At 34.8% G+C, this 57,671-nt stretch carries 56 protein-coding genes and 3 pseudogenes (2 of these 59 running past the window's edge); 11 read left to right on the top strand and 48 right to left on the bottom strand.

Annotation, left to right across the window (positions count from 1 at the left end; genetic code table 11):
• The 4 genes from ACUN0F_RS16130 to ACUN0F_RS16115 all read right to left on the bottom strand — a co-directional run.
• On the bottom strand, positions 1–249 hold the 5' portion of the coding sequence (locus ACUN0F_RS16130) for a DUF2179 domain-containing protein (protein ID WP_000938437.1). It extends 300 nt beyond the left edge of the window; the window shows 249 of its 549 coding nt (coding positions 1–249); the start codon lies at positions 247–249; its stop codon lies beyond the left edge, outside the window.
• A gap of 200 nt (positions 250–449) precedes the next feature.
• Positions 450–863, bottom strand: a complete 414-nt coding sequence (locus ACUN0F_RS16125) for an ATP synthase subunit I (protein ID WP_048546511.1) — start codon at positions 861–863, stop codon at positions 450–452.
• A 52-nt stretch (positions 864–915) separates the two neighbouring features.
• A complete protein-coding gene (locus ACUN0F_RS16120; RefSeq protein WP_000402265.1) occupies positions 916–2,244 on the bottom strand; it encodes a hemolysin family protein in 1,329 nt (442 codons plus the stop codon).
• Between the two features lie 121 nt (positions 2,245–2,365).
• Positions 2,366–2,773, bottom strand: a complete 408-nt coding sequence (locus ACUN0F_RS16115; RefSeq protein WP_000285638.1) for a MerR family transcriptional regulator — start codon at positions 2,771–2,773, stop codon at positions 2,366–2,368.
• A gap of 276 nt (positions 2,774–3,049) precedes the next feature.
• Here ACUN0F_RS16115 and ACUN0F_RS16110 point away from each other — a divergent pair, with 276 nt between their 5' ends.
• The 5 genes from ACUN0F_RS16110 (at position 3,050) to ACUN0F_RS16090 (ending at position 7,939) form a co-directional block, all read left to right on the top strand.
• A complete protein-coding gene (locus ACUN0F_RS16110) occupies positions 3,050–3,844 on the top strand; it encodes a glycosyltransferase family 2 protein (RefSeq protein WP_445539693.1) in 795 nt (264 codons plus the stop codon).
• Positions 3,845–3,958: 114 nt separating this feature from the next.
• Complete coding sequence (gene rfbF, locus ACUN0F_RS16105; RefSeq protein WP_445539692.1) at positions 3,959–4,726, top strand: glucose-1-phosphate cytidylyltransferase; 768 nt, start codon at positions 3,959–3,961, stop codon at positions 4,724–4,726.
• A 1-nt stretch (position 4,727) separates the two neighbouring features.
• Entirely contained in the window at positions 4,728–5,783 is a 1,056-nt protein-coding gene (gene rfbG / locus ACUN0F_RS16100; protein ID WP_445539691.1) for a CDP-glucose 4,6-dehydratase, read from the top strand.
• A 12-nt stretch (positions 5,784–5,795) separates the two neighbouring features.
• Positions 5,796–7,019: a methyltransferase domain-containing protein gene (locus tag ACUN0F_RS16095; protein WP_445539690.1), complete on the top strand. Its 1,224-nt coding sequence runs from the start codon at positions 5,796–5,798 to the stop codon at positions 7,017–7,019.
• Positions 7,016–7,939, top strand: coding sequence for an NAD-dependent epimerase/dehydratase family protein (locus ACUN0F_RS16090; RefSeq protein ID WP_445539689.1), 924 nt, complete (start codon positions 7,016–7,018; stop codon positions 7,937–7,939). The genes ACUN0F_RS16095 and ACUN0F_RS16090 overlap by 4 nt, the downstream gene beginning before the upstream one ends.
• Here the strand turns inward: ACUN0F_RS16090 and ACUN0F_RS16085 are convergent.
• On the bottom strand, positions 7,908–8,693 hold the full coding sequence (locus ACUN0F_RS16085) for a glycosyltransferase family 2 protein (protein ID WP_445540825.1): 786 nt from the start codon (positions 8,691–8,693) through the stop codon (positions 7,908–7,910). The two genes, ACUN0F_RS16090 and ACUN0F_RS16085, sit on opposite strands and share 32 nt — an antisense overlap.
• 327 nt (positions 8,694–9,020) lie before the next feature.
• Between ACUN0F_RS16085 and ACUN0F_RS16080 the strand changes: the two genes are divergently transcribed.
• Positions 9,021–9,902: a DMT family transporter gene (locus ACUN0F_RS16080; RefSeq protein ID WP_445539688.1), complete on the top strand. Its 882-nt coding sequence runs from the start codon at positions 9,021–9,023 to the stop codon at positions 9,900–9,902.
• A 44-nt stretch (positions 9,903–9,946) separates the two neighbouring features.
• Here ACUN0F_RS16080 and ACUN0F_RS16075 read toward each other — a convergent pair whose 3' ends face one another.
• The gene (locus tag ACUN0F_RS16075; protein WP_445539687.1) at positions 9,947–10,768 is read right to left on the bottom strand and encodes a pentapeptide repeat-containing protein; all 822 of its coding nucleotides are present in this window, start codon (positions 10,766–10,768) and stop codon (positions 9,947–9,949) included.
• Positions 10,769–10,963: 195 nt separating this feature from the next.
• On the opposite strand from ACUN0F_RS16075, the gene ACUN0F_RS16070 reads away from it, so the two are divergent.
• Complete coding sequence (locus tag ACUN0F_RS16070) at positions 10,964–11,137, top strand: DUF1272 domain-containing protein (protein ID WP_060631633.1); 174 nt, start codon at positions 10,964–10,966, stop codon at positions 11,135–11,137.
• Between the two features lie 184 nt (positions 11,138–11,321).
• Here ACUN0F_RS16070 and ACUN0F_RS16065 read toward each other — a convergent pair whose 3' ends face one another.
• The 20 genes from ACUN0F_RS16065 to ACUN0F_RS15970 all read right to left on the bottom strand — a co-directional run bounded on the left by ACUN0F_RS16065 (position 11,322) and on the right by ACUN0F_RS15970 (position 32,395).
• On the bottom strand, positions 11,322–12,389 hold the full coding sequence (locus ACUN0F_RS16065) for a lactonase family protein (protein ID WP_445539686.1): 1,068 nt from the start codon (positions 12,387–12,389) through the stop codon (positions 11,322–11,324).
• A 116-nt stretch (positions 12,390–12,505) separates the two neighbouring features.
• The gene (gene gntK, locus ACUN0F_RS16060) at positions 12,506–14,047 is read right to left on the bottom strand and encodes a gluconokinase (RefSeq protein WP_445539685.1); all 1,542 of its coding nucleotides are present in this window, start codon (positions 14,045–14,047) and stop codon (positions 12,506–12,508) included.
• A gap of 90 nt (positions 14,048–14,137) precedes the next feature.
• Positions 14,138–15,463 (bottom strand): gluconate permease GntP, encoded by a 1,326-nt coding sequence (gene gntP, locus ACUN0F_RS16055; protein WP_445539684.1) that lies wholly within the window; start codon positions 15,461–15,463, stop codon positions 14,138–14,140.
• Between the two features lie 370 nt (positions 15,464–15,833).
• Positions 15,834–16,502, bottom strand: coding sequence for a fructose-6-phosphate aldolase (gene fsa, locus ACUN0F_RS16050; RefSeq protein ID WP_000667675.1), 669 nt, complete (start codon positions 16,500–16,502; stop codon positions 15,834–15,836).
• 51 nt (positions 16,503–16,553) lie between these two features.
• Complete coding sequence (gnd, locus tag ACUN0F_RS16045; protein ID WP_046954728.1) at positions 16,554–17,447, bottom strand: phosphogluconate dehydrogenase (NAD(+)-dependent, decarboxylating); 894 nt, start codon at positions 17,445–17,447, stop codon at positions 16,554–16,556.
• Positions 17,448–17,559: 112 nt separating this feature from the next.
• Positions 17,560–19,554, bottom strand: coding sequence for a transketolase (gene tkt / locus ACUN0F_RS16040; protein ID WP_264460975.1), 1,995 nt, complete (start codon positions 19,552–19,554; stop codon positions 17,560–17,562).
• A 39-nt stretch (positions 19,555–19,593) separates the two neighbouring features.
• The gene (gene zwf, locus ACUN0F_RS16035) at positions 19,594–21,078 is read right to left on the bottom strand and encodes a glucose-6-phosphate dehydrogenase (protein ID WP_445539683.1); all 1,485 of its coding nucleotides are present in this window, start codon (positions 21,076–21,078) and stop codon (positions 19,594–19,596) included.
• Between the two features lie 859 nt (positions 21,079–21,937).
• Positions 21,938–22,537: a nitroreductase family protein gene (locus ACUN0F_RS16030; protein ID WP_097858227.1), complete on the bottom strand. Its 600-nt coding sequence runs from the start codon at positions 22,535–22,537 to the stop codon at positions 21,938–21,940.
• A gap of 633 nt (positions 22,538–23,170) precedes the next feature.
• Entirely contained in the window at positions 23,171–23,647 is a 477-nt protein-coding gene (locus ACUN0F_RS16025) for a heme-degrading domain-containing protein (RefSeq protein WP_098090325.1), read from the bottom strand.
• A 251-nt stretch (positions 23,648–23,898) separates the two neighbouring features.
• Complete coding sequence (locus tag ACUN0F_RS16020; RefSeq protein ID WP_445540824.1) at positions 23,899–24,321, bottom strand: STAS/SEC14 domain-containing protein; 423 nt, start codon at positions 24,319–24,321, stop codon at positions 23,899–23,901.
• 112 nt (positions 24,322–24,433) lie between these two features.
• Positions 24,434–25,753, bottom strand: a complete 1,320-nt coding sequence (locus tag ACUN0F_RS16015) for an aromatic amino acid transport family protein (RefSeq protein ID WP_046954708.1) — start codon at positions 25,751–25,753, stop codon at positions 24,434–24,436.
• Between the two features lie 1,015 nt (positions 25,754–26,768).
• The gene (locus tag ACUN0F_RS16010) at positions 26,769–27,452 is read right to left on the bottom strand and encodes a DUF3888 domain-containing protein (protein WP_327962285.1); all 684 of its coding nucleotides are present in this window, start codon (positions 27,450–27,452) and stop codon (positions 26,769–26,771) included.
• An 87-nt stretch (positions 27,453–27,539) separates the two neighbouring features.
• Positions 27,540–27,875 (bottom strand): IDEAL domain-containing protein, encoded by a 336-nt coding sequence (locus tag ACUN0F_RS16005; protein ID WP_076538955.1) that lies wholly within the window; start codon positions 27,873–27,875, stop codon positions 27,540–27,542.
• Positions 27,876–27,999: 124 nt separating this feature from the next.
• Complete coding sequence (saiR, locus tag ACUN0F_RS16000) at positions 28,000–28,413, bottom strand: Rrf2-family transcriptional regulator SaiR (protein ID WP_001083471.1); 414 nt, start codon at positions 28,411–28,413, stop codon at positions 28,000–28,002.
• A gap of 194 nt (positions 28,414–28,607) precedes the next feature.
• On the bottom strand, positions 28,608–28,742 hold the full coding sequence (locus tag ACUN0F_RS15995) for a BA3454 family stress response protein (RefSeq protein ID WP_000573513.1): 135 nt from the start codon (positions 28,740–28,742) through the stop codon (positions 28,608–28,610).
• A 30-nt stretch (positions 28,743–28,772) separates the two neighbouring features.
• Positions 28,773–29,168: a transcriptional regulator SpxA gene (gene spxA / locus ACUN0F_RS15990; RefSeq protein WP_445539682.1), complete on the bottom strand. Its 396-nt coding sequence runs from the start codon at positions 29,166–29,168 to the stop codon at positions 28,773–28,775.
• Between the two features lie 357 nt (positions 29,169–29,525).
• The gene (locus ACUN0F_RS15985) at positions 29,526–30,092 is read right to left on the bottom strand and encodes an SGNH/GDSL hydrolase family protein (RefSeq protein WP_445539681.1); all 567 of its coding nucleotides are present in this window, start codon (positions 30,090–30,092) and stop codon (positions 29,526–29,528) included.
• A gap of 16 nt (positions 30,093–30,108) precedes the next feature.
• Positions 30,109–30,933 carry a hypothetical protein gene (locus tag ACUN0F_RS15980; protein ID WP_445539680.1) on the bottom strand — a complete coding sequence of 275 codons (825 nt, stop codon included), beginning with the start codon at positions 30,931–30,933 and terminating at the stop codon, positions 30,109–30,111.
• Positions 30,934–30,961: 28 nt separating this feature from the next.
• A complete protein-coding gene (locus ACUN0F_RS15975; protein WP_046957885.1) occupies positions 30,962–31,519 on the bottom strand; it encodes a DUF7010 family protein in 558 nt (185 codons plus the stop codon).
• Positions 31,520–31,546: 27 nt separating this feature from the next.
• Positions 31,547–32,395 (bottom strand): phosphotransferase, encoded by an 849-nt coding sequence (locus tag ACUN0F_RS15970; RefSeq protein WP_445539679.1) that lies wholly within the window; start codon positions 32,393–32,395, stop codon positions 31,547–31,549.
• Between the two features lie 176 nt (positions 32,396–32,571).
• Between ACUN0F_RS15970 and ACUN0F_RS15965 the strand changes: the two genes are divergently transcribed.
• Positions 32,572–32,781, top strand: a complete 210-nt coding sequence (locus ACUN0F_RS15965) for a hypothetical protein (RefSeq protein ID WP_000801648.1) — start codon at positions 32,572–32,574, stop codon at positions 32,779–32,781.
• Between the two features lie 32 nt (positions 32,782–32,813).
• Here ACUN0F_RS15965 and ACUN0F_RS15960 read toward each other — a convergent pair whose 3' ends face one another.
• The 5 genes from ACUN0F_RS15960 to ACUN0F_RS15940 all read right to left on the bottom strand — a co-directional run bounded on the left by ACUN0F_RS15960 (position 32,814) and on the right by ACUN0F_RS15940 (position 37,418).
• Positions 32,814–33,713 (bottom strand): PhzF family phenazine biosynthesis protein, encoded by a 900-nt coding sequence (locus tag ACUN0F_RS15960; RefSeq protein ID WP_445539678.1) that lies wholly within the window; start codon positions 33,711–33,713, stop codon positions 32,814–32,816.
• Between the two features lie 11 nt (positions 33,714–33,724).
• Positions 33,725–34,501 (bottom strand): GNAT family N-acetyltransferase, encoded by a 777-nt coding sequence (locus ACUN0F_RS15955; protein WP_327962276.1) that lies wholly within the window; start codon positions 34,499–34,501, stop codon positions 33,725–33,727.
• Between the two features lie 43 nt (positions 34,502–34,544).
• Entirely contained in the window at positions 34,545–35,108 is a 564-nt protein-coding gene (locus ACUN0F_RS15950) for a GNAT family N-acetyltransferase (RefSeq protein ID WP_445539677.1), read from the bottom strand.
• A gap of 141 nt (positions 35,109–35,249) precedes the next feature.
• Positions 35,250–36,752 carry a class I adenylate-forming enzyme family protein gene (locus ACUN0F_RS15945; protein ID WP_445539676.1) on the bottom strand — a complete coding sequence of 501 codons (1,503 nt, stop codon included), beginning with the start codon at positions 36,750–36,752 and terminating at the stop codon, positions 35,250–35,252.
• Between the two features lie 132 nt (positions 36,753–36,884).
• Positions 36,885–37,418 (bottom strand): NAD(P)H-dependent oxidoreductase, encoded by a 534-nt coding sequence (locus tag ACUN0F_RS15940; protein ID WP_445539675.1) that lies wholly within the window; start codon positions 37,416–37,418, stop codon positions 36,885–36,887.
• 124 nt (positions 37,419–37,542) lie between these two features.
• Here ACUN0F_RS15940 and ACUN0F_RS15935 point away from each other — a divergent pair, with 124 nt between their 5' ends.
• Together ACUN0F_RS15935 and ACUN0F_RS15930 are read left to right on the top strand one after the other, a co-directional pair.
• Positions 37,543–37,866, top strand: a complete 324-nt coding sequence (locus ACUN0F_RS15935; RefSeq protein WP_137053070.1) for a winged helix-turn-helix transcriptional regulator — start codon at positions 37,543–37,545, stop codon at positions 37,864–37,866.
• Positions 37,867–38,767: 901 nt separating this feature from the next.
• A pseudogene (locus ACUN0F_RS15930) lies at positions 38,768–39,001 on the top strand (FAD-binding monooxygenase); the annotation flags it as partial.
• 13 nt (positions 39,002–39,014) lie between these two features.
• Here ACUN0F_RS15930 and ACUN0F_RS15925 read toward each other — a convergent pair.
• The 8 genes from ACUN0F_RS15925 to ACUN0F_RS15890 form a co-directional block, all read right to left on the bottom strand.
• Positions 39,015–39,698: a hypothetical protein gene (locus ACUN0F_RS15925; protein ID WP_445539674.1), complete on the bottom strand. Its 684-nt coding sequence runs from the start codon at positions 39,696–39,698 to the stop codon at positions 39,015–39,017.
• A 536-nt stretch (positions 39,699–40,234) separates the two neighbouring features.
• The gene (locus tag ACUN0F_RS15920; protein WP_445539673.1) at positions 40,235–40,501 is read right to left on the bottom strand and encodes an ArsR/SmtB family transcription factor; all 267 of its coding nucleotides are present in this window, start codon (positions 40,499–40,501) and stop codon (positions 40,235–40,237) included.
• 239 nt (positions 40,502–40,740) lie between these two features.
• On the bottom strand, positions 40,741–44,088 hold the full coding sequence (locus ACUN0F_RS15915; protein ID WP_445540823.1) for a glycosyltransferase: 3,348 nt from the start codon (positions 44,086–44,088) through the stop codon (positions 40,741–40,743).
• 153 nt (positions 44,089–44,241) lie between these two features.
• Positions 44,242–45,579: an anti-sigma factor domain-containing protein gene (locus ACUN0F_RS15910; RefSeq protein WP_445539672.1), complete on the bottom strand. Its 1,338-nt coding sequence runs from the start codon at positions 45,577–45,579 to the stop codon at positions 44,242–44,244.
• Positions 45,569–46,291, bottom strand: a complete 723-nt coding sequence (sigI, locus tag ACUN0F_RS15905; protein WP_445539671.1) for an RNA polymerase sigma factor SigI — start codon at positions 46,289–46,291, stop codon at positions 45,569–45,571. Before sigI ends, ACUN0F_RS15910 begins: the two co-directional genes overlap by 11 nt.
• A 163-nt stretch (positions 46,292–46,454) precedes the next feature.
• Positions 46,455–46,592: a hypothetical protein gene (locus tag ACUN0F_RS15900; RefSeq protein WP_176520797.1), complete on the bottom strand. Its 138-nt coding sequence runs from the start codon at positions 46,590–46,592 to the stop codon at positions 46,455–46,457.
• 259 nt (positions 46,593–46,851) lie between these two features.
• A complete protein-coding gene (locus ACUN0F_RS15895; RefSeq protein ID WP_445540822.1) occupies positions 46,852–47,436 on the bottom strand; it encodes a LysE family translocator in 585 nt (194 codons plus the stop codon).
• Positions 47,437–47,513: 77 nt separating this feature from the next.
• Positions 47,514–47,993, bottom strand: coding sequence for a GyrI-like domain-containing protein (locus ACUN0F_RS15890; protein ID WP_215561854.1), 480 nt, complete (start codon positions 47,991–47,993; stop codon positions 47,514–47,516).
• 110 nt (positions 47,994–48,103) lie between these two features.
• Here ACUN0F_RS15890 and ACUN0F_RS15885 point away from each other — a divergent pair, with 110 nt between their 5' ends.
• Complete coding sequence (locus tag ACUN0F_RS15885) at positions 48,104–49,066, top strand: helix-turn-helix transcriptional regulator (protein WP_445539670.1); 963 nt, start codon at positions 48,104–48,106, stop codon at positions 49,064–49,066.
• Between the two features lie 188 nt (positions 49,067–49,254).
• Here ACUN0F_RS15885 and ACUN0F_RS15880 read toward each other — a convergent pair.
• The 9 genes and pseudogenes from ACUN0F_RS15880 to bla2 form a co-directional block, all read right to left on the bottom strand.
• Positions 49,255–49,633 (bottom strand): annotated as a pseudogene (locus ACUN0F_RS15880) (DUF805 domain-containing protein).
• Positions 49,634–49,923: 290 nt separating this feature from the next.
• Entirely contained in the window at positions 49,924–50,673 is a 750-nt protein-coding gene (locus ACUN0F_RS15875) for an ABC transporter permease (RefSeq protein ID WP_000837803.1), read from the bottom strand.
• Positions 50,674–51,435, bottom strand: coding sequence for an ABC transporter ATP-binding protein (locus ACUN0F_RS15870; protein WP_264460955.1), 762 nt, complete (start codon positions 51,433–51,435; stop codon positions 50,674–50,676).
• A gap of 155 nt (positions 51,436–51,590) precedes the next feature.
• On the bottom strand, positions 51,591–51,932 hold the full coding sequence (locus ACUN0F_RS15865) for a DUF1048 domain-containing protein (RefSeq protein WP_000891990.1): 342 nt from the start codon (positions 51,930–51,932) through the stop codon (positions 51,591–51,593).
• A 75-nt stretch (positions 51,933–52,007) separates the two neighbouring features.
• Positions 52,008–52,328 (bottom strand): PadR family transcriptional regulator, encoded by a 321-nt coding sequence (locus ACUN0F_RS15860; RefSeq protein WP_000429486.1) that lies wholly within the window; start codon positions 52,326–52,328, stop codon positions 52,008–52,010.
• Positions 52,329–52,713: 385 nt separating this feature from the next.
• A pseudogene (locus ACUN0F_RS15855) lies at positions 52,714–52,836 on the bottom strand (GNAT family N-acetyltransferase); the annotation flags it as partial.
• Positions 52,837–53,141: 305 nt separating this feature from the next.
• On the bottom strand, positions 53,142–54,449 hold the full coding sequence (locus tag ACUN0F_RS15850; RefSeq protein ID WP_445539669.1) for a condensation domain-containing protein: 1,308 nt from the start codon (positions 54,447–54,449) through the stop codon (positions 53,142–53,144).
• 691 nt (positions 54,450–55,140) lie between these two features.
• The gene (gene hcp / locus ACUN0F_RS15845; RefSeq protein WP_060487806.1) at positions 55,141–56,427 is read right to left on the bottom strand and encodes a hydroxylamine reductase; all 1,287 of its coding nucleotides are present in this window, start codon (positions 56,425–56,427) and stop codon (positions 55,141–55,143) included.
• Positions 56,428–57,119: 692 nt separating this feature from the next.
• Positions 57,120–57,671, bottom strand: the 3' portion of a protein-coding gene (gene bla2 / locus ACUN0F_RS15840; protein WP_088122730.1) for a BcII family subclass B1 metallo-beta-lactamase. 222 nt of this gene lie beyond the right edge of the window; 552 of the gene's 774 nt are visible here — the last part of the coding sequence; its start codon lies off the right edge, out of view — the gene reads right to left on this strand; it ends in the stop codon at positions 57,120–57,122.

Below are 57,671 nucleotides of genomic sequence, written 5' to 3'. Positions count from 1 at the left end.
TGCTAATTTATTCTCTATATAACCGCCTAATAATAGTCCCGTACTAAAGCCAATGACATAGGCAATAATGTTCATCCAATTTGATAAATCTTGAAACACAATACCTAAACTGACAATGTAAATAGCTCCTTCTAACAATCCAACACCAGCAGCGGATCTTGTTTGATTCTTTACAAGCAAAATCGTACGGATTGTCAAAATTGGAACGTAAATAATTTGAAGCACAAAAATAAGTAACGCTTGTAACATTGGTATCCACCTCTTTCAAAAAGTCTTTTGTCATAATAACATACATAACCTTTAGAAATCGATGGGTTTTTAAATTTTTTTACATTATTTTTCATACTATTGAAAAACGCAAAAAAGAAGCGTATTATATTTGTCGTTAATTTGATTCCCTTCATTAGCTTGCTTAAACTCAAAAAAGGAACCCCACTAGGTCCCTTTCATCATAGCTCTATGTTTTTCGAAGCCTGTTCTCTTTGCTTCTCTTCTTCTTTCACTAACTGCACATTTGCATAAGCTAAATTCGCAATCATTAAAAAGTGACCACCTAAAATGCCTGTACCGAATGCCCACATTTCCATTTCATGCTCAATTTCATACATAATAATAGCTCCTAGAATGGCTGCTGCAAATCGGTTTAGAACTCCTAATCCAGGAGCCTTTTCTTTCATTACGATACTTTTCCCAAGTTTCTCCACTCTGCGAGCCAATAACCAAAGGCAATATGCACTTACAGCTAATCCGATACCAAACCCTGTTACTTGTTTTCCAAACGGAGTAATCGTCCACATAAGTAGTAAACCACTAAAGATCGCATACAATTGTAATCGATATACACGTAAGGCTGCTTGAATCAAAATATCCGCTCCTAATTTCACATTTTTTATACTTTAGAAGAAAAGCAGCAACTTACACAGTTGCTGCTTTCTCTTCTTCTTGTTCTTGCTCCATCTTACGAATTTCAACACGTTTAATTTGGTAAGCGTCTTTTTCTAACACTTTAAATGCATACCCTTCCGCCTCAACATGTTGTCCTTCTTCAATTTCATGATTTTGCATCATAATCCAGCCACCGATTGTATCCACATCATCTTCTTCAATGTGTAATCCAAATAAATCTTTCACTTCGGAGATAAGCACTTTTCCATCAACGATTTTATGGTGCTCATTCACATGCTGAATTGGTGGTGCTTCATCTTCATCATATTCGTCACGAATTTCGCCGACGATTTCCTCCAAGATATCTTCAAGCGTTACAATTCCGGCTGTTCCTCCGTACTCATCATATAAAACAGCCATCGGAATTCGCTTCTTCTGCATTTGAAGTAATAAATCGTGAATTGGAGTTGTTTCCATCACTTCAATAATCGGACGCATATACGTGCGAATCGATGATAAATCTTCTTTATCGTTGTTCATATATCGAATAAAGAAATCTTTTACATTGACCATACCGATAATATCATCTTTATCTTCTCCAAAAATCGGATAACGTGTGTATCGTTCATTTTGGATTACTTTCATGTGTTCTTCTACTGAATCTTCCAGGTAGAAACCAATGATTTCTGTTCGCGGTACCATAATCTCTTTTGCAATACGATTATCAAATTCAAAAATGTTATTTACATACTTGTATTCAGCCTGATTAATTTCGCCACTTTCATAGCTATCTGAAAGGATAAGGCGTAATTCTTCCTCTGTATGAGCTACTTCATGTTCTGAAGCTGGTTTTAAACCGAATAAGCCAGTTACAACACGAGCTGAACCGTTTAATACCCAAATAAATGGATACATGACTTTATAAAACATCATTAACGGACCTGCCAATAACAACGTTACTTGTTCAGCCTTTTGAATTGCCATCGTTTTCGGAGCTAATTCCCCTACTACAACGTGTAAATACGTCATTAGCATAAAAGCAAGACCAAATGTTAATACTGATGAGATAGAAGGATTTATGTTCCATTTCTCAAATAACGGGTGTAATAACTTTTCAATTGTCGGTTCACCTAACCAACCTAATCCCATAGCTGTAACTGTAATACCTAATTGACAAGCAGATAAATATTCATCTAAATTTGTTGTTACCTTTTTCGCTGCTAAAGCACCGCGTTTCCCTTCCGCAACAAGCTGATCAATACGACTTGAACGTACCTTTACAATCGCAAACTCTGCTGCTACGAAAAATCCAGTAAATGCGATTAAAATCGCAACCATGACTAAATTAAATATTTCCAATGAATCCCCTTAGTTTAAAAAACTAAGGTGTCCACCTCCTGTATACTATAATGTTTTCTTATTTGTTCATTAGAAAACATAGCCCGATACAAAAATTAAAGAGGTCGGATTTCACTTTTTTCTATAATAATAGAACAAGTGTCTGTATTAAAGCTGTCGTTTGACCAGATAAAGATTTCGATATTTTTTCACGTTGTGAATCAGTCAATCCATCTAAAAGCGGCTTTAACTCCGTTAACTCTGCTTCTAATCGATGAATATGGTCTGTCACTTCATTCACTTGTTTCGAAACGTGTTCATTGATACCGAGCAGCTTCTTCTTCTCCTCGATTTTCTCTTTAATCTCACAAAGCGGCATATGCATTTCTTTGCACTTCTCAATAAATTGTAATGTCTCAAATGCTGTTTCATCGTAATAGCGATAATTAGATTGAGATCGCTCCGCTTTTAAGATTCCTAGATTCGTATAATAATCAATCGTGCGTTTCGACACGTGAGCCATGAGAGCCAACTGTCCGATTCGATACACCTTCCCAACGATCTTCCCCCCTTGTTTATATTACTACCATCATACAATACATAAACTGTACAGTCAAACGTGACGGTTTATTATTCATAATTTATACAAAATTTCACATGCCATCTAAGTATGTAGTATATTCACACTCTATAACTCTATCCATATAGTTAGATTACTGTTTTTTCGATATGCCGATACCAAAATGTAAAAATGGAATCACACATTCCTTTCAACCTTCCTTAATTTCAAACATATGATAATAATATTGAAATAAAATCATTATTTATGCAACTGGAGGAGATTAAAATCACTAGGACAATTATCTCTCACTTTTATAACGAGGAGTATTTATTACCATGGTGGCTTATGCATCATACAAAAATATTTGATCACGGCATATTAATTAATAGAGGTTCTACAGATCGTTCTGTTGAAATTTGTAAATTATTTGCTCCCAACTGGGAAGTACGAAATTCAAGATTCCTTGATTTCGATCCCACTAATACTGATATTGAGGTGATGGAAATTGAAAGAGAAGTTTCAGGTTGGAAAATGGTATTAAATACTACGGAATTTCTTTGTTGTAACAATGTAGAAGAATTTTTCTCATCACTTCATACGTTAGAACAAAATATGTATGCGATTAGAATGATTGTCATGATTGATAAGCATAATTACAATTATTCAAAACTAAGATATTCTATTCCGCTAGTAGAGCAACGATACCATGGTCTTTTTCCTTATAAACCAGAAATCGGCTGTGCCTGGCGATTTATACACAACCATCTTGACGGCGCATATTTACCTGGTAGACATTTTACGCAGCACCAACCTATCATTTATAACTCCCCTTCATTCATTTTTAAATTTTATTTTAGCCCTTGGAACGAACATACAAAGGCAAGAAAATTACAAATTACACCTACCCTCTCAAAAGAGGCCGTTCAAATGGGACTTCAAACACAATATGGTCAGTCCTCTGAGGAACTCGAAGTTCGATTTTTACTGTTAACTCAGACGACACAAGATCTACGTAATCACCCTGAGTATCAACAATTATTCCCTAAATTCAAACCTTAATATTTCTCATCCTATCATGTTCCACATATTTTTACGCACTTAGCTAAAAACCATACCATTTGTATTTCATATGAATACTGTATATATTATAAATTTTTATTTTAGGAGGAAAAAATGAAAGCTGTTATTCTTGCAGGTGGATACGGAACAAGGATTGGGGAAGAAACTCATTTAAAACCAAAACCTATGATTGAAATTGGAACAAAACCTATTCTATGGCACATTATGAGTTTGTATAGCCATTACGGAATTACTGAATTTATTATTTGCTTAGGCTATAAAGGATATGCAATTAAAGAATTTTTTCTAAATTACAACTTACACATGTCCGATTTCACGATACATTTAAACGACAATACGATTACTAACCATTCTCATCGTATAGAACCATGGAAAGTTACACTGATTAATACCGGTCTAAATACCGAAACAGGTGGACGAGTTAAAAAAATACAAAATTACATCGGGGACGAACCTTTCTGCCTCACTTATGGCGATGGATTAAGTAATGTAAATATAAAAGAACTCATTGCATTTCATAAAAAACACGGCAAAATGGCTACTGTTACAGCCGTACAACCTCCTGGTAGATTCGGTTCTCTCGTCTTAGATAAACAATCTGTAACATCCTTTCAAGAGAAGCCACTAGGTGATGGCGGATGGGTTAACGGTGGATTTTTCGTTTTAAATCCTGATGTTTTCAATTACATTAGTGGAGATAAATCTGTTTTTGAAACAGACACTTTAGTTCAGTTAGTAAAGAAAAACGAATTGGCTGCATATCAACATACTGGTTTTTGGCATCCAATGGATACATTGCGCGATAAAAATAAATTAGTCGAGCTATGGGAAAGTAATAACGCTCCGTGGAAGGTTTGGTAATATGGCTTCATCATCTTTTTGGAATAAGAAAAAAGTATGCATTACGGGACATACTGGCTTTAAAGGCTCATGGCTCACCCTTTTTTTAAGTTCTTTAGGCGCAGAAGTAGTTGGCTATTCTTCTCATCCCCCATCCTTCCCTAACCTTTTTGAACAAGGTAACGTAGCAAAAGAATGCACATCAATTAAAGGCGATATTACAGATTACGATTCTTTATTCCATGCCCTGAAACAACATAACCCGGACATACTATTTCATTTAGCAGCTCAGCCAATCGTCACCACTTCATACAAAAATCCTATCGAAACATTTAAGACGAATGTTTTAGGGACTGTTCACGTATTAGAAGCGGCAAAACATATAGAAAGTATACGCGGCATCATTAATGTTACAAGTGATAAATGTTATGAAAATGACGGGAGCGGTAACCGGGCATTCGTAGAAACTGACCGGCTAGGAGGTTTCGACCCTTATAGTGCTAGTAAAGCTTGTGCTGAACTAGTTGCAACATCATATCAAAAATCATTCTTTCACACTAACACTCTGCATCTTGCCTCAGTAAGAGCAGGTAACGTCATCGGCGGTGGTGATTGGGCAGAAGACCGATTATTCCCGGATATCATTCGTGCATATTTACAAGATGCTACGTTAAATATTAGAAACAAACACGCTATTCGCCCGTGGCAACACGTATTAGATCCTTTACATGGGTATACTCTTTTAGCTGAGAAGCTTTGGAAGGACGCCGAATATGCAGCAGCGTGGAATTTCGGCCCGATAAATGAACCTAACAGAACCGTTCATGATGTCATTCAATCTATAATGAAATTATGGAATCAACCACTAACAATCCTTTCTCCTCATACAAACACTCCTTATGAGTCACCTATTTTAACACTCGATAGTACAAAAGCAGTAAATAAACTCGGTTGGACTCCTAAATTATCAACAGATCATTCTATCGCTTGGACTGTTGATTGGTACAAAAAATATGCATCTGGTGAAAATATGGAATCTTTCACGCGACAACAAATCAATGCATTCAAAAATTTATAAGGGGGCTATAAAATGGAACAGAAAAAATGCCGTTTTTGCCACTCATTACTAACAAATACTTTTTTAGATTTAGGAGTTTCCCCTCTCGCTAACTCATTTGTCGCTCCTGAAAACTCATATAAAATGGAACCATTTTATCCGCTACACACATTTGTTTGTACCTCTTGTTTACTTGTACAATTAGATGAATTTGAATCTCCGCACAATATTTTTCATGACTATTTATACTTCAGTTCTTACTCATCAAGTTGGCTACTACACGCTAAGCAATATGTAGAAATGGCGATTAAGCGTTTCAACTTAATCAACCATTCGAAAGTGATTGAAATCGCAAGTAACGACGGGTACTTATTACAATACTTTCAAAAAGAAAATATCGAAACGTTAGGAATTGAACCAGCAAAAAATGTAGCAGAAATCGCTATCCAAAAAGGAATTCCTACACAAGTGAATTTTTTCAGCAATGACTTAGCAAAAAAATTACCGCAAGCAGATTTAATCATCGCAAATAACGTATTAGCACACGTTCCGAACTTGCATGATTTTGTCGCCGGTTTAAAAACGTTATTAAAACAAGATGGCACGATAACAATTGAATTCCCGCATTTATTAAACCTAATTTCCTTTCAACAGTTTGACACAATCTATCATGAGCATTTCTCCTATTTCTCACTTATAAGCCTTCAAAAAGTTTTAGCTTATCATCATTTACAAATTGTCGATGTAGAAGAACTTTCGACGCACGGTGGTTCATTGCGTATTTTTGTAAACCATCACAGTGACTCATCCACTATCAATGCCAGTGTTACAAATGTAATCCGAAAAGAAATAGATCACGGGCTAGATACATTAGATTGCTATCTCCTTTTTTCTAAACGCATCGAACAATTGAAAATAAACATTTTAAAGTTTTTTATTGAAGCAAAAGCTTTAAACAAACAAATTATCGGTTACGGCGCTCCTGCTAAAGGAAACACCCTTTTAAATTATTGCGGGATAGGAAAAGAGTTTCTAAATTATACAGTAGATAAAAACCCTCACAAACAAAATCTCCTTCTACCAGGTACCCGCATTCCAATAAAATCTCCGGAAGAAATTAAACGTACAAAACCTGATTACATTCTTATAATTCCTTGGAATTTGAAAGATGAAATTATGAAAGAATGCTCTTTCATTCGTGAATGGGGCGGCAAATTTTTAGTAACGATTCCAGAAGTTGAGGTGATTGAGCCATGAAAAAAATCCTTGTAACAGGCGGTAGTGGATGGATTGGTAAATATGTTGTAAATTCTCTTATACAAAAGGGCTATGAAGTGCAAGCCACCTACAATACAAATAAGCCTTCTCACCTTTCTTGCCATTGGCATAAAGTAAACTTACTTTGCGATGAAGAAGTAAAAAAACTTATTTACGACATTAAACCTAGTCATCTCATTCATTTAGCTTGGGAAGCAGTGCCGCCAGCGTGTTATGTATCTATTAATAATTACTATTGGCTTACATCCAGTATCTCATTAATTCAACACTTCACAACATGCGGCGGAAAGCAAGTCGTCGTTGCCGGTACTGGCGCAGAATATGAATGGTTTAACGGCGTACTATTTGAAGACTCACCACTTCTTTCCTATAAAACCCCGTATTCATTATGTAAAAACACACTACACTCCTGGCTACAATCATACGCCGAGCAAACCGGCCTCAGTATGTGTTGGGGACGCATTTTTCATATGTATGGCCCTCACGAACAAGGGAATCGGCTCGTTTCTAACATTATCACTTCCTTATTAAAAAATGAGGAAGCACTATGTACACATGGAAAACAATCAAGAGATTTCCTCCATGTGAGCGACGTCGCTGATGCTCTCGTAACAGTATTAGAACATGGCGTTACAGGCACAATCAACATCGCTTCTGGTCAATCTGTACAAATTAAAGAATTAGCTTCTATCATTGCTAAAAAGTTAGGAAAAGAACATTTAATTAAACTAGGTGCGATCCCTTTCTCTAAAGATGAACCTTTATTCGTCGGCGTTAATGTAGAGCGTTTAAAAACTGAAGTAAACTGGAAACCAACATACGATCTAAATACTGGGATCGAAGAAACAATTTTATGGTGGGAATCATTTATAAAAAAGCATAACGATACGCACCACTAAAACGTAAATCCTTCGTCCCTCTCGCTAAATCCTTATACCATTCTTCTAATTTTTCAGGTGTAATAATATGATGTGTTCCCATTCCCCCATGCTTACTAGCTTCAGAAAGAGTCGGGCCAATTTGTAATTTCCTCTTTCTCATCGCATCGTTCCAAGGACTGAAACCAAACCATGCAATACACGCAAGTGGCGAATAAATCATAGATTCATGTGCAGATAAATGTCTCCCCACCGTATAACTTCCGTGTTCATGATTATGAATAAATCTACCTCTTCTCCATAACGCCCAATCTTCTGGTAAATAACCATGAAATCGCTGTTTCATTAAAGGTATTCCAAAGTTAAGGTCCGGATAATTATAGTTAAGATCATCGACCATAATAAGCCCTTCCAGCCAATACATCCTCCCTCCCAATTCATTCAGTGATTTCCAAAACTGATTTTTATCTTGTACACAAAGAAACTCGGTCGTATTTAAAATCATTTTCCATCCTTTTACTTCTTGTTCTATCCTCATCACTTCATGATCTGTCGCTAATGCATCAAATTCTGGATTTGCAGAATCTCGTACTTCCCAGTGTGGTGCGAATTTTTTACAAATTTCAATCGAACGATCTGTTGAACCTTTATTAATTAAAATGCCATGATCAAACAGTTTCGTATGATGAGCAAGCCACCACGGTAATAAATACTCTTCATTGTAAAAATGAGAAATAACGGTTGTAGTTATAACAATCTCCTCCTCGTTCTCTATTAATCTACTTTTTCATCCTACTCTTACTATACTTATCAGTTATGTAATTGGTTTCTTTTATTTTTAAAATATGTTTTTCTACCATATACTATGCGTTCTTAGACAACCACCATTTTCTAAAGAAACATCCCAATAAACTGAAAATTAAGTTATAATATCTTTATTAAATTATGAAGGAGGAATGCACTCATGTACTACAACACTTCATTCGAAAACGATCAACCTGTAAGCCGTCTATAAACTAAGGCGGGCATTCATATAACACTTAACACTATGCCTCGTCTTAGGGAACTCATAAAACCCTAAAAATAGACGGAGGTACTTTACATGAAACAAACAATTTTAGGAGCTATATGTTTATCACTAGCAGCTAGTATATGGGGCGGTATGTATGTTGTTAGCAAATATGTACTCGACTTTATCCCACCACTGACACTCGTTTGGCTACGCTTTATTATCGCTTTCGTTGTTTTATATTTCATTTTGAAAATAGCTGAGAAAAAGCAAAAGAAGAAAGTAACCATTCGCAAAAAGGATTGGTTTTTATTCGCTTGGATTGGCTTTATCGGATATTTCATTTCGATTACTTGTCAATTTATCGGAACAAAATTATCTGACGCTCATACAGGCTCTTTAGTAACGTCAGCTACACCTGCATTTATGGTTATATTTGCAGCGATTATTTTAAAAGAAAAACTAACCGCTCGTAGACTACTATCTACTATCGTAGCGACAATCGGTGTCATTATCGTAATCGGATGGGATATTGAAATTGGCTCCTATTTTATCGGAACAATCATATTAGTTGGGGCCGCTATTACGTGGGCTTTACTATCTATTTATGTGAAGATTGCTTCAACTCGATTTTCATCCTTAGTTATTACAACGTACGCCATATTCTTTTCACTCTTTTTTATTACACCTTTTATGATATGGGAACTACAATCAACCTCTATCGAAACAATAAACACGTACGTAATATTAGTAGTATATTTAGGAGTCGTCTCAACGGCAGGTGCATTTTTCCTTTGGAATAAAGGATTAGAGTTAATGGATGCTAGCATCGGTTCATTATTTTTCTTCTTCCAACCTATCGTCGGATCATTGCTTGGTTGGTTGCTCTTAAATGAAACATTAAGTATCAACTTTTTTATTGGTGGTATTCTTATTATATGTAGCGTTTTAATTACTACTTTTGAAAAGAAATGAAAAAAACAAGCAGAGATTTTTAATCTCTGCCTGTTCCACATTCTTTACGCGCTCCAATGCGATGGACGGGACAACAATCCCGGCAATTTCGTATGTGTATCCCCTTTCGCCGCGTTAATTTGAACTTGCGTCAGAAAAATACTATTTGTAAAGTCTGCTCCCCGAATATCTGCATCCCGTAAATCTGCTCCGATAAGATCTGCTCCTCTTAAGTTTGCTCCATTTAAGTTAGCCGCAATTAAATATGCTCCTCTTAAATTCGCCCCTTGCAAATCTTTCTTCTTCAGATTCGCTCCCATAAGATCTTCTCCGCGGTGAATGATTCGTTTCTTACGCGCAGCATTCATTTCCTTCCAAACTAGCTCACTAGTTTCTAAAAGTAAAATATTCACTTCTGCACGGTGTAATGGAATATGTATTTTCATTAACTCGTCCGCAGTTAAATTCGAAAGTCGCTCTGTCTCTTCAATTGCTTCCTTTAATTCTTTATGAATTGACTGCGTCGCCTTTAAAAGAATAGCTTCATTCAAATACCAAAGCATTTCATGAAGCTGATGCATAACTGGAAAAGCATCATACATTTTCCTTGCATGCCCGGCATCTTTCCGCCAATCAATCCCTTTAAACGTAACTTGAGAAATCTTTTGTCCAGCACCGAAACATTCAAATACTGTACAGCCTTTATAGCCATTTCCTCTAAGATTTTTATGTATACTACATTTAAAATCTGATTGTAAATTGGCACATGGTTTACCACCATCTTTATCCACTGCAAAATCTACCGATGCTGCGAACGGTAACGCTACACAACATAAACCGAAGCATTTTTCGCAGTTTGCTTTTAAATGATCGTTATGATTAGTCAAAATGTATACCCCCTGTTGTCTTTTGACTATTTCATAATATTCCAACTGCATGAAATAATCAATTTTAAAATAAATTGGCATCTTTCATTTCAAATCACAACTTTATCATTCGATTTCCTTTCAATTGAAAAAGACAGTCTCTATCTAATGAATTATAATTAAATTATAAAAATTCAAACTAAAAGGAGAATTACTATGGCACTACAAATGAAAACAAACTGTCAAATTTGCGATCAATCTCTCGAGCAAGATTCTGAAGCTTACATTTGTGTGTATGAATGTACATTTTGTGCACCGTGTACAGAAGAAAGACAAAACGTTTGCCCAAACTGCGGCGGCGAGTTAGTACGTAGACCGAAAAAGAAATAGTAAAAAGCAAAGCGATATCGCTTTGCTTTTTTAGACAGCTGAAATTATATCAACGATTTTTCAAATATATCGAACACAACTTCAAATATATCAACGATTTTTTCAATATATCGACGTTTCGACAAAGGATATCGACTTACTGACAAATAACGACATCTCTATACCCATTCAGCTTCAACACAACTTAAACATTTAAAAATTTAACACAAACAGGCTCTGGCACAACAACATCAGATTGTAAAAGAGTTAACTTACCTGTAGATTCATTTCTTGAAAATAACACAAGATTATGTGACTTTTCATTTGTAGCAACAAGGAACTTTTCAGTAGGATCTAATACAAAGTCTCTTGGCCAATTTCCTTCTGTAGATGTATGTTCAACAAATGTAAGCTGGCCTGAGTTTTGATCCACGCTGAAAACAGCGATACTATTATGACCACGATTACCTGCATATACAAAACTACCGTCAGAAGAAATATGAATCGCACTTCCTTGATTATTTTCATCAAATGCTTTAGGAACAGTAGAAATATACTGTAATTCTGTAAAGGATCCTTCTGCCGGATTATATGTTAACACAATAACCTCTGAACTAATCTCCGTCATCACATACGCATACTTTCCATTTGGATGAAAAGTAATATGTCTCGGACCACTTCCTGGATTTACAGATAAGCTATTCACTTCTTTCAATACACTATCTTTTATTTCATATGTAATTAATTTATCAATTCCTAAATCAACACCCACCACATATTTTTCATCAGGAGTATATCCCGCGTAATGTGCATGTGGTTTTTCTTGTCTTTCTTTATTTGGACCTGAACCTTCATGCGCTATAATAGATGCGGCAGGATTTACAGTTCCATTTTTTTCATTTACTACGAAAGACTCAATCGTTCCTTTATGGTAATTCGCTGTAACTACCGTATGATTTCCACTATCAACACTAATATGACAAGGAGAAGCCCCTTCTACTACTTGTCTATTTTCCGCCTTTAGCTCTCCAGTATGACTATTAATCGAATACGCAGCTACACCACCAGCTTCGCCTTCCTTAACAACAGAATAGAGATATTCATTATTTCGATTAATCGTTACATATGTAGGGTTATCAAGCTTGGCCGCAAGTGTTACATTACTAATTTTCTTTGCTTCCGTATTTAAAGTAAACGTATATATTCCTTCGCTATTTTCTTTCGTGTATGTTCCAACATATCCAATAAACTCTTTTTTATCTTTCATTTTCATACCCCTCTCTCCCTATATTGTTCATCATACTTCTTAAAATATTTTATGTTGAAAGAGTATCCTAAAAAATTGGAGTACCTCTTTATACGTTACCATATTTCCCTGCTAAATAGCCTTTAAACCCACTTTTTTTGATACGCTGCTATACTTTCATATTCTTCTTCCAATTGACGGGACAGACGAATATAGATTGGTGTTAAATCTTTATATTTTTCCACACTTTCCATGTTTGGCTCATGATAAAAATTTGCACCTACCATTTCAGAAACTACATGTAACGTATCAACTTCACCTAAACTATATAAACCGAGGATCGCAGCTCCTAAGCAAGAGCTTTCGAAACTTTCGGGAACATATACGTCTTGATGGAAGATATCCGCCATCATCTGCCTCCAAAGCTCCGATCTTGCAAAACCGCCTGTCGCTTGAATTTTTTTCGGTTCGCCAATTAGTTCTTTTAAAGCGAGAAGAACAGTATATAAGTTATAAATTACCCCTTCTAAAACAGCACGAATAAGATGTTCTTTCTTATGATGTAATCCGAGTCCAAAGAAAGATCCTCGCGCATTAGCATTCCATAAAGGAGCTCTTTCCCCCGCTAAATACGGATGAAATAATAAACCGTCAGATCCAGGATTAACTTTTGCTGCTATTTCAGTAAGAACTTCATATGGATCTTTCCCTAAACGCTTCGCAAGTTCAATCTCTGAAGTGCCTAATTGATCACGAGCCCACCTAAAAATCATACCACCGTTATTAACTGGTCCACCGATTACCCAATGGTCTTCAGTTAAGGCATAACAAAAAATTCTACCTTTTGGATCTGTTACAGGACGATTTGTTACAGCACGTATCGCACCACTTGTACCAATTGTAACAGCCACAACCCCAGGATTTATTGCATTTACACCTAAATTTGATAGTACTCCATCACTCGCTCCTACTACAAAAGGTGTAGAAACAAGTACATTCATCTCTTTTGCAAGTTCTTCATCTAATCCTATTAAGCTGTGCGTCGTTGGAACAAGTTTAGAAAGCTTTTCATCAGAAATCCCTGCAACACGAAGAGCTTCCTCATCCCATTTTAAAGATTTTAAATTAAACATTCCTGTTGCTGATGCTATTGAATAATCAATTACATATTCCTTATATAACTTATAAAAAACATACTCTTTGATCGAAATAAATTTATAACTTTTTGCGAATAATTCTGCCTGCTCATTCTGTAGCCAAACTAATTTCGAAAGTGGTGACATAGGATGAATTGGTGTACCAGTACGAAGATAAATTTCATGACCATTCATATCATTCTTTATTTTTTCTGCCCAGCTTGCGCTTCTATTATCTGCCCAAGTAATACATCTCGTTAATGGATTTCCCTTTTCATCTACAGCAATGATGCTATGCATTGCCGAACTAAAAGAGACACAAAGAATATCATTCGGCTGTACACTACTTGATCGTACAGTTTCTTTAATCGTATTTATTACCGCACGAAAAATTTCTTCTGGGTCTTGTTCTGCTGTTTCCGGCGTGGGAGAATATAAAGGATATTCAATTCCATGACTTGCAATAACAGATCCATCAATCGAAAACAGAACTGATTTTGTACTAGTTGTCCCAATATCTACACCAATCATATATTTTGAACTCACCATTTCTTCCTCCTAACAAAAAATCGCTACAGTATCCCACCATAAATATACATTCACCTTACCTTTGTAAATCCAAATAAAAACATCCTTATTTTAAACAAACATATCGAGTAGTAAAACTCCTCCAAAAGCAATAAATGAAAGCAATGTTTCTAATACTGTCCATGTTTTAAATGTTTCTTTCACTGTTAACCCTAGGTATTCTTTTACCATCCAAAAACCAGCATCGTTTACGTGTGAAAACATGAGTGCTCCTGCACCTGTTGCAATGACGAGTAATTCTAAATTCACACCTGTCGTATTTTCAACGATTGGCGAAACGATACCCGCTGCTGTTGTTAAAGCAACTGTCGCTGATCCTGTCGCAATTCGAATTAATCCAGCTACCATAAATGCTAGTACAATTGGAGATAGAGCTAAATGCTCAGACATTTGAGCAATAGCATTCCCTACGCCACTATCGATAAGAATTTGCTTAAATCCGCCACCAGCACCAATAATCGCAACAATAGAACCGATTGGTAATAAGCTATCTTCTGTTACCTTCTTAATAGCCTTTTTATCGATACCTTGACGAAATCCAAGAAAATAGAACGCTGCAAAACATGCAATCAAAAGCGCAATTATAGGACTACCGATTAATGTGACAATCTTCATTAAAGTATCAGAAAGGGGAACATAAGGAGCTGCTGCAGCTAACACCATTAACATTACAGGTAACAATATAACTAAAAACGAGACTCCTATTCCTGGTAATTTCGTTGATTTTGTATTTACACGAATTAATTCCGGCTCATTTTCAGGAATTACACGTTTGTGAATCCATTTAGCGAATATAGGACCTGCAATAATCGCTGCAAAAAATGTAATAATGAGTGAATAAAGAAGTACCTTCCCAAGGTTCGCTTTATAAATACCAATTGCAACGATTGCACCTGGATGCGGAGGAACAAGGCCGTGTACGACAGATAACCCAGCAATTGCTGGTAATGCTATCAATAAAATATTTTGTTTCGTTGTTTTATGAATAGAAATTACTAACGGCAATAATATTAAAATGCCTACTTCAAAAAACACCGGAATTCCAATAATAAAACCTGCAATTAACATCGCCCATGGTAAGTTTTTTATTCCAAAGGATTTAATAAAGAACTCTGCCACCTGCATTCCAGCACCTGACTCTGCCATCATTTTCCCTAAAATTGTACCTAATACTAAAATACCTACTAAATGCCCAAGAACACTTCCGACTCCCGTTTCATAAGCGCTCACTATTTTATCCATTGGCATTCCAGACATAATTGCTAAAAACAAACTTGCAATCGTTAAACTAATAAACGCATGCCATCTCCACCACGACACCCCTAAAATAACAATTACAATCGATAATAATGTAATCATTAAAAGGTACATATTCATATGTAATTCCACCCCTTTGTGTAAACCTTTTCAAAATTACTATACAATTAAGAGAACTTATATAGTTCTTTCTGGAGTAAGAGATATTTTCACATCATAATGATTGATATAAAAAGAATCTCCCTTATCAGAGATACATGTTAACTACTCTCTCTGATAAGGGGATTTCTCTTTAATAATTATAATGTTATTGTGATACATGCTTCATACGAGCATATTTTCCTTCTTCAAAAGTGAATGACACTTTCTTCCCTTGCTGTTTTCACGTAGTAGGACTACAAACTCGGGATCCAGTTTAAACGATGAAGTTACTTAAGATCTGTCCTCTCATGAAAAGCAATTTTCGGAAAGCCTCCTTCACTTTCATGTATTATAATTTAGGTGCTTTTGCCCAATCCGCAGCAAACTTTTCAATACCTTGATCTGTTAATGGATGCATAGCAAGTTGTTCAATTACTTTATAAGGGATTGTTGCAATGTGAGCACCTGCCATCGCTACACGAGTTACATGATCTGGGTGTCTGACAGAAGCTGCAATAATTTGTGTATCTAATTGATGAATATCGAATAGTTCTGCAATTTTCGCAACTAATAGTACACCATCTTCAGAAATATCATCTAAACGTCCTAAAAATGGAGAAACATACGTTGCACCTGCTCGAGCCGCTAAAAGAGCTTGGTTCACCGTGAAGATAAGTGTAACGTTCGTTTTCACACCTTTTTCAGTAAGATAGCGACAAGCTTCTAATCCTGCTAGCGTCATCGGAAGTTTAATTGTAACTTTTTCATCGCCACCGTTAATTTTAATCAGTTCTTCTGCTTGGGCGATCATTTCTTCAGCTGTAACAGCATCTGGCGTTACTTCTGCCGAAACAGATTCAACTTTAGGTACTGCCTGACAAATTTCTGCAATACGGTCTTCAAACTTAATGCCCTCTTTTGCTACTAAAGACGGGTTCGTTGTAACACCAGCTAAAACTCCAAGTTTATATGCTTTTTTTATGTCCTCAAGATTTGCAGTATCAATAAAAAACTTCATGATCTATTCCCTCCATTTTTTAAACGTCAATGAGTTAAATTTTTAAGATGTTTATTTCTTTTCTACTGCATGTCCGCCAAATTCATTGCGCAGAGCTGCTACAACTTTCCCTGTAAATGTATCATTGTCTAATGAGCGGTAGCGCATTAATAACGACATTGCGATAACAGGAGTTGCTGTTTGAAGGTCTAATGCTGTTTCTACTGTCCATTTTCCTTCACCAGAAGAATGCATAACCCCCTTAATTTCATCCAGTTTTGCATCTTTAGAAAATGCATTTTCAGTTAATTCCATTAACCATGAACGGATTACTGAACCGTTGTTCCATACTCTTGATACTTTTTCATAATCGTAGTCAAATTCACTTTTCTCTAGGATCTCAAATCCTTCACCAATAGCAGCCATCATACCGTATTCAATTCCGTTGTGAACCATTTTTAAGAAATGACCACTACCAGCTTTTCCAGCATATAAGTATCCATTTTCTACAGCTGTATCACGGAAGATAGGTTCAACGATATCCCAAGCTTCTTGATCTCCTCCGATCATGTAACAAGCACCATTACGAGCGCCTTCCATTCCGCCAGAAGTACCTGCATCCATAAAGTGAATACCATCTTTCTTTAGTTGCTCATATCGACGAATAGACTCTTTATAATGTGAATTACCAGCTTCAATTAAAATATCTCCTTTTGATAACAGCGGTGTAACCTCTTCAATAACCGAATCAACAACCGCGTGCGGAACCATAACCCAAAGAATTCTTGGTGATTGTAATGATTGAACAAGTTCGTTTAAGCTAGATACACCTGTAGCCCCGTACTCTTTCATTTCTTCCACTGCACTTGAATTTAAATCAAATGCTGCTACCTCATGTTTATGATCCATTAAATTTTTCCCTAAGTTTAATCCCATTTTACCTAAACCAATTAATCCTACTTGCATAATATAATTCCTCCTCAAATCATCTTTTATTAAAAATTCATATCACTACGATTTTGAATACCTTTCAGCACTGATAAATTGATATTTCCAGAAAGGTATTCACAGTCATAGCTTAAGAATTCAATACATTTTTTGTAATTTGAACAACATTTTCTGTCGTAAATCCAAATAGATTCATGACGTCAACCCCAGTTCCTGAAGCTCCAAATGTTTCAATCGATAATATTTTCCCTTCTTGTCCTACATAACGCTCCCAGCCGAGAGATACACCCATCTCAAGAGATACTCGTTTCGTTACAGAAGACGGAAGAACTGATTCTTTATATTCTTTCGATTGGTGATCGAATAGCTCCCAGCTTGGCATTGCAACGATACGAACAGAGACATTGTCTTCTTCTAGTTTCGCTTTTGCACTAGCAGCTAAGGATACTTCAGAACCTGTTGCAATTAAAATTACATCCGGATTTTCATTTGTTTGCGTTAATACATAAGCTCCTTTAGAAAGATTCTCTATGTTCGCTTTCGTTTCATGAAACACCGGTAAATTTTGACGGCTAAGTACTAAAACGATTGGACCATCCGTTTGCTGTAAAGCATAAGCCCACGCATTCGCTGTTTCATTTGCATCTGATGGACGGATAACTGTTAGACCAGGAATTGCCCGAAGAGCTGCCAATTGTTCAATTGGTTCATGCGTTGGACCATCTTCTCCTACAGCGATCGAATCATGTGTAAATACGTAAGTAACAGGTAACTTTTGCAATGCAGCAAGTCGAATAGATGGACGAAGATAATCATTAAATACAAAGAATGTACTAACGAACGGTTTTACTCCTCCATGAAGAGCCAGCCCATTTGCTGCCGCGCCCATTGCATGTTCACGTACACCAAAGTATATATTTCGGCCAGCATACGATTCTACCGCATATACTGCTTCACCTTTTATATCTGTCATCGTAGAATGCGAAAGATCTGCACTTCCACCGAAAATAGAAGGAATCGATTTCACATAATGATTAATAGCTTCTCCACTTGCAACGCGAGTTGAAATCGTTTTATCAGTATCGAAGGATAGAATGTCTTTCGCTTCGATTAAAACCTCACCGGTAATCGCTTTTTCTAATTCATCTGCTAGTGCAGGGTTCGACTCTCTGTATAAGTTGAATTGCTCATTCCATTCGTTCTCTTTTTCAGTACCTTTTTGTTTCAGTTCATTAAAATGAGCTGTTACTTCTTCCGGTACAAAGAAGTCTTCCTCATAATGCCAACCATACACTTGTTTTGTCGCTGTCGCTTCTTCTACTCCAAGCGGGTTACCATGTGCTTTGTTCGTTCCAGCAACTTTTGGACTTCCGTAACCTATAACGGTTCTAATCTCTATAAGAGTAGGTTGGTCCGTATTGTCTTTCGCTAATTGAATCGCTTTTGTAATCGCATCAACATCGTTTCCATCCTCAACTCTTACATATTGCCAATGTGCAGATTCTACCCTTTTCTGCATATCTTCAGAAAAAGCAATGTTTAATTCACCATCAAGTGAAATTTCATTTGAATCATACAGTACAATTAACTTGCCAAGTTTCATATGCCCTGCCATTGACATCGCTTCATAAGCGACACCCTCCATTAAGTCACCGTCTCCAACTAAAGCGTACGTATTGTGATCTATAATAGAGTGACCATCCTTATTGAACTTCGCTGCTAAATGAGCTTCTGCCATTGCCATCCCAACAGCATTTGCAATCCCTTGTCCTAACGGTCCTGTCGTCGCTTCAACTCCAGAAGTGTGACCAAACTCAGGATGTCCTGGTGTTTTACTATTTAACTTTCTAAAGCTTTTCAAGTCATCAATTGAAACGTCATATCCAGCTAAATGAAGTAAGCTATACAGTAAGCTCGATCCGTGTCCTGCTGATAAAACGAATCGATCACGGTTAAACCATTTCGGATGATTAGGATTGTGATTTAAATGATTCGCCCATAATGCATAAGCCATCGGTGCTGCTCCCATCGGAAGACCTGGATGACCTGAATTTGCCGCATTAATAGCATCAATCGATAACGTACGAAGTGTATTCACTGCTAATTGATTTATGTTTTGTGTCATAGTAATCGTCCCCCTAAATGCTTTCATTTAAGAATATACTTATTTTTCCGTTTCTTGATCTAACCACCATTTAAATTCACTTTCTTGCAACAGTTCATTAGACGCTTCTGGACCATATGAACCAGACTCATATTCATGAAGCGGCAATAAGTTTTCCTCGAACGCTTCAAGAATTGGTTGTACCCATTCCCATGACAATTCAACTTCTCTCCAATGTGCAAAGAATGTAGCGTCTCCACTCACAGCATCATGAATGAGTCTTTCATACGCTTCAGGTACTCCCACATCCGCTTGCTCACAAGTAAAGTTAATACGCATCGGTTCAATTTCTCCATTTTTCAATGGATTTTTACTATTTAACTGTAATGAAACGTTCTCACCTGGGCTAATTTCAATTATTAACAAGTTAGGTGCTGCATTTGGATTACTATCTTGATATTGCTGTTTTAACGTATTTTTAAATTCGATTACAATACGAGTAGACTTTTCTTTCATTCGTTTGCCTGTTCGTATATAAAAGGGAACGCCAGTCCAAAATGGATTATCGATCCACAATCGAGCAGCAACAAATGTGTCTATGTTAGAAGAAGGATTTACTCCTGGCTCCTCTTTATATGCTACAACTTGTTGACCATTTATCTCTCCTGAAGAGTACTGTCCGCGAATGATATGGTTCTGAACGTCTTCTTTTTTCACTTTACGAAGCGTTTCCATTACCTTTCGCTTTTCCTCTCGAATTTCACATGCGTTAATTTTTTCCGGCAGATTCATAGCAGTCATCATTAATATTTGTAACATATGATTTTGAACCATATCACGAATGGCTCCTGCCTGATCATAATATCCTGCTCTTTCTTCAACCCCAACTGTTTCACTCGCTGTGATTTGTACATTCGCTATATGTTCTTTATTCCAAATCGATTGGAGAACAGGATTTGCAAATTCAAGTGCTTCAAGGTTTTGAATCATCGGTTTACCTAAATAATGATCAATACGGTATATCTCGTCTTCTTCAAACGTTCGACTAAGCTTATCGTTAAGCTCACGCGCAGATTTAAGGTCGTGTCCGAACGGTTTCTCAATCATCAAACGTTTCCATCCATCCGTTTTATCAAGTCCGCTTTCCTTAATATTTAAAGCGATTGTCTCGAAAAATTCAGGTGCAACTGAAAGATAGAACATTCTATTATCTTGTATATGTAGTACTTCTTCCCTTTCACGAACAACTTGTAATAATCTCTCATAGTCTTCCGGCTTACTCACATCTAATGGGCAATAACGAAAATTATCTAAAAAACTTTCGAGTTCTGGAGTACCTTCTTCTCTATGACGGGAAAACGTCTCTATTGATTCTTTTATTCTTTTTTGAAAATCTTCATGAGATACTTGACGTCTCCCAAGCCCGATAACGGATATTTGCTTTGGAAGCTTTTGATCTCTATATAAGTTATATAGTGCGGGGTAAATTTTGCGTTTCGCTAAGTCCCCTGTCGCTCCAAATAAAACAAAGGTCATTGATTCCAATTTCAGTCCCCCTCTTGTTGTATAATCCTGGTCAATATATTAAAAATGAATTGTACAGAAGCTCATGTTTTTATAAAAAAACAAAGAGTTATCAACTTCCAATTCTTTTTATACCTTTCGCTTTCTAATTGTCCCCAATATTAATAGTGGCAATTCAAAGCATTTCTACGGAAACTTACTTATCAGATCTAACAAAATATTATATATTTAATTACTTTTAGTAATCAAATAATCTTACGTCTAGTATATTAACCCTATAAATTATTATCGTCAAGAGAAATGGTTTAAAATGAAGAGTCTTTGTTTCGTAATTCTATTTAGTCTTTATCTATTTATTAAAACTCCTATTAATTTTATCGCCCGCAAAAACTAGAACGTAAATTCTCATATTATTAGTTATCCTAATTACCAATTAATACGGGATAATGATACATAAAATAAAATGCCATGCGTAACAAAAAACTTGCAGAGAAATTCTACAAGGTTTTTTCTATATATTAAAATAAGAAGCTTACAATTCATCCTAATAGTCTTAAAGATAAGCTACTTTATTAATAATGCTAGAGTTCGTGTATACTCCACCATGCTCGTGGTCAGTGAGTTACTCATTGGTATATTTACATTAATTCATGATTATCGATTATATAAAATATAATTCGTATCAAGTGTTTACATATCATATACTTTCCTTTACGCTTTTAATTCTTCTCTTTCAGACATTAATTAAAAAAACACGAAGACTTAAAAGTCTTCGTGTTTTTTGAAATATACATATAGTTACACTTGTCATTGCATTCATAACTAGAATCTTTTTACTCATGAAAAAGTCAATTTCCTTACGGATGATGTCCATTAAATATTACTTATGAAATTTCACACGCTCTTCAAGCGGTTGGAATTCTTTTTCACCTGGCGCAGCTGTTGGATTACCAAATGGCATTTGTGCAATTAGTTTCCAATTAGCAGGGATATTCCATTCTGCTTTCACTTCATCGTCAATTAATGGATTATAATGTTGTAAAGATGCCCCTAATCCCTCTGCTTCTAATGCAGTCCACACAACTAATTGGTGCATACCTGATGCTTGATTTGACCAAATCGGGAAGTTTTCAGCATATGCAGCAAATTTTTCTTGAAGCGATTTAACTATAGCTTCATCTTCAAAGTATAGTACGGTTCCATAGCCAGCTTTAAAGGAATCCATTTTTTGTTGCGTTCCTGAAAAATCTCCATCTCCAACTACTTTTCTTAATGTTTCGGTTGTAATATCCCATAATTTATTATGAGCTTCACCAAATAATACAACTAATCGCGCAGTTTGAGAATTAAAAGCTGACGGAGTATATTTCACAGCAAACTCCACAATTTCTTTAATTTTTTCATCTGATACTTGTACCTCTTTATTAATCCCATAATAAGTACGTCTTTCTTTCAGTGCGGTATAGAAATCTTTTGTCATAATTTATTTCCTCCTGAGTTCTAATATCCTCAAAAATGATAAATCTCGAAGATAATATGAGTTTAAATGAGTTTATTTTTAATTATTGAACTCCATAACACCAGTTACCAATCATTATAAATCTAAACACACTACTTCTTGTCCAAGACGCTTCAGTTTACCTAAAAAGGCTTATAACATTACTAATAAAATCTAATCAGCATTCGGTACTATTTTACCCATTCTCTATTCATGTATCCTAGGTTTTCCATATTTACACAAATATGAAATGTAACTATTTTAATCATCAAATTTTATCTTGAAGCGACATGTCTTTAATGGGAAATAATAACATTGAATTAATCTATTGTAATCATCAAGAAAGACGGGAACCATTAATAACTCATTACCTAACTTATTACATTTAAGCTACTCTCCTTTTTCATTTAACAAAAGTGACAGATGCATTAAAAATTTCAATGCCTTACAAAAGAGATACTAATACAGCAATTTCGCAAACTAAAAGAAGACGATGTAATCCCAAAAACAGTGTATAATCAAATATCTCCTATAATGGAATCCTCTTTGCTGTTTACAAAAAAGTATAATAAAAAGGCAAAACCGAACATATTCTTGTTTGGTTTTGCCTTTTTATTATTGTTTCAAATGATTTTTAACTGCCCTTATAACTAATTCATGATCCTCTTCTGGTGGTAATCCTGAAACTGTTATCATTCCAATAACCCCTACATCTTTTATTTGGACAGGAACGCAGCCACCAAACGCAGCATAATCCGACCTATCTAAAAGATACTTTTCATTATATGGAATGCCCGTTATTTCACTTTGTATCTGCATATAATACGAGCTATGATTATGCAAAGAAACAACTCGTTTTTTACGCTCAATCCATTGCGTATTTTCCGCAGTTGTCCCTGTCATCTTGAAATGAAATAGTTGCACACCATTTTTCGCTATATCAACAGCAATCAATTTCCCTTCCTTTTTCGCTGTTTCAACGATAAATAAACCTATTTGCAAAGCATCTTCATTTGTAAAAGACGAAAATTGAAGTGTTTCCTCCTCTATTAAAATTTGTTTACTAATTTCATTCAAATTTGAAGTACTCATATGTTTATCCCCCTTACTCACTTTATGCCACATTGCTTTTTTTAAAATTATGCGACCCTACCGTACGGACTTTCCATATAACTAATAACGTAAAGCGTATTCTTTTCTTCTTGGTGCTATTATGAATTATATTTAATGCCTTAAAAATGTATGTCCTTTCGTACTAAACATTTCGTATAGAAGTTTTCTTCCTGCTACTACTTACAAGCATAAAAAAACCAGTTGCTTAAGCAACTGGTTCACTAAAAGTTTTATCTAGAATATTCATTCAACCAAAGGAATGCTTGTTCATAATCATCGAAAAATTTTACAGATTCTTTTGTATTAGATTGTTGTAAATAATTCAGTATCTCTCCTTCTTCAAGAAGAAAAGCAATTGCCTTACTGTGTTTCAAAATCGTTTCATTGAAAAACTTCTCTTTCCATGCTTTTTGAACAGAAAAATGATCTGGCGTGTATCCTTTTCTATCGACCAGCAATTTGTATTTCCGCCCTTCGGAAATGAATTGCTGACAAACTTGCTCGAAGCCATTAAACCATTCATAAACATCATCTGTTTTAATCTTGCCTATAAGACGAGTAACAATTATATCTCCGGAAACCGTTGCGCTAGTATTCGGTTTATTCAATCTAAAATCATCTCCCTTAGTTACAATTATGCGTGAATCCCTCATAAAATCAATAAGATCAAACTGTAACGCATTAAAAAGGGACAGACTCTCCAAACGGAGAAACCTGTCCCAAAATTGTTCTATTTTATTTTACATTAGAACTAACAATCGTGAATTAGAATAATGACTTAATACTTGCTAAAACAGTAAGTACACCTACAATAATAACAAATACGTTACTCATTTTCCCTTTGTATTTAGCTAGTACTGGTACTTTTTGAATTGCATACATCGGTAATAGACATAAGATAGCAGCAACTAATGGACCGCTTAGAGAATCAATAAGTCCAAGAATACTTGGATTTGTATAAGCAACAAACCAGCATGATAATACAACAAAAGTAAGGACGATTGTCTTAATTGTTTTTTCTTCAATAACTTTTCCACGTGATTTACCGAACTTAATAATCATGTCACGCATTACTTCAAATGCTCCGATATAATGGCCAAGGAAAGATTTTGTAATAGCCACAAAAGCAATGATTGGAGCTGCAATCGTGATTACAGGTGAATTAAGCTCATTAGCAAGATATGAAAGAATTGATAAGTTTTGCTCTTTTGCCATTTTTAAATCCTCTGGAGTCAAGCTTAATGTACTACTCCAAACGAAGAACATAACTACAGCGAATGTCATGATATAACAAACTTTTTGTATTTGCGCACATTTAGCATCAGTAGCTTCTATTCCATACGTAGCTCTCTGTTTCACAACAAATGATGAAATCATAGGTGAATGATTAAATGAGAATACGATGATTGGTAGAATCAACAGTATCGTTCCAAAATATCCTGTTCCTGTTGAAGCAGTAGAAACAGCTGAAAAGCTAAGCATTGACGTATTCCACTGTGGAATTAAAGATATTGCGATAAACAGTAGAGAAGCTATGAAAGGATACACTAGCATACTCATGATCTTTACAGTAATATCTTGACCAAAATTCAGTATAGCGATAAGACCAAGAACTAATACAAGTGATAAAATAGCCCTTGGAGGCTCTGGCATATGCAATTGATGCACGATAAAACTACTTGCAGTATTTGTAAGCGCAACCGAATACATTAGCACGATTGTATAAATTGAACCGAAATATACGATGTTAAAAATGATACTTGCTTTATTTCCGAAATACTCTCTAATCGTACCTGTGATCCCCTCATCAGCAGAATTAGAAGCGTATATCATTTTAGCAAGTGCCCTATGTGAGTAATACATAACTGGATATGCAAGCAATGTAATTAGTAGTAATGATAATAAACCACCTGAACCTGCATTAATCGGTAAAAAGAGCACCCCTGCTCCAATTGCAGTTCCAAATAGGCTCAATGCCCATGTAGTATCCTGCTTATGCCACTTTTTCGGATCTGCATATTGCTCATTTTCTAGTGCGATATTTTCAGCTTGAACTTCTATTTTCTTTGCAGTATTCCCGTTCATATAATAACTCCCCCTTGTATCCTATTCTTGCGTATCTCTTTATAGCTAACGAACATTCCCTTTTTTCGGAAAATAAATTCCTTACAAGTTGCCCCACATTGTATGTCCTTCATCATAATGAATCCAAATTGAAACATTCGCTAGTTAGCGTCCTAACATAAATGTTAGCGTTCACAAAAAAGTTTACTCGTACTATCCGCTCTTTATATAAAGACCGCTTAAGAGAACAATATTGAATAGACTTCATAAATACGTTGCAACATTTTTAATAACAGTGTGTTACTTTAATGGTTTCTCTTACTTACTTGTAACAGTAATTTCAGCTAAACCGGCCTCTCTTCATTTATGAGGCATTTCTTTCTCAATTCTACACATCACTTTCATAACTTCGGCAGCATTTATGGTATTGATTACACAAGCCACTGAAGCACTTTACATACATTTCGCCTCTAATCACACGCCTTTCTTTCTATTAATCGCATTTTTTATATTTTCTCCAGAGATCATAAAATTTCTCTCGACGCCCTCATTATAACGTGTATATTTATAAAATTAATATTTTTATATTTTCAGAAATATTTAACGGATATAATTTTACATGGATAATAATTTACAGTTAGCATGTAACCCTTGTTCCTATCGCTTATAACGGAATTAATCAGCAAAATACACAGTAAAATATTGTTTATTCAAGCTACTCATTTTAAAAATATTTATATTCTTCTTTATCTAAAAATTTTATTTTGATTTAAAAAAGATATTTTAATAAATAATTAACGTGGTTAAAAAGAAATTTCTTTTTAAATGCATAAACCAATTTTTAGGATATATATTATCAATATTGCATTCATATACATTTTCAGGAAAATACATATTTTAACTTGATGGCAATAAGAGAACCGCTAACATTTCGCAAAAATCTTCGCTAAACGAAAAAATAAAATAAGCTGCCCATATGGACAGCTTATTTACATCATTATCATTATTAGGAGTGAACAAACAAATCACTTCAATGTCATCTTAATTTTAATTTTTTCAACTCTTCTTCAGGGATATTTCTATGTTTGTAATGAATTGGTTTTATTTCATTTCCTTTTATACGAAAAGTAATTGTGTCCTCTCCATAAGGCGGATTGTGTGCCCCTTCAAAAGTTTGAATTTGCACAGTTACATAGAAAATATAATTTGCTTCGTCTTTTGTTATTTCAACAATTTTTTCAGAACCTCGGTACCAAAGCTTCGGTTCCTTATAATATTTTTCAACTTCTTTGCTTATTGGTTCTAATAAAAGATTAATTACTACTTCTTTTAAATTTTTTTTTGGTACAGGTATTCTGTTAATCCTTTTTCTATTTACATTTATAATTTTCCAAAAACCACTTTTCTGTTCAACGGTATAAAGAACATTCATACCATCCTCTTTCCAAAGATGAAAATAACCTTTATTCCCCTTAATATATAGTACTGGCTCATCAATCCATTTACCTTCTGTTTGAACTATACCTAAAAACAGTTGAGTAAGTGGCGTTATCTTATAACCTATTTGATTAAAGTCACCAAACGAATAAAGTTCATAACCAGTTAAATCTATGTCAAAATATTCGTTGATTTCATTTTCACTTTTTCCAATTGCTTGAGCAGAAATACAGGGTAATAAAAAACTCAGAAGACATATGATGCTAATTATTTTTATTTTCATACCATCAATCACCTCTTTTATTAAAATGCAACAAAAGAGATGATATTATTGCACGATTCAACCTATTAAAAGCGAATAATATAATCGTTAAAATCCTTCATTAACTAGCTCTTTTATCGAGTTTAATTTTGCAGAAAGCTCAATAAACCATTCTTCATCCCCTGTTAATAATGCAAGGTCTATAAGATAAAGGATTTGCTCCTTATTTATTACTTTTGATTCAGGGAGTTTGTTAACGTGTTTACTAAAGAGTAAAATCGCTTCGTTCATTGTGTACTTGTCGTCACGTTTCACAATGCTAACTGTAACTACATCTTCCACTTCATCAAGTGATACAATGTAACCAACTATGAATTCACCCTCATTTGATATTCCACGAACCCAATCTCCCACTTTTAAAACATGATTATTATTTGACATCATACTTTTCACCTTCTTATAAATATTTTTTGTAACGATAAAAAAGATATAAAAACTAACTTTAACTGTAATTCTTTTTATTACAGTTGTTTTTTAAGAACTCACGGCTACATAATAATTAAGCCGCTTAACGTTCTTGATTAATAAGGTCAACAACTTCTTTCATTGTATAATTCTTTAAATATTCACCTAAATGTTCTTCCGCACCTAAGAAAATAGCAAAAAGAACTTTCCGCATGTTCGAACCTACAATACACTGATCATTTGATTCTGGACACTTCGGCTGCAATGCACCTTCAGAGGTTATTTGATACATATTCCAAAGATTAATTTCACTTAAATCACGGGCAAAAATAAAACCTCCACCAGTTCCCTCTTTTGATTGTATAAACTTATGTTTTTTTAACAAACTTAGCACTTTGCGAATGCGTACTGGATGAACACCTGCACTTTCTGAAATAGCATTACTTGTTGACATCCGGTCTGGCTGTAAAGCTAAATAAGTTAAACTATGAATGGCCAAGGTAAAGTCGCTGTTCATTGTTGTCCTCCTACGATAAAAAATATGATTTCTCGCTTAGTAACATACTGTAGCCATAAATATTACAGATAGGTTAGTCAAACGTTAAAATATATAAGAAGCATGCTTAGCATGAAAAAATAAATCCCTTTATATTCTATCAGAACTCCCCTATATCTCCTAACTTCATGTAGCTTTTTAAGTTGCAAATAAATTTAAACAGTCCACTGTTTCTTAACTTGTTCTTCTGCCAATTGTTTAATTTTTGTCCAAATCGTATCTTTACTCACAATAACATTTGTGTGATAGTTTCTATCTTTATAATTAACTGTAACACATACTTCAATCACTTCTGTTTCCTCCTTTCAAAATATTACTTATTAATTAGCCATTTTTTGCAATTCAATATTCAAAAATGTTCGAACGCTACGCGGTAAAAATTTGCGAATTTCTTCCTCGTTAAAACCAACCTGTAATCTTTTTTCGTCCAGCATAATTGGACGACGTAACATTAGCGGATGCTCAATTATTAATTTATAAAATTCATTAAGCGAAAGCGCCTCTATATTTATATTTAAGTCTTGAAAAGTTTTTGATCTAGTTGAAATAATTTCAGTAGCACCATCTTCAGTTAAACGAAGAATGGATTTAAGTTCATCAACTGTAAGCGAATTGGATACGATATTTTTTTCGGTATAATCAATTTGATGTTCTTCAAGCCATGCTTTTGCTTTTCGGCACGAACTACAGCTTGCTGTCGTATATAAAATCACCATATTTTACACACTCCTTTACTTTTTAAAATTATTATATAGATTATTGAAATGTATTAAAAAAAATTACAGTTTATAATGAAATACACGTTATATTATTTATTCGAGAATATTTAATTTATCTATTTTTTACAAACAATAGCAACTCACTTCTAAAAACTATACTGTAATTTTAAACTTTACAGTTCAATTAATCAACTGTTAAGTCTTGGATGCATTCCATTAGCGAAACAAATTATATTCCACTTTATTTCGTTCTTCCCTACATGTTTAGCATAATAAAAGCTACTACATTGAACACAGCAACATTGTAGGAGGAAGTACTCGGACAAAAAAAGCAAAGCGCACACACTTTGCTTCTTACAAAATCCCTTTTAACTTTTTACCAATTAACTCCGCTACATATTCATAACCTTGTCGGCCAAAATGTAAACCGTCTTTTTCATCATCTTCTACAAATCTTTTATAATTCTGTTCTTGAATCATCTCAGCATATAAATTCAGAAAATAACTTCCTGTTTCCTTCGCCACTTCCTCTACTACGTCTGCATACTGACCAAGTACTTTATTGGTTCTATTATGCTGGCGTTCTTCATCAACTGGTGCAGGACTAATAAGTAATATCTTTTCTGGTGAAATCATACTTACAATCTTCCCTAAATTATCTTTGTATACTTGTAATGGTACTGGATCGAATAATACCGAATCATTCGTACCAAGAAAAACTGTTACAAAGTCTGGTTTATGTGATAGTACATCCTCTTCAATCCTATGTAACGCATGGAACGTATTATCACCCGGAACCCCCGCATTTACCACCTTCCAATTTGGAAACATCTCCCGCAAACGCGGTGTTAACCTCGGTGTTCCATCAAAAAACGTTTCATCAGCTGTAACACTATCACCAAAGCATACTAACGTTTTCATAGAGCTAACTCTCCTTTTACGTACGAAACAACTTTCCTTCTACCGCCTTAATATATCTTTCAGCAGAACGTTCCACTGCTTCATTCGCATTCTCTTTCACTACTCGGTGAAAAGCATTATATAAACGATTAAATTGTAACGGCTTCACTCGATTCGCCATTTCCTCCACTTTTCTCGCCGGTAATGGAATTAAGTTTGGATAGCTGTACATGAAGCTCACCCACTGCTGATCTGCTACGACTTGAATAATATCACCTGTTAATAAAATACCTTTCCCACCATTTCCTTCTTCCCAATGTAATACAGAACCGCCGCTAAAATGTCCTCCGAGACGATGAATAGTAATTCCATCCGCTAATTGTAAAGATTCGCCAGACCAATAAATAATACGGCTACTCGGGCGTACTACCCACTCTTTATCGTCTTCATGTATATAAATTGGTACATCAAACGTTTCTGCCCATTCTACTTGCGTTGAATAATAATGAGGATGAGATAATGCTATCGCATCTAACCCGCCCCACTCCTTTATCTTTTCAATTGTCATTTCATCTAAATAAGTAATACAATCCCATAGTAATCGATACGCTTCCGTTTTTACTACATATCCCGTTTGACCAATTGCAAATGTCGGTTTTGTCGTAATACTATAAAGCCCATTTTCTTCTTCTATCATTTCATTTTTATATGTACCACTCGATTGCAAGTTTTCTAAAGTCGTCCAAGACTGTCCTTTCGGATTAACATATTGTCTCTCCTCATCACAAATAACACAACTTACCGGTTCTTCGACACTCGCTGCATACTGTACGCCGCACGTTGTACAAACGAAATTTTTCATCATAATTCCCCCTATCCCTAAATTTTTATTAAGCTGATTTTTGTTGATACTGATCTGCTTTTTTATTTTCAATTAATAAACTTATAAAAGTAAGTAAATAGACAACTGTAACTGACAATGGAATTACAGTAAATCCTTTTTCAGCAAAAAGAATCCCGCAAACTGACGTTACGAATACAGTCCCTACTGACAATAAACCGTAACTTTTACTTTCATAAATCCATACGTACGGGATAAAATGAACACCTATTAACATTGCTACTACAAAAGGTAACCATTCTGGAAATTGAAAATAGGCAAGTAATACAAGCGGAATATTCAATACATTTATCCCACCAATTAATCCTGCCAAAACCCCTAACGGATTTCCTTTCGCAAACATATCAATTTTCAATATAGCAGCTATCATTAAGCCGAAAGGAAACACACATCCCATACCGATTAAATATACCCACACCACTTGTTTTTCCGAAAGAACAAAGCCCGTTATACTCATAACTATCCAAAATAAAACGCCAGCTAGTATAATTGGCAAGCCTCTCTTCGTTTTTATTGCTAAATCCTTTTTCGCTTCTGAAACATTCATTTCACGATTTCCCCCAAAATATTTGTATTATAAAGTCACCTCAACCTCGCCCATCCAATAACGCCAAGCTACTAAATAATCTTCTAAATCTTTCGGGTGGTGCCTTAAACACGTATCTATACGCAAATATAAGCAAATAACTATTTCTTCATATAACTCACTGTCTTTTTTATGAAATACACATTGTTTCATCGCATAATTAATTACTTCTTTCGTTAAATCTTCCGGAGTTGAACAGAACGCATAAATTAAATCGTATATAGGATCTCCTAACACTGGTAAAGGATCAATTACACCATGCAGCTTATTTCCTTGAAATATAAAATTATGGAATCCAAGATCACCATGTAATAAAAACGGCTGATTTATTCCATTTCCCCTACTTGGACTATTTGCTAACTTAAGAACCGTTCTATACTCTTCCTCACTTATGTACGGTCTTACATTTTCATAAGCTTCCATTACATTTGTCGTTAAAAATTCATTCCAAGGTTGAACCGGACTTTCTTTCCATCCCCAGCCATCTATACCTGAAACTATTTCATACTTATTAATAACTTCTTTTACAAGTGTACGAAGCGTAATTCGTTTATGTCCCTGTTCGCACGAAGTACTACCTTCAAGGAAAGAATACACAATATATGTATGTAAAGGCTCCTTATACAAAAACTTTGCAAACAAAGTATTTCCTTCATAAAAAGAAAGAAAATTAGCTTCTTCACGTATTACTTCCGTTTTATTCAGCTTTACAACGTATTTTCCATCCAACAAATATACAGTACTTGTCGTTCCCCCATTCAGCACTTTAACGCTATTTGGATAAAGTGAAATAACTTTATCCTTAACTAGTTGTGCAGCAATTATTGAAATGTCCATTCCCTCACCCTTTAATTTCGAAGATTCCTTCAAGTCAAAAGACAACTTTACTATTATTTGACAAACGGATAGGAAACCCCTACCAAAATCATAATATAACAAAAATTCATTCACTTTTACATTTCAAAAATAAGGAAATACTAATAACAATGTTACATACATATTAGGAGGACAATATGAAACCTGAATTTTTAAAAGCTGTACATGATGCAATCGGAAATGTCGAACACATTCATATAGAAGAAAGTGGTGCCGACAGCTTACTTATCCATCATGATGATGCACAGCAGTTAAAACAAGTCGCTGAAACGTTAGAAAATAACAATTTCCGCTCTGCCCTAAGAACAACTGGAGATGCTTCGTATATTGAAGTATTGAACAGATAATGAAAGTCCGGACGTATTCCGGGCTTTCTTTTTTATATTGAAACTTCAAACTCTTTCACATACACCGCTGTTCCAGCAATATCTATTTGTAACTTCTCATTTTCTACATCTTTCGTTACATATACCGTTACACGACCATCTTTATTCATTTCCTGTCCTTGTTCAACGATTAACTCCATTTCATGATCAAAATTTTTCTCCAAATACGTCGCATAATACGCTCCCATTACACCTGAAGCTGTTCCTGTCACTGGATCTTCAATCGTTCCAGCATAAGCTGATGAGAAATGACGCCCATGCATTTGTGTCTGCTCATCATAAGTTTCTAAACAAACTGGATGAATAGAAGCGTTAGGTATTTCTTTTAATACAGATGGAAACGCCTTATTGTTAGGTTTCATTCTCTCACATACATCTAGATTTTGAACCGGTACAATTACGGTCCAGTTCCCCGTACTTCCATATACAATCGGCAAACTTACATCTAAATCATTTTCTTCTAAACCGATACTATGAGCTAATTCTTCTTTTGAACCGGTAAATTCTTTAAACTGAGGTGCTGCCTGCCTCATTTTAATAAAGGTTTCTCCATTTTCATTTACATCTATTTGTATCGGTAAAATCCCAGCCTTCGTTTCAATCGTAAGGTTACTTTTCTCTTCTAATAAACCTCTTTCACGCAAGGCAAATATTGTCCCAACTGTCCCATGACCACATAAATCCATTTCAAAACCAGGTGTAAAAAAGCGCATTCTTATATGTGCTACTTCTGAAGAAAGAACGAAAGATGTTTCGTTAAATCCAACTTTTTCAGCAATACCCTGCATCTCCCCTTCCGTTAATCCATCTGCATCTAATACAATACCTGCTGGATTACCCATATTCGGTTTATTCGTAAATGCGTCATAATGAAATACGTTTATAGTCTTCATTTTCTTTTCTCCTAACCTTTTTTAAAAATTTTATAATAAAGCTCTATCTCCGTTTTCAACGAACAATTATTTCTCCAAAATATCCTTTGCATCTTTTCATTCGACGTATGTGTGCTCCCAATATAATAAATAGCACCCATTTCCTTTAACATATGTAAAGATTGAAGATGAATTTGTGAACTAATTCCTTTCCCGCGATAATAAGGCATTACCCCAAAGTAAAATAATCGTCCTTCACTTTCTGTCCCAGACTCCATATGCGGTATGGACATACCAATCGGCTCATCTTCATCATAAAAAACAATACATGACTTTTCCCAGCCTTTACCTAACTCTGTTTGCACTGAATAAAAATGCTCATCGATAGTTAAAATTGAAGTTTGATTCCCTGAATCCAACATACATTGTTCCCAAATATATTTAAATTCTTTTTCCGATAACGTTCCTTCTGCTATTGATCGATATGTATATTGTCTTTCAATCTCTTCTATATTGTTCAATTCTCTACATACTTCTATCTTTGCCGCATGCAAAGAAAAACCTGCATCAAGTACCACTTTTGCACTTGAGTTATAACTACTAAACCTCTTGTTTAATACAATACTCGCTCTTTTTAACTCCCAGTTAAAACAAACATCTTCAAATCTACTTATCTTTTCTTTATATGTTTGTACGTTATACAAAACGTCTTCTTCTATTTCTTCAATCGTTACTGCATTTGGTAAGCCATTTAATACTTTTTTTGAAGGACCAAATAAGTTTTTGATGACTGTAAGATCGTACTTCACCACTGCACCTCCAATCTACAATTTCTATCCGTAATAACCACCCTCATCTATCCATCTCCTTATTTTTAAAATAAATAAGAAAATCCATCCACCTATCATTCTCTAAAGAAAACGCCTCTCTCTTGCATTCAAAAGAAAATCCTGCTCTTTCAGCAAGACGAACGGATGGCTCATTATCAACATGTATATGTAACTCGATTCTATGAAAATGAAGACTATTAAAAAATAATGATAACGCAGCTTTCACACTTTCAACACCATATCCATTTTTCCAGTATTGATTATGTATGGAATACCCCATCATCGCCCATTGATAGTCCATACGTAAAATTTTTATTAGCTCTAACTTTCCAATGTTAGCCCCGTCTTCTTTACGAAAAATACCTAAAACATACATCTCATCTCGATGTGCTGCTTCATCAAAACCTCTTATCCATTCCGTGAACCATTCTTTCGTTGAAGACGACATGTCATGATAGCCATCATCGTATTTATACTGAGCTGGTAACCGCATTTGGAATCCATCTAGCCAACTTTTATAATCTTCTTTTTGAAACGGACGGATACTAAGTCTCTCTGTCTCTACTTGTAATAGTGGCAGCTTCATTTATATCTCTTCCTTTAATTAATGATCGAATATTCTTTATTATCTTACAAGAAATACAAAATCTAGTAAATTATTATGTTCTTTACAAACAAAAATCCAGTCATGCTCACTGCATAACTGGATTCATCATCTAATTACTTTTTATTTTACAAGTACACCTTCTCTTAATTCCCTCTTCAACACTTTCCCTAAAGCATTTTTCGGTAATTTGTCCATAAATACAACTTCCGGTATTTTATAACTTGCTAGTTTCTCTTTACAGTGCTGCATAATTTCTTCTTCTGTTAAAGACGTTTGCATGTCTTTTACAATGTACGCTGTCGGAATCTCTCCCCAAAAGTCATCCGGAACTCCAACTACTGCAACTTCTAAAACACCGTGTATTTCATGAATAACATCTTCTACTTGATCTGGATATACGTTGTCACCACCGCGTATGATAACGTCTTTATATCTTCCCATAATATGCAAGAATCCATCGTCATCTATCATGCCAGCATCGCCCATGTTAAACCAATTATCCTTTACTACCTTCTTTGTCGCCTTTTCATTATTCCAATATCCTTTAAACATGTATGGACTTCTTACATGAATCTCCCCAACTTCATTAGTTGTTAGTTCATGTCCTGTTTCTGGATGAACAATTTTCACCTCTACATTTTTCAAGGTTTTCCCTACAGAAGACATCTTTTCTTTTCCCATCATTGGATGCCATGAAGTTACAACCCAACCTTCTGTACTACCATAGCCTTGCACCATATAGATTCCTTTTTCCATATATTTTTGGATAAGCGTTTCTGGCACTTTTGTTCCACCGCTTTGTGCTACTTTAAAGGTTGAAATGTTACGTTCTTTTTTATTTAGTTCATCAAGCATGTAGCTATAAACAGCCGGGAACGCAAGCATCGTAGTAATTTTCTCTTCTTCAATCTTATCCCAAATAAGAGTAGGATTCGAATCAGCTAAGAAAATCATCGTAACACCATGATAAATACAATTTAAAATAGAAAGCACGCCACTCATATGAAACAATGGATGCACGGATAAAAAGCGTTCACCTGCTGGAAATTCTCTTTGGCCCGCAATCTCAGAAAAATAATGATGTAAGTTTTTATGTCCAATTACACATGCTTTTGCCTGTCCAGTCGTTCCTGAAGTAAATAAGTAAATCGCATCATCATCTTCATGAACTTCTACGTTCGGTTCTGTCATTGGCTGTTCTTGTAATATTAATTCAAATGAACCAAAGCCTTCTTCTGTCGTTTTAATTACATAAGGAATTTCTTTAACAGCATCAATCTTTAATAAAATTTCTTTAAATTCTTCATCAATAACTAACACTTTTAATTTTGCTTCTTTTACAATCGTTTCTAATTCAAAAGCAGTAAGCTGATGATTGAGCGGAATACATACAGCTCCAATTTTTAAACTTGCCATCATAACGCTTGGAAACGGATGATTATTTTTGCATAGTATTCCGATACGATCCCCTCTTTGTACACCGTTATGTAGCAAATAATGTGCAAGCTGATTTACTCGTTCATTATACTGCTGAAACGAATACCTTTTCTCTCCCCCTACAAGCGCTTCCAAATTTGGTGATTGCATTGCTCTTTTTTGTAATAATTTTTGCATCGTTCTCAAGTAAAACTCCCCTTTATATATGTTAGGTTTTTATTTTACCAGATTAACTATTAATTTACTAAAGATTACACTTAGTGAATATAAATTCAATAAAAATAGCCATCTACTTAACAAGTAAATGGCTAGTTCCTCTTATATATTAGAATACTCCTTATTCATCACATAGCTCACATACTCCGGTGCACTTTTATTAATCTCTTCATCACTTAGTTTATATTCGGCACCATATAAATAAAATGAAGGTATAAATTTCATGTCTGTATATAAGCACGTAGCTTGAAATGGTTTCGTTAACTCATCCATAGTAATTCCACTATTTGTATAATCCTTTTCTAAACCACCTATAGAAATTGCCACACCAAACTCTTTCCCCTTCACTTTATCTCCTTTTGATCCGTACGCAAATCCATATGTTAATACATCGTCAAACCATTTTTTTAATAATGGTGGTGAACTGTACCAATAAAGCGGAAATTGAAATATATATCTGTCATGTTCTACTAATAGCTTTTGCTCTTCCTCAATATTAAACTCCCAATTCGGTGCCGCTTTATATAATTCATGCACCGTTATTTCATCCGAATGTTCCTCAAGTTCTTCGATCCATCTTTTATTAATTTTTGATTTTTCAATATGAGGGTGTGCTACAATTACAAGTGTTCTCATTATCTTCCATCCCCTTTTTAAATTATTCAATCCTTTACGTATTAGTATGAGTGAGTCACATATAATTGAAAAGTACGTACTTTAAAGTGCTATAGGAACCTTAAAGTACCTGTGGAGGTGTTATATGAATCAAAATGAAGACTGCCCAATTGCAACGACGCTCGATGTAATCGGCGGAAAATGGAAAGTTCATATTTTATGTGTTTTGATGGATGGAAAAATGCGAACAAATGAAATCCGACGAGAAATCCCAAACATTACGCAAAAAGTTCTAACTCAACAACTTCGGCAACTTGAAGCTGACGGGATTATCCATCGTACTGTATATCAAGAAGTACCACCAAAGGTTGAATACACAATAAGTGAATACGGGAAATCTTTAATGCAAATTATGGATGAACTATGTGAATGGGGAAAAGATCATCAAATGAAAAGATTACTTGACTAAAAGAACATTACCGTCTTTATTAAATCTTCTACATTCATATTAGTAGTTCAATATTTCTACTGAAATTTTATATTAGAGGTACTCCAACAACTCGTAATTTAGAACCCAAAATCTTTCAGAAGTAAAAAACAATAACATTCATCTATAAATACTCTTTATAACAAAAGTATCCTATACTTTTTACCTTATATTTTATTCGGACACTTTTTATTAATTGAACCGCATCCTAGTTGTTAAACATATAGTCAACAATTTGAGATGTGGTTTTATTAGTCGAATAACAGCTCTCATCAACTTTAATAATCATGACTGCAGACAAAATACTTTGCAAAGAGTTCCTGTACAAGGTGATTTTTCACATAGACTTACCAAATAGCATTTTTATAAAAAACTTCTCACATTTAAATTGGACAAGCATATTTTATTATATGGGGACTCCCTACTCATAGAAAACTACCTTTCTATTCTAAGAGCACGCATATTTGTGTGCTCTTAAATTATTTACAATAAAATAAAGAGTTTATTAATTTTCTTAATTCACTACCGGAAAAGTACCCATAATAATATCTTTATATTTATCTATTGTTTTTTGATTTTTATAAAACTATATTATTTTGGAGTTGGTTAATACGTTACAAAAAACTGACCGTGTAATCATTATGGTCCCTCCATTTTCACAAGTGTTTGTTACATTTTACTCATCATCAGGAGAACTTCTTTCATCACAAGTCTTATCTAATACCTCTCCACATCCTGTATCAATGTATGCACTTAATGAAATTGAAAGCGAATTATTTGAAGTCGAGTTAAAATCACTACCATTTCCTTCTAACTACGAATAGTGAAAAAACCTTTACAACTCCCAGAAGGAACTACAGCGATAGGATTTTTAACACCAATAGTACAAGCGCAAGAACAATTAATGATAAACTTTTCAAACGCAGGAATGGAATTAAGGGAGTTATTTTCACACTTACTCTTTCAGATAAATCACGATTTATCTGAAAGAGTAAGTGGTTTAGGGGTTATGTATTCGTCGATGCACGATACAGAAAAGGATCCATTGATAGGAAAAAGATATACAAATCTCACTATTTCTTCTCAAAACAAGAAAAGTTATAAACTGTTAGAATTAAGGAAACAACAGTTTATAACTGATTTTTCTTCTCTAATTTTAATTTATTAACAACGTAAGGTACTAATGTATTCAATGGCGTAATAATAGTCTTAGATGTTTTATACTCAACTTGCTCAGTTGCATCAACCATAGATAATTGAGCAACAGAGATAACTTTCTTTTCATCTTTAATGATTTGATTTAAGAACTTTGTAATTTCTTGGTTGTATTCTTCTTTTAGTCCTTTCATTATCAATTCAAAAACACTATTTATGACAATAACCTCTAAGTCTACAGACTTTTGACGGCTATTAGCATGATGTTTAAGACGTTCTACTGTGCCTTCAACAGTTGCAGGATTTGTAAAAACAATTGTCTGTGGTTGCTGTATATTACATATGTAATCAAAGAAAGGTACATCAATTTTAATAATTGGCACTGATATTGAGAGTTGGTCTTCATGTAAAATTGCAATATAATTTGTACAAGTAATAAGGATAGCATCAACATTACATTGAGCAATCCATTCTATTTGCTCTTTAACTTTAAATTGAGCATCTGATTCTTGAAACTTTTCATTGGATGTAACCTGATACATTAATGCCGGGTCAACAAAATGGATTAATTCAATGTTAAATGAGGTAAGTGCCTTTTCTATATATTCTATATTTGAATAATGGGCATGTAAGCATCCTAACCTTTTTCTCAAATTCATTCCACCTTTATTATATTTTCGCTTATTCTATCAGTATGCGAATCCACGTGTCTACTGAAATTGAGACCTTTCCTTACATTCTATAAAATGCACCTTTAACTGAACAATTTATTTCCACTCAATAGTTCCTTAATTGATTTTTTAATAAATGAGGTAACAAGTAATTTTGCAAAATCTGGGATGCAGAGGATTTAAGTTATATTTTTTGCATATTGAGCATGTTAATTTTTCCACTTAGGAATTAAGCCTGTGTGGACTTACTTTAACTCCAGACCTATTGCTAGTTTGTCAAACGTTTAAAGTAATCAAAATTTATAAAGATAGCGTATAAATTGAAACCAAAACATTCTTCCTTTTATTACAGGTATTAAAAAAATATGGTATAAAAATTCTATTTTATACCATATATTCAAACAACCATTTTAATTATTAAGGGACTTTACTTCAGATCTTCACTTGTGTAAAAACCTTAAAAATTCTCTCCATAGAATTGCTTTCCTATCCTCTTCTTAATTTTGACGTCTAGAAGTCAGCATTCAAACTAAACATGCTAATATTGATTTTGTGCGACTGTCAGTTACTTCATAATAGATTTCTAACCCTTTCCGAGTACCTGTAACGACTTTCGTAGCTTTTAGTTTAGATAAATGTTGACTAATTGTACTTTGAGGCATTTGTAACGTTTCATACATTGTCGTTACGTTAATTGGGCCTTTTGCAAGCATTATTTTTACTAATGATAAACGGACAGGATGTGCCAATACTTTCAATACTTCAGTGATTTCTTCATACATTTCTTTCATATTTTTTCTCCCCTTTTATATAAATATTATTGATATCCATATATATAATTCGAAAGGATATAAGATTTTGTGTCCGTCATTTTAAAAAAAATAAAAAAATTTTTCCGAAATTCAAGGAGTGTCTTAACATAACGTCTCACTATCAGTAATGATTAGGAATTTTGTTATGGAAGCGAAGGCTTTATATTACATATTACTTACTAAAACCACTGAAAAAAGAGAGCAGGTAAACTGCCCTCTTATGATGCCTCCTTATGTTCCGTGGAATGTTTAACACTCCCCATTCTCTTTAATTTATTCCACCCTACCGCTACTCCTCGAATTGATGAGAATATAGATTTAATGACAACATAAGTCATAAATTGACGATAAATAAAGCGTTGTAAAATTAACCATGCTAGTGGTTTCGGATTCTCTTCTTCTAATTTAAATGCAAATAAAGATGCGAATAGATCCATTAAAAAGAATACAAAATAAAACCCTAAAACTTTTAGTGGATTGCTACTAAATAGCCCCATAATCATTAATATATCTGCTAAAGGAGCAATGAATTGCAAAACATATTGGAATAACCACATGTTAGGCAATGCAATAAACCCTAATGTTTTATGCTGTGAATGAAACAATGCTTTTCGGTGTTTCCAAAGACATTGGAGTGTACCATATGACCAACGATATCGTTGTTTAATGAGACTTTTCACATCTTCAGGTGACTCCGTATAAGCATACGCGCTTTCTTCATATACAATTCTATACCCTTGACGTAAAAATGTAATAGTAAGATCCGTATCTTCTGCTAACGTATCCTCACTTAAATATCCAGATTCAACTACATTCTTTTTACGCCATGCCCCAATAGCTCCTGGAACTACTGTAATACAATTTAACTCATCAAAAGCTCTACGTTCTAAATTAAACCCGGTAATATACTCAATATGTTGCCAAGTAGTTAACAAGTTACGTCTATTACCTACTTTGACATTGCCTGAAACTGCTGCAACATTATGATCTTCAAAGTGTCTAACCATTAAAGAAATAGCGTCTTGTGCAATAATTGTATCCGCGTCTAACGTAACAATGATTTCTCCTCGTGAGTGTTGAAACCCTAAATTCATTGCTGATGATTTCCCACCGTTTTCTTTCTGGATTAAACGTACTTTAGGGTGTTTATTAAATGTTTCTTGTATTACTTTTGACGTATCATCTTTCGATCCGTCATCCACAACTATAACTTCAAATTCTTTATAATGACTATCCAAAATTGAGCGAATCGTCTTAGCTATAACCTTTTCTTCGTTATATGCCGCTATGACAACACTAACAAAAGGTTGATAGGACGAATGCGTGCAACGAGATAGCGTTTTTCTTTTCTGCTTCCATGCAAAATAAATTAAGAATAAGAATCGGAAAATACCTAATCCAATAGCAATATAAAAAATAATTGTTAATATATGTTTAAAGTATCCCGCTCCTGAAAAGACAGCTTTATTGTAAAGTAAATATTGCTCACCCTCAGAAGAAACAGGAGGCATAATTTCATCTCGTTCTTTACTCATTAAATCTGAAATTGTTACAAAACTATATCCATTTTTTTTAAGTTCTTTAATAATAATCGGAAGCGCTTCTACCGTATGGGTACGATTCCCTCCCGCATCATGGAGAAGAATAATATTTCCCTCTCCCTTATAAATAGGAGTAAGAGCACGCTTTACTAATTCATTCGTTGATGGTGTTGCCCAGTCTTCAGGATCAACTTTTTCCGCCACCATTGTATAGTTCATATTTTGCGCACGCAAAATAGGCAATATTTCATTTGAGGAATCCGGATTAGCATCGGCTTCATATGGTGGTCTAAATAAAACCGTAGAATGTCCAGTTACTTCCTGAATTAAACGTTGCGTCGTATTAAGTTCTACTTTTGTTCGTAGTAAAGACGTATCAGCGACGTTAGGATGCTTGAAAGTATGATTACCAATTTCATGCCCTTCATCGTATATTCTTTTCACAATACTAGTATTTAGTTGCGCGTTTTCACCAAGTACAAAAAAAGCAGCTTTTATTTTATTCTCTTTTAGTATGTCTAAAATCTCTGGCGTATATTTCGGGTCTGGCCCATCATCAAATGTTAATACTACTTGTTTCCCATTCGGTTTTCCATATCGTTGCACTTCGTATGTAGATGGTAATGATCTATATACTTCATCTGTAAGATAACCATCTTTTCCTATTTTAAAATCTCTCAACCCATTTTGTCTTTCATTCTCAATCTGTAAAATTTCACCTTGTCCAGCATAATTCACTTTATCTAAACTAGTAATTTTATGTAATGCATCAGGATTTTTTTGTACCCCAATCGGATTTTTTAAAACTTTCCATATTGTAGGGTCTTCTGCTCCTAATCTCCATAATGCAAACCCTTTAGCATTGTTGTCCATTGCGATTTTCACTTGATTATAGAGAGTAACACTATCTAAGAACCAAGCAGTATGATCTTTCTCTCCTGTTTTATATCTAAAATAAGGATTTCCACTCATGTTATCCCATTGAATTTTCATATTGGAATCATGAGCCATTGCCATAACTTCTGAAAAAGTTAAAGACTTCGCAGGTTTTTTACTATTTACTTCCCAATCATATCCATAGTTACCGAAAGCAACTATAAGTTTATTAGACGGAATATTCAGTTCTTTTAATGTACGTTGGAACCATTTATTTGAAGCAATTGGTCCTGGTTCTCCCGCTCCATAGTGCTCATCGTACATCATTACAATCATTCGATCTATTATTTTCGCTAACGCACTATAATCAAAAGCCTTATCATTAGCTGGAACATCTTGTGTAACGAGCAAATCATGTTTATGAAAGACCGTAGTAAGTTCTTTCATAAAATTTGTTAAGTTTTCCCTATCACTTTCAGGTACTGCCTCAAAGTCAATATTAATACCCGCAAATCGATTCTTTTCAACTTGCTTTACTAAATCATTTATAAACTTTGTCTTTACATCATTTGGGGAATTCAGTAACTTATGAATTAGCCCACTATCAGGACCAGAAGCTTCCTCAGTATAGTTAGTAAGTAAAGGCATAATTTTCACTTGATTTTTTTCTGCTAACTTTACTATCTCAGGTTTTATCTCACTTCTAATCGTTAAATCTTCTTTTAAATGATACCACTCTGGTACTAGCGTGGTTAATGAATCGATATTTTCTTTTAAAGAAGCGGTACTATTTTCATCCCAGTTTACATAAAAACCATACACTTCTTTAGGTTGTTTACTATCGTTCGTCGAATTCACCAAATTTTTGTTATCCTTCATTTCGGTATTTGGTTTAAATTCTTCCTTCTTTAACTGCTGATCACTAAGTTTTTGATTAATTGGTACAAGTTTATTATCTTGTTGTACAGCGGTATTCATATTTGGAATTTCTGGTGTTGAAAAAATACTTTGAAAGAAAAAATAAAATACAATACTTACGCTAACTATTGAGATACATAGAAACCAAATAAAAGCTATGTTTCTCCTTCCTTTCGGATCATAAAAAACAGGTTTTGCTTTATCTTTCTCTTGTTGAATGTTTTTCTCCATTATATTTTTCACATACTCCTTCTTAATAGAACTATAGAATAATAAAGTGCAACTTTAAGCAGCCCAACTCCCAGCCAAATTTTGAGATGGGAGTTTTACTGCCCGCAATAGCGAGATAAGTCCTTTTAGCTTTGAAATGAATCTCTCAATATTCTATTGATTCTTCTTTTCATTCCCTTGCTGGTGACCTCTATTTTCTTGTTGAGACCCCCTACCATTGTTCCCTTGTTGATTTTCATCATTTTCTTTCTGGGATCCTCTACCATTGTCCCCTTGCTGGTTTCCATTATTCCCTTGTTGCGGACCTCTACCGTTGTTCCCTTGCTCGTTTCCATTATTTCCTTGTTGCAGATCTTTACCATTGTCCCCTTGCTGATTTCCATTATTTCTTTGTTGCGGACCTCTACCGTTATTCCCTTGCTGATTTCCATTATTTCCTTGTTGTGGACCTCTACCGTTGTTCCCTTGCTGATTTCCATTATTTCCTTGTTGTGGATCTCTACCGTTGTTCCCTTGCTGATTCCCATTATTTCCTTGTTGGGATCCCCTTCCATTGTTTCCTTGCTGATTTCCATTATTCCCTTGTTGAGATCCTCTACCGTTATTCTCTTGTTGATTTCCTCTATTTTCTTGCTGAGATCCTCTTCCATTGTTTTCTATTATTTGCTTCGATGGCTGTTCCTCTGTTTTCTTTTGTTCTTTATGCTCTGGCTTCTCATATTTTTTTTCTTTTTCAGGAGACAAATCTGGTGATGAATCAGGAGCTAACTTCTGCTGCGATTGCACCTCTTCTTCGTTTTCCACCGGATTAGACGGCGTGGCAGGTGGAGTAAGCGATTTGTTCTTCTCATTCTCTTGCTTTATATAAACCCCTGTCCCAATTCCAGCTTTTCTAGCATTCTCTCGTACTTGCATCGTACTATTTTGATATTCGACTGTAATATGTTTTAGCTCATATTCTTTCTTTAATTCTTTCATTGCCTTTACCAACTGTGGTTCTAGCAACTTATCCTTTGCAACAGCCGTTAGCATAACTTGCTTATCATTCGTTAAATACTTGTCCTCTTGACTTTGCTTAATAATCGTACGTATTACGTCTTGCAATTGTTTGTTTTCCCATTGCTTCAATTCTTTTAAAATACGCCTTCCATCATCATTACAAGCTTGCAAATCTATAACACGAAAATCTTTTGTTACGCTCACCTCTAAACTTGGATTTATATCCACTGAGACGTAAGCAAATACTTTTTCTTCCGGTTGATTGTAGAAAAATAACAGCACACATAGAAAACAAGCAACAAGTAATGATGCCGGCTTTAAGAAATAAGGGATTGAAAAACGCGATGCCCTTTGTTCTTGTTCTTCAAACGAGATTTCCTCTCCAATCATGCAAGAATCCCCTTTTCTATTACACGTAATAAACTCTCCATTTGGCGTTAAAACAACTACGCTATGTTTTTTTATATCCATCACAATTCCTTTATTCAACATGCTTCCCTCCCCTTATATAATCAAGAATGTATGTATAGTTATTTGCGAAGATAATACACATTGCAATGATATATTTTCTATGTCGCTCCAACGTTTTACGACTTACTCTAACACGTGGTTCAATATGTTTAAGCGGTAATTTTTTCTTTCGGAACAGCTCTTCCATCATTTCCTCTTCTTTTATAATAATCTTCACAATTTCTATTAGGTGCTCACGCGTATCACGATGCTTAGGAGATTCTTTAGCAAGCTCTGAAAATGTGATTTTAAACTCAGCTAACACACTTTGAAAATGAAGAATTTCTTCCTTACGATTACTATTTTCTATTTCTTTCATATACTCCGTAAGCGATACTTGCATTTCTAACATTTCCTCTTGCTCATCTTCTTTTAAAAAGACACGGTTATGCTTAGACTCCTTGCGTATATAGTCAATTACATCTCTTTTTATAAGAAGATCAGCAAACGCTAGAAAAGATTTCCCTTTTTTATATGAATATTGTTCAATTGCTTCATTAAACGCAAACAATCCAATACTATATTCATCATCCTGTTCTGTAATATATCTACGGCAGACAGACGAGATTGATTTTCTAATAAACGGCTGATACTGTACGATAAAAGCTTCCTTATCTTCTCCGTTGTTTTGTATGTTACATACGATATCTTCTATTTTTGGTTTTTTTAAGATCTTCATTACTAAACTCAACACTTGTAATCTCCCAGCCTCCTTCACATAGCAAAATGGTCACTAAACAAGTGACCTTTCAACCACATTTTGTTAGTACTTTTCTTTCGGTTTGTCTTCTTGCTGTTGCTCATATTTTTCGAGATTGACTTTTCTCACCGTTTTCTTAATGATTATTCTGTTCTATTTATACAAAAGCTAAGTCTGCATTTTCATTTAATTTCTTATATTGTTTTGCTTGCTCTTTTTCTATTTTATCTGCAATCTTTAAATAACTCTTCTCTATATTGCTGGTAATTTCAGCCTTTTCTTTCGGCTTCCTCATTTAATCTAACAATTTTATAAATACTTCAATGCTGTATCCGATGTGTACTTTTACTTCCATTTGCTTTCTGCACTATACATATTCGAAGGAACAACAAAATTTATGGGGGTCTAAAAATATTTTCTATAAAATAAATATTTGTTTCAAAAATAAAAACCATCAATTTTAAAAAATTAATCAAATTGATGGTTTTCTTTTATTAATTTTTATAACTAACTTGAATCATTTCAATAAGATCGTCAAAATGTTAAAGATAATCCTACTGTCGACGTTCAAAAGCAAGACGTACAGCAAAACCCGTTAAGACACTTGCCATAAGCCAACGTTGCACTCGTAGCCACGTTGGGCGTGTGCCAAACCATGTAGCAATTTTACTTGCTGTAAACACAATTAGAAGGTTGACTATAAAACTAACAGTGATTTTCGTAAGGCCTAAAACTGCACCTTGTATAAGCAACGATCCCTTCTCAGGATCTTCAAATTGAGGTAACAGTGACACATACAAAATAGCAATCTTTGGATTTAGAAGGTTAGTCATAAGTCCCATTAGAAATAATTTCCGTGGTGACTCATTAGAAATAGTACGAGGTTCCATAATAGATGTAGCACCCGGTTTTATCGAATTCCAGGCAAGCCAAAGCAAGTAAGCAGTACCTGCCCACTTGACTGCTTCGTAGACAGCGGGTACTGCAAGGAATACAACTGTCAGTCCGAACATTGTTGCGATTATATAAATTACAAATCCAAACATAATACCCAAGAGAGAAATAAATCCTGCCATACGCCCTTGCATAATGGAACGAGAAATGAGGTAAATCATATTAGACCCCGGTGAACAAACCATGCTAAGTGAAACAATTGCAAAAGCTAACAATTCAAGATTGTTAGCCTCCACATTCCATATTCGTACCTTTTATCACTTTACTTCCTAACAACTGGAATCCACATTTCACCAAATACTAAACCGTCTCTCTGCCCCATCTCAACTGTTGTATTCGGTCCACCAACATAAGCAAAATCTGTTGCTTCTCGTAAAGCTTGACCGAAGGCGATGCCAGTCAGTTTATTACTTAGCTCTTCAGCCGTTTTGTCTTCCCCTTTCACTACTAAGTATTCTCCCTTCGGAAACTGGATCACTCTAGATTCTTCTTCTATTTTTGCTTCTGTCATGACACCAGCATAATACATCATCTTGTTATTCACCGCTTCGCTCACAGAAAAAATGTATTCGTTTGTAGCTAAAGCTTTTAAAGTATCCAGCCTTCCATCTTCTTTAACAGCTGACCAAAAGTCTTCCTTTTCTTTATTTATTCCAACAAAGTTTGTATATTCGCTCTTAATTTCAGTTCCAATTCCTAACACAATAAAGCTATCTTTTTCTTCAATCGTATAATTTTTCATATTCAAAACCTTCCTTTTTTTTAAATGAATCAAATGATTTATCTTTTCATCTGATGAGTTTATAATATCTTTAAATCATGTCAAAAAATGATACTGTTTAGGAGAATCCAATGAAAAAAGTTGAACGGATTAATACAATTATGCGGTATATCAACAATCGCTCCCACTTTACAATTACTGAAATCATACGAGAATTTAACGTATCACGATCGACAGCTATTAGAGACATTAGAGAAATTGAAGCTATGGGCATGCCACTTGTCGCTGAAGTTGGGAGAACTGGTGGATATTTTGTCATGCATAATTCTATCCTGCCCGTTGTTCGCTTTACTGATAACGAAGTGAAAGCTCTTTTTATTGCTTTTATGGCTACAAGAAATCAACAACTTCCCTATCTAAAAAGTCGGCAATCTTTAGCTGAAAAACTGTTAGGACTTATCTCTGAAACCCAGCAAGATGATATTGTTCTTTTAAATCAACTCTTGCTGTTTGAAGGGACTAACCCTCATAATCCTGATTTACTTGAACTTTCTGACCTCCCCCACCCTTTGTTAGAAAAACTCATTCAAATGCTTCTTTTGGATAGCCATTTATTGATTACCATCAAAGAAGAGAAAGAAATCAAGTCTTATTCCATTTATCTATTACACCTGTATCAAGAAAAAAGCCAATGGATCATTGAAGGGTTTGACTTAAAAGAAGAAAAGAAGAGGATGTTTCCTGTGGATCATCTCATCAATATCGAACCATACACGACGAAAAAAAAGCTAAATAAGAAAAAGATTTTAGAAAAACTAAGTAAGAAGGATGAAGCAATTAATCTTGTACTTGAACTTGGTCCAAAAGCAATTGCCCAGTTCAAAAAATACCACCCTTTCAAAATTTCAATATCTTATACAAATCCTTACCAATCCACAGCCATTTTAAAAACATTTATCAATGTTAACAATTCCGATGAAGTGATGGAAATAATAAATTGGGTGCTTTTCCTAGGGAAGGATATTACAATCAGGGAAATGCCTGAAGAAATATTAAACGATTTACAAGAGCGGTTATGTTTATATTCTCCATAAGCAGTGATCGGTTAAACCTCAAAATATTGAGGTTTATTCGTTACCAGTTGTCCATATTTTTAAATTCCTAGGGAAAACCATGTATTTGCTATCAATGCTGAACGAAGCTTCTAGGAATAATACAACAAAAAAGGTATGAACTAGCTTTTAGTTCACACCTTTTTATATTAGAGTTTACTACACATACATTAAATTGCTTGTTTAAGATTTGAATGTGGATTTGGTCCATACTTATTCTCGCCTTCATCACTTTCAATGATACAAAACACAAGTAGAACCGCTCCTCCAAATGGCACCAAATTTAATAGCTGCCACCATCCTGTTTTTCCACTATCATGTAATCGACGAGCTTCCACTGCCAGAGTAGGAACGATAAAAATTGCTATATATAGCAAAGTAATATTGGCTCTTAAATAGAAGACCGACGGAGAATATGAAGCAAAATATATTAATGACCAAAACGTAGCCTTATTAACTAAAGTAAAAATCCAGTACTCTTTTCTCTTTTCTCGTTGCTCTCCCACTAAATTTCGCATAGTTTTTGAGAGCATATAAATACCATCTCATTTGAACCTCTCCCTTTTCCATCCCCTAAACAATCAGGTTATACATTATAAGTATAAATATAACATACCACAACTATAACCTCTATATTTACATAGAATATTCTGTTTATTTGTAAGTTATTTTAGTTAAGGATTACATACCATATTTCAAGGCACGTGTATTCGATTCATTATTCTCCTATTTACTTTAAAACTACTACAATTAAGCGAAGTATGAATGTAGTATTAAAGCACGGAAAATCTCCCCGTGCTTTTTCAAAAATATATATGATTTCGGATGACTTAATTCACTTACCCTAACTGACGTTTAAATGCTTTGCTAGCGAAAAAGTAAGAGATGATCATGATACCCACGCACCAAGCGAGTGCAGTCCAAATATCGTTGCCAACAGTCCCTTCATATAATAGGGCGCGAATCGCATTCACGATTGAAGTTACAGGCTGATTCTCAGCGAACGCACGAACAATTTTAGGCATCGTTTCAGTAGGTACGAAGGCCGAACTAATAAATGGGAGAAAAATTAGCGGGTACGAGTAAGCTGTCGCCCCTTCCATAGACTTCGCTTTCAGCCCTGGAATGATAGCTAGCCATGTGAGCGCTAACGTAAACATCCCCAGTATTCCCGCTACCGCAAGCCAATCTAGCATATTTGCACTAGAACGAAAGCCCATTAAGAGCGCAACAAGAATAACCACCACGATAGTAAGTACATTAGCAACAAGAGAAGTTAAAACGTGAGCCCACAATATTGATGAGCGCTTAATAGGCATCGTAATGAAACGTGCCATCAGCCCACTCTTTACATCCGTAAATAATCGTACAGAAGTATAAGCTACACCGGATGCGATAGCCATTAACAAAATTCCCGGCAATAAATAATTAACGTAGTTATCCGTTCCTGTCTTTATAGCCCCGCCAAATACGTAAACAAATAATAGCATCATCATAATCGGTGTAATCGCTACTGTAATAATTGTATCCGGACTACGCATAATATTACGCATTAAGCGCCCTAGTAATACCCCTGTTTTGCTTTTCATTTACATCTCCTCCTTTTTACCGATAATCGCAAGGAAAATTTCTTCCAACGTCGGCTGCTTCTCGATATACTCTACTTTTGCTGGCGGGAACATCTCTTTCAGTTCAGTAAGAGTACCTGTCGTAATAATTTTTCCGCCATGCAAAATAGCGATACGGTCCGCCAGTTGTTCTGCTTCCTCCAAGTACTGAGTCGTAAGTAAGATCGTTGTGCCGCTGCCGGCAAGTTCCTTGACTGTATCCCACACTTCGATCCGCGCTTCCGGATCAAGTCCAGTCGTTGGTTCGTCTAGAAAAATAACTGCTGGCGCCCCAATCAAACTCATCGCGATATCAAGTCGGCGCTTCATCCCACCTGAATACTGGTCTGCCCTCTGGTTGGCCGCATCAGTCAGGCTAAATCTTGCAAGTAGATTATCAGCAACTTGTGCGGGATTGGAAACACCACGTAACTTAGCGATCATTATCAAGTTTTCCCTTCCAGTAAGCATGCCGTCTAAAGCTGCGAACTGTCCTGTCAAACTGATGCTTTGACGAACATGATCTGGTTGTCGCTGGACGTCAAAACCGCAAATACTCACTTCACCATCATCTTGTTTCATTAACGTCGAAAGGATATTGACCGTTGTCGTCTTTCCAGCTCCATTTGAGCCTAGCAGCGCGAAAATTTCACCACGCTGCGCCTCAAAATTCACTCCCTTTAAGACTTCTTTATCTTTAAAAGATTTTTTTAACCCTTTTATAGAAATCGCTGCATTGCTCATACTTTTTCCCCCTTATAAAATTAGATTACATACACCCTCTATTTAGTATCACTGATAATCTGTATTACTTAGTACTGGTTTAAAAATATAACTGAATAGCGATGGCGGCAATTCACATTTGTAACCAGCTAATCAGTCGGTATTACTAATTGCATTTATTTTTTTCTCAATTTCTTCATAATACTTTCATTCAAATCTTCACGATACTTGGAGACATACGTTTTAGCGTTTGCCACTAGTTCGTCAGCAAAGGATGCCACGTCCTCCCCAGTAATATCAAGCACTTGTCTGCCTTCCGCTGCACCTGCTTCAAACAAATCGATTAACTCATACTGTATGTGCAACATATCCATTCCATTACCCGCTGAGAAATTCCACATGTAGTTTTGAATTTTCTTAAACACAAACTGATAGTCCTCTGGCAGTGCTCCAACACGTGCCATCATCATTTTGTACTCTTTTTTATCACCAATTAATTTTTTAAACATTTCTAACATCTTATTTTCCTCCTTTTTTATAAAGCAGAACTAGAAACTCTCCAAATATGAGCCGGAACATTTTATATTATGAGGCTAGTTTGACTTCAAGACGTTAATTTTTGAAGATACAAAATCCCATTTTTTCCAAAACAATTCAAGCTCCTGACGGCCATCCTCATTTAATGAATAAAACTTACGAGGCGGTCCCATATCTGATGGTTTCTTTTCAATATTCACAAGCTTTTTCTTTTCTAATCGTACGAGGATAGTATAAACCGTCCCTTCTACGACTTCGGTAAACCCAAGATCATTCAGGTGGCGGGTAATCTCATAGCCATACGTTTCACGGCGACTAATGATTTCCAGCACACACCCTTCCAGTGAACCTTTCAGCATTTCAGTTAAATTTTCCATGTCCTGATCCTCCTTTACCCCCTATTCTGTCTGACTTATATTCAGTATCACAGAGTACTAAGGCGAATTTTTACTGAATAGCTTTTGAGTAAAATCACGCTATTCAGTATTACTTATTACAACTACATTGTATGACTGAGTAGAGAGAATGTCAACTTTATTTTCAAAAAAATTTAAAATCCGCTATATCCCAATCGGATACAGGCTACTTTTTTATAATGAATTATTCATATAACTAGTCAGCTAAAGAAACCTCTATAACAAAAATATGTACATTTTTTGTTGTAGAGGCTGCTACCCCATCGCCATCAAGCTACCAAAACTGAGTTGCCCTCAAACCGAAAAGATGGGAGTATCTCGGTTTTATATATTTGACCTTATTTCCTCATTTATATACGGCTAGTTTTTGTAATAGTTGTTCTTTTATAATCAGCCATTCACTTGCAATAATACTGTATACAACCGCAGCTCTTACATAACCGTTTGGCAATTCCCTCTCATTTCGCAACTGTAGAAATATAAAATTTTGATTTTGAGGATATATTAAAATCTTGGGTTGATGAGCATACATATCACTCCTATTATGAGTAATATGTATGAAACATTTCAAAAAAATAATAAAAAGAGCTGATTCAAAGTGTAGTTTAAATCAGCTCTTCTTTAGTGCTTTTATACCGATACATTTTGTTTCTCACTACGATTTTCTATAAATATAAAACATAAAGATAGGTGCGATCAAAGATTAGCCGTACATGAGACGAGCCTCTAAAATACCATCCACATTAGAAATTTTTACGCTGTATTCTCTTTTATTTATGATAGTTGATTCACAACACTATCTAAAAATTCTTCTACCTTTTCTTTTGATGTATCCGGCGCGTGATAACCAATCGTAAATGTAAGTCTTCCATTATAAGAGCTTGCTCCCATTGAAAAGAATGGTGCATACATAATAGGTGATGTCATATACCCGTCCTCAGCTTGATTTTCACCAAACTGAATCGGTTCATCAGCGATCACTCCCAAATTTGTCAGTAATGGCAACGCCATCCCCATCTGTACAGCCCGTTCGAATTGCTGATTATACATTTCCTTCACTGTAGATAGCTTCATTTCTGCCAGTAGCTCCATTCCTGCTGCTGAAGAAAGACCTGGGTTTTGAGACTTTATTTTATCCATTGATTGTTTAACTCGAACAAGAGTCTGATTAAATGTTTCATCGTCTTCCATTTTAATCACTGGCATTTCCATACCAGATAAGTTGCAAATAGCACCAGTTGTATTATTAGGCAGATATCGACGTAAATCAATTGTCAAACCAATCATTTTTTCTGCGGTGCGAGGTTCTGCATACACAGTGAAATGTGATAAAGCTCGGAAGTATGCAGCCATGATTACATCATTCAAGGTAGCCTGTTGTCCTTTTGCCCATTGGGTTAGACGTAGAGTTTGCTCATGGCTCAACCGTCGTACGGACATTTGGGGGAATTTATTTTTATTAGGTTTAGATGGAAAAGACCATAACGATGCCTGTTGTTCTTGGTTAGGACGATACGCACTTTTTATGTCTGATATTCCAGCATATTTGAATACATGTGATTGATCTCGAAAACTCTCATTTTCCTCACCAAATTCCTTTATAATTTGATTCTTAGATCGTCCCAAGGAAAGTTGAGTATAAATTGTTCCAAGTAAATTAATATATTCCTTGACTCCTGTACCATCTGAACATAGATGAGATAATTTCACAACTAACATATCTATTGTAGTGCCTCGTAATAATTTTGTTTGAACCATAGGCCCATGAATACGATCACCAGGTTTCTTAATAAAATCCATTGCCATTATTTCAAGTTCTTGATTATTTCCTTCTGCAAAAAAGAAAATGGGTGATTTAGTGCCAGATGAATGTTCCTCCCAGTAAGGAATATCATTTTCTACAAACCGGCTGTTCAAAACTGGCTGCAATTGCAACGTTATCCTTACTGATTCTTCAAGTATTTCCTTTGATATACCTATAGGAAAATAAAGAACTGCATTAATTTGTTGATCTGCAGAATAAAGACCTAATACATAATTCATTCGATCTTGAGGTGTTACCAAATACTTTCTTTGTTTCATAATTCCGTCCCCCTTTAGGAATTTTTTATATACACCTATTCTCCATATGCTTGTAACTTTTTTATTCATTTTTCTTCAAGAGCTAACAATGCTTACTTTTTTAATTTTTTAACAAACGCATCCTTTCCGTATTAGTTCCACTCTTTTTGCAGGTGATATACCCATCATTTTATTGTCATTAACATTTCCTACACATCCAATAAAACCAAACGTAAATAAATTAAGTTTACGTATACATAAACATTTTATAATATCGTTTACTAATTATCAACAAGGTAAATAAATCATTTTTATGTCTGTCAAGAAAAAACAATAATATAATACGTTCAGAGATTACTTTATAATACAAGGTTGGTGGGTATGCGTCTGTACCCCAACTTTTAGTTACAGTAAAAAAAGCCCTACATGTTGAAAAGTGTAATCAAAATGAGTTGGGCTTTGTTCAATATTTTCAATTCAAATGAAAAAGAGGTGAAATTATATATATTCATGTGGAAATTTCATTTTGTGAATACTTACAAATCTTAAGTTGATGGGCATGTGGTGGGACCCTTTAAAAGCCTTATAAAATCATAAATTTTATAGATATAGCAGCTTCCTTTTATTAATAAGATAAATCATTTGTATGTACGTTTACTCACGCACATACAAATGATTTATACAGCCATAATTAAATAAAAACATTTTTTCGTTACGATAACATCATATCCATATCTTCTGCTGCAGTTGTAATTAGTTTTAAACCGAATGTTTCTTGTAATACATCAAGCACACCAGGTGAAATAAATTCAGGCGCCTTTGGACCGATGCGAATATCTTGAATTCCAAGACTAAATAGCCCAAGTAAAATAGCAACCGCTTTTTGTTCAAACCATGATAGGACAATACTTACTGGCAATTCATTCACTTCACATTGGAAAGCATCAGCTAAAGCAGCTGCTATTTTCACTGTAGAAATGGAATTATTGCATTGCCCTAAGTCGATGTATCGAGGAATCTCCGTACCAGGCACAACACCATAATCTACATCATTAAAGCGGAATTTCCCGCAAGAAGTCGTTAAAATAACCGTTTCTGGCGGAAGTGACGTTGCTAATTCACGATAATATTCTCCGCCTTTCCCTGGTGCATCACAACCTGCGATGACAAAGAAACGCTTAATCTTCCCTTCTTTTACTGCCTCAATAATTTCCGGAGCTAATGATAATACTGTATTATGATGGAAACCTGTTACTAACTGTTCATCTGACTCCATATGTACTTCTGGGAGTTCTAGCGCTTTTTGAATCAATGGTGCAAAATCATCATTTTCAATTTTTTGTACACCCTGTAAACCTGCAATATCATATGAAAAGAATCGATCAGAGTATGATCCTTTAATTGGCATAACACAATTCGTTGTCGCTAATATGGCACCTGTAAATTTTTCGAAAAGACGTCGTTGATCATACCATGCCTTACCGATGTTTCCTTTTAAATGCTTATATTTTTTCAGCTGCGGATAACCGTGTGCTGGTAACATTTCAGAATGTGTATAAATATTAATGTCTTTTCCTTCTGTCTGCTTTAATAGTTCTTCTAATGCAAATAAATTATGGCCCGTAACTACAATTGCCTTACCTTCTACGTGGTTTTGTGTAATTTGAACAGGCTCTGGAACACCAAAGTGATTCGTATGCGCCTCATCTAACAACTCCATTACTCGTAAAGCCGATTTCCCTACTTTCATAGCCATATCAATATGTTCTTGTTCATTAAAGTTAGAATTTGTTAATGTCATATACAGTGCTTCTTGCGTTGTAGCATCTACAAATGCATCAGTATACCCTAGCTGAGCAGCATGCGTACGATAAGCTGCAATTCCTTTTAGCCCAAACACAATCGTATCTTGTAAACTTGCAATTGTTTCATTTTTACCGCAAACACCTATCACTTTACATCCACCTGTTGGTGTTTGTTCACATTGATAACAAAACATTATCATCCCACCCTCTCCCAATCATTCATTACACCTTAAGCATAATACCCATTGAAAAAAAGTGATGTGATATCAATCACAATAATATGTATAAATTTGTGACAATTTATATTGTTTACATAATATTTTTATTGGTACAAAAAAAACCATTACATAATCCTGTTGTTCAAGTTTTCAAATATCTAGACTATTGCTGAATCTCTTAAGAAAACAGAAATAGACATACAAAAACGCTATTCTTTCTTTTTATCATTCAACAGAAAGAATAGCGTTTTTTCATTTTGAAGAACTATCAATTTTTTGATTAAGGATTTTATGAAAAATCACTTTTTTTACAATATATTTACACTATCTTTACAATGTTTACATTTTTTATATGATATATTTATATAGAATCTACTTAAGAAATTTCATGTACATTGTTATCTTTATAATCTCTGATCTGATTGATAAGAGATTATGTTATATTTTCATACCAGGGGTGAATTAGGATGACTGAAACTTTAAAAACACTTATAATGCTCGATATTACTTACGTTGTTATAGCAATTATGACGGTACTGGTATTTGTATACTTGGAATTAAAATCTCAGTAACGTATGCAGGCATAATTGATAGCTTCGCATTTAAATATAGCTAGAAGAAAGCGAGGAGAAAATTGTTTCTCCTCGCTTTTATATTCCCATAATTTCTTATTTCAACAAATCCAATGTATGTAAAAGTAACCCTCTGTCCCCTACTTCTCCATGACCAGGCACTACTGCATTTATGTTCCCATATCGCTTCAGCACATTTTCAATCGATGTAGACCATTCATTTACATAGGCATCAGCGACATTCCCTAAATTTTTAGCTTCCGCAGATTTCACTAAACAACCTCCAGCTAAAATGTTATATTGCGGTAACCATACAACGATATTATCTTCTGTATGTCCTTTCCCTGGATAAAACGTTTCTACTTTCATATTTTCAAACTTTAATTTCGTAATTGTTTGTAAATCTCCAAGTGGCTCTTCATATCCATTTTTCTTTGCTAATTCCGCAGTTAATGCCGTACTATGCGCTTTAATGCCTCTTTCTTTCAACGTTTTTATTCCGCCAATTCGATCAGCATGCGCATGTGTAATAATGACATCCGTTACGCGCTGCTTAAATTTCTTTTCTACCATCTCTATTAATTCCTTCGTTAACTTATCATCCCAAGAAGAATCGACAAGTACTAAGCCTTTTGAAGTAGTAAGAAC

Source organism: Bacillus sp. 1A (assembly GCF_052682215.1).
Note: the sequence above shows the minus strand (reverse complement) of the source record. Positions and strands in the feature narration are given on the sequence as shown.

Bases quoted from the DNA above. Each gene is read 5' to 3' on its own strand.
- ACUN0F_RS16110 (WP_445539693.1), top strand. From the start codon at position 3,050: ATGCAACTGGAGGAGATTAAAATCACTAGGACAATTATCTCTCACTTT.
- rfbF (WP_445539692.1), top strand. From the start codon at position 3,959: ATGAAAGCTGTTATTCTTGCAGGTGGATACGGAACAAGGATTGGGGAA.
- rfbG (WP_445539691.1), top strand. From the start codon at position 4,728: ATGGCTTCATCATCTTTTTGGAATAAGAAAAAAGTATGCATTACGGGA.
- ACUN0F_RS16095 (WP_445539690.1), top strand. From the start codon at position 5,796: ATGGAACAGAAAAAATGCCGTTTTTGCCACTCATTACTAACAAATACT.
- ACUN0F_RS16090 (WP_445539689.1), top strand. From the start codon at position 7,016: ATGAAAAAAATCCTTGTAACAGGCGGTAGTGGATGGATTGGTAAATAT.
- ACUN0F_RS16080 (WP_445539688.1), top strand. From the start codon at position 9,021: ATGAAACAAACAATTTTAGGAGCTATATGTTTATCACTAGCAGCTAGT.
- ACUN0F_RS16070 (WP_060631633.1), top strand. From the start codon at position 10,964: ATGGCACTACAAATGAAAACAAACTGTCAAATTTGCGATCAATCTCTC.
- ACUN0F_RS16065 (WP_445539686.1), bottom strand. From the start codon at position 12,389: ATGAAAATGAAAGATAAAAAAGAGTTTATTGGATATGTTGGAACATAC.
- gntK (WP_445539685.1), bottom strand. From the start codon at position 14,047: ATGGTGAGTTCAAAATATATGATTGGTGTAGATATTGGGACAACTAGT.
- gntP (WP_445539684.1), bottom strand. From the start codon at position 15,463: ATGAATATGTACCTTTTAATGATTACATTATTATCGATTGTAATTGTT.
- fsa (WP_000667675.1), bottom strand. From the start codon at position 16,502: ATGAAGTTTTTTATTGATACTGCAAATCTTGAGGACATAAAAAAAGCA.
- gnd (WP_046954728.1), bottom strand. From the start codon at position 17,447: ATGCAAGTAGGATTAATTGGTTTAGGTAAAATGGGATTAAACTTAGGG.
- tkt (WP_264460975.1), bottom strand. From the start codon at position 19,554: ATGACACAAAACATAAATCAATTAGCAGTGAATACACTTCGTACGTTA.
- ACUN0F_RS16030 (WP_097858227.1), bottom strand. From the start codon at position 22,537: ATGACAAAAGATTTCTATACCGCACTGAAAGAAAGACGTACTTATTAT.
- ACUN0F_RS16025 (WP_098090325.1), bottom strand. From the start codon at position 23,647: ATGAGTACTTCAAATTTGAATGAAATTAGTAAACAAATTTTAATAGAG.
- ACUN0F_RS16020 (WP_445540824.1), bottom strand. From the start codon at position 24,321: ATGAGGGATTCACGCATAATTGTAACTAAGGGAGATGATTTTAGATTG.
- ACUN0F_RS16015 (WP_046954708.1), bottom strand. From the start codon at position 25,753: ATGAACGGGAATACTGCAAAGAAAATAGAAGTTCAAGCTGAAAATATC.
- ACUN0F_RS16010 (WP_327962285.1), bottom strand. From the start codon at position 27,452: ATGAAAATAAAAATAATTAGCATCATATGTCTTCTGAGTTTTTTATTA.
- ACUN0F_RS16005 (WP_076538955.1), bottom strand. From the start codon at position 27,875: ATGATGTCAAATAATAATCATGTTTTAAAAGTGGGAGATTGGGTTCGT.
- saiR (WP_001083471.1), bottom strand. From the start codon at position 28,413: ATGAACAGCGACTTTACCTTGGCCATTCATAGTTTAACTTATTTAGCT.
- spxA (WP_445539682.1), bottom strand. From the start codon at position 29,168: ATGGTGATTTTATATACGACAGCAAGCTGTAGTTCGTGCCGAAAAGCA.
- ACUN0F_RS15985 (WP_445539681.1), bottom strand. From the start codon at position 30,092: ATGAAAACGTTAGTATGCTTTGGTGATAGTGTTACAGCTGATGAAACG.
- ACUN0F_RS15980 (WP_445539680.1), bottom strand. From the start codon at position 30,933: ATGAAAAATTTCGTTTGTACAACGTGCGGCGTACAGTATGCAGCGAGT.
- ACUN0F_RS15975 (WP_046957885.1), bottom strand. From the start codon at position 31,519: ATGAATGTTTCAGAAGCGAAAAAGGATTTAGCAATAAAAACGAAGAGA.
- ACUN0F_RS15970 (WP_445539679.1), bottom strand. From the start codon at position 32,395: ATGGACATTTCAATAATTGCTGCACAACTAGTTAAGGATAAAGTTATT.
- ACUN0F_RS15965 (WP_000801648.1), top strand. From the start codon at position 32,572: ATGAAACCTGAATTTTTAAAAGCTGTACATGATGCAATCGGAAATGTC.
- ACUN0F_RS15960 (WP_445539678.1), bottom strand. From the start codon at position 33,713: ATGAAGACTATAAACGTATTTCATTATGACGCATTTACGAATAAACCG.
- ACUN0F_RS15950 (WP_445539677.1), bottom strand. From the start codon at position 35,108: ATGAAGCTGCCACTATTACAAGTAGAGACAGAGAGACTTAGTATCCGT.
- ACUN0F_RS15940 (WP_445539675.1), bottom strand. From the start codon at position 37,418: ATGAGAACACTTGTAATTGTAGCACACCCTCATATTGAAAAATCAAAA.
- ACUN0F_RS15935 (WP_137053070.1), top strand. From the start codon at position 37,543: ATGAATCAAAATGAAGACTGCCCAATTGCAACGACGCTCGATGTAATC.
- ACUN0F_RS15925 (WP_445539674.1), bottom strand. From the start codon at position 39,698: ATGAATTTGAGAAAAAGGTTAGGATGCTTACATGCCCATTATTCAAAT.
- ACUN0F_RS15920 (WP_445539673.1), bottom strand. From the start codon at position 40,501: ATGAAAGAAATGTATGAAGAAATCACTGAAGTATTGAAAGTATTGGCA.
- ACUN0F_RS15915 (WP_445540823.1), bottom strand. From the start codon at position 44,088: ATGGAGAAAAACATTCAACAAGAGAAAGATAAAGCAAAACCTGTTTTT.
- ACUN0F_RS15910 (WP_445539672.1), bottom strand. From the start codon at position 45,579: ATGTTGAATAAAGGAATTGTGATGGATATAAAAAAACATAGCGTAGTT.
- ACUN0F_RS15900 (WP_176520797.1), bottom strand. From the start codon at position 46,592: ATGAGGAAGCCGAAAGAAAAGGCTGAAATTACCAGCAATATAGAGAAG.
- ACUN0F_RS15895 (WP_445540822.1), bottom strand. From the start codon at position 47,436: ATGGTTTGTTCACCGGGGTCTAATATGATTTACCTCATTTCTCGTTCC.
- ACUN0F_RS15890 (WP_215561854.1), bottom strand. From the start codon at position 47,993: ATGAAAAATTATACGATTGAAGAAAAAGATAGCTTTATTGTGTTAGGA.
- ACUN0F_RS15885 (WP_445539670.1), top strand. From the start codon at position 48,104: ATGAAAAAAGTTGAACGGATTAATACAATTATGCGGTATATCAACAAT.
- ACUN0F_RS15875 (WP_000837803.1), bottom strand. From the start codon at position 50,673: ATGAAAAGCAAAACAGGGGTATTACTAGGGCGCTTAATGCGTAATATT.
- ACUN0F_RS15870 (WP_264460955.1), bottom strand. From the start codon at position 51,435: ATGAGCAATGCAGCGATTTCTATAAAAGGGTTAAAAAAATCTTTTAAA.
- ACUN0F_RS15865 (WP_000891990.1), bottom strand. From the start codon at position 51,932: ATGTTAGAAATGTTTAAAAAATTAATTGGTGATAAAAAAGAGTACAAA.
- ACUN0F_RS15860 (WP_000429486.1), bottom strand. From the start codon at position 52,328: ATGGAAAATTTAACTGAAATGCTGAAAGGTTCACTGGAAGGGTGTGTG.
- ACUN0F_RS15850 (WP_445539669.1), bottom strand. From the start codon at position 54,449: ATGAAACAAAGAAAGTATTTGGTAACACCTCAAGATCGAATGAATTAT.
- hcp (WP_060487806.1), bottom strand. From the start codon at position 56,427: ATGTTTTGTTATCAATGTGAACAAACACCAACAGGTGGATGTAAAGTG.